Here is a 57,671-nt window from a genome sequence, read left to right as displayed (position 1 = left end):
CGTTACATCTTTACGACCATTTAACGAAAAACCAATCAATGCCACTAATACAATAATACTAACTAACAAAATAACTAGACGCTTATTTAAAAAAAACTGTGGCACGATTTACACCTCTTACTGTTTAGCGATACGAATCGCTTGTACGATTTTTGAATAAATCAATATTATCTAATGCTTTTCCTGTTCCAATTGCTACGCAGTCTAACGGATCTTCTGCAATGACAACAGGCATATTTGTTTCTTCACTAATTACACGATCTAAATTACGCAGTAAAGCGCCACCGCCTGTTAATACAATTCCGCGATCCATAATATCTGCCGCTAGTTCTGGTGGTGTTTTTTCAAGCGTACCTTTTACTGAATCAACAATTGCTGAAACCGTATCTTTCAGCGCATCAGCAATCTCTTCTGCTGAAATCTCAATTGTTTTTGGTAATCCAGTTAATAAGTCACGTCCACGAATTTCCATGTTGTCGATTCCTTCAGGGATACCTGCTGAACCAATTTCCACTTTTAACGCTTCTGACGTACGTTCACCAATCATAAGATTGTAATTTTTGCGAATATATTGGATGATTGCTTCATCCATTTCGTCTCCGGCAATACGGATTGACTGACATGTTACAATACCACCTAGTGAGATAATGGCTACTTCTGTGGTACCGCCACCGATATCAACAACCATGCTTCCTGTTGGTTCCCAAACAGGTAAATTCGCACCGATTGCTGCTGCGAATGGCTCTTCAATTGTATAAGCATCACGAGCGCCTGCTTGACGAGTTGCGTCAATGACTGCGCGCTTCTCAACAGCCGTAATTCCCGATGGTACGCATACCATTACATAAGGCTTGCCAGCAAACAAACTTTTTGTCTTTTGCGCTTGTTTGATGTAATATTTCATCATTGTTGCTGTTGTTTCATAATCTGCAATTACTCCATCTTTCATAGGACGAAGTGCTACAACATTTCCAGGTGTACGACCAATCATATTTTTTGCATCATTACCAACCGCTACGATTTGCTTTGTATCTGTTTGTAATGCTACAACTGACGGTTCACGTACAACGATTCCTTTTCCTTTAACATAAACAAGTGTATTTGCAGTACCTAAATCTATTCCAAGGTCTCTAGTACCGATTCCAAACATGTGTCTCTTCCTTTCTCTTACCGAAATGCAAAGGCTAAACCCTCTCAGTCGATTTCACCATTTCATTATTAACATTTTTTATTTTCTATACTTCTTTTATAGATGTCAACGCCAAATATTGTATGATATATTTTCATACTTTGTCTATTAATAACCGATGATTGTAAAGAACTTGTCATTTAAAATCATGACTACTATTATAACTCAAGGAAATTAAAAAGCATAGCATTACATATATCCTTTTTCTTTTAAGCTAATATATTTTCGATCCCCGATAATTAAATGGTCTAAAAGTTCAATACCAATGATTAATCCACACTCTTGTAAGCGTTTAGTCACATCGATATCTTCTCGACTAGGTGTAGGGTCTCCGGAAGGATGGAAAAGGACATGTTTGATTAAGAAAGGTTCGGCGATACCTAAAAGACGCCTGTATCAGTTATTGATCTGTTAAAGAATAATAAATTCATTTAAATTGATGGGCTTTTCGGCAATCACGCCTTATAATTGAAGATCATTCACGTGATTTTATAATTCAAACCTTTTTGACACTATTTCAGCTACTTCTGCAGCACTCAAATTTGTATTATTAATTTTTATGTAGTTCTCATTTTTAATTTCATCTTTATGGGAGTTCAATCTGTATTTTTCCATTGATTCCCTTAGTTCATTCTCCGACCAATCAACGTTTCTTTTGGTAGGTTTATGCTCAAGTCGATGCGGACTTTTATTTCGTTCCAGCCTCTCGTCCATATCGGCTTCTAATTCCACAAAATAAATAGTGGCACCCTCGGATTCAAAGATTTCACATGTCTGGTCTACGAAGTCCCAATCCTCTTGTTGATCAAAAGCCCACACATATGTAAAGATCAAACCTTCCAGTTCACTCTTAGCCACTGCCTTGAATATTTCTTTTCTAAATAAAGTTGACAACCTCCACATTTCCGAACTAAAGCTGAATAAGGGCTCAAGTAATTCAATGGTCATATGGTTATGAAATAGTTTCAATCCAGTTACTTTAGCTAACTCTTGCCCTACTGTCATTTTACCAACTGCTTGCGGACCAAATATAAGTACAAATTTCATAGACTTCCTCCATTAATGATTTTTTATTATACTACTAGTAATTACAAGTACCGTTTTTAGCTTCTTGTTAGTGAAATAATCTAATTATCCTCTTGAACTCCGATACCACTCTAATGCTTTTCGTTCAATCTCCAATGCCAGCTTTTCCTTCCCTTTGATATACGATTCAATGTTGTAGGGAAAACGTTGAGATAATGCATCTTTTAAGTCCCCATACTTTTTTGCATCATATGGATGTACCCGCAAGTAATCCCGAAATGCAATATGACGCTCAATTTCAGGATTGCCCAACTCATAAATGTGGACATGGTGAGTTCGATTATCTCCTCCTTTTTGGAAGTATCTACGTCTAGTTATCCCGTTTTCTCCCTTTGGTTCATAACCAATGGCGACCATTGCTGTGTTAAACTCATCGATCCGATTAATGTCTCTAACAATAGGCATTATGTCGATGATAGGCTTTGCCATTAGGCCGTTTACAGACGTACTGCCGATATGATGGATTTCAATGATTTCGGAACCAAAAATTTCAAGCAATTTATTAGCTTCTTCTTCAAACATCGAAAGCCACTGCTCGTTATACGGCTTCACTTCAACTCTTCTCATTCAGAACCATCCTTTTGAATTGTTTATTTATTTAAATATTCCCTTTCAGATTGAATTTGTTCTTCAATAAGATAGTCCTCTAACTTCCCATATCTTGAAGCTTGTGTTAAAGATAAACCGAATCCTTCTACAAGTAGTTGAGGTCCAAAATGACTAGCTATCGTATTAAAACAAGTAATTCTTAAAGATTTGGGTGTAAAACCACAAAAAGCCTTTACCTTTCTTGCTATGAAGTGGGCTTTGATTGGACGATCCTGATATACTTCTGATGAGCTCGAACTTACAATTAAATAAGGCTTATTCTTTACGTTTTTTATGTTTGATCTTTGTTTAAGGTACTCAATTATTAATACCAGTTCATCATTAGATAAATAAACAGGAGATCTCTCATTAAGGTAAATTACCTTCAAATCAACGTTTATGTCACTTATTTTTATGTTGCTAATATGTGATGAAGATAACCCATGATAAAAACATAGGGTTGTCAATAAACACTCTAATGGTTGTTCATAAAGGCGACTTTTTATTACTTTAGCCACTCTTACTTGCTCATCGAAGGATAAGGGCTCGATAGTTGGAGGAAGCTCCCTTGATTTTATGTCCAAGATTGGTATATGGGTTATTATTCTTTTTCTTTTGGCTAACTTGAAAAGAACTAATAAATCTTTCCTCACAATCTCACGGTGCTTAGGTGTTAAACTTAAAAGAAAATCATGAACATCTTCTTGTTGAACAGTATCCCAAGATTCTATATGTTTACAGTTCATTTGAAACCATCGGACTAGTCTTACGAATATTTCCATGTCAGTCTTTACTGTTAAGAGGGATAATGGATTCCTCGCATTAAACTTTATTTGCCTATTCCTAAGCTCCATTCTTTCATTGAAATATATCTCCAATAGACGTATAAATCCTTTTGGGACTTGCTTTAAAAGCTCTCTAATGCTAGTAATAATACCCTCATCTGCGTTAAAGCTTAAATAGCCTTCCTTAATTAAAAAATTAAATAGACTTGATTTAATTCCCTTTGGATTAGAGATTTTTTCTAATGTAGATACCAACCAACCTTCATTAATATCAGAAGGCCTTAAAAGCTCATTTTCAGCTGCTTGTAAAACCTGTAACACCTTACTTGTGTTCTTACGAATTGTTTCCACACCAATACCTAGTTCTTTTAAATACAAAACATATTTTTTAAATAGTGTTGCACTCCATGTTTTTTTGAAATTTTCTTTAAGAAAACCTTCGGTTTGAACCCTCTCTACACGAGCTTTACTTAAACAATTATGACAGACGGTTGCTTTTTTATTAATTTCTGATTTATTTAGTTTTCTTTCACAAAATAAGCAATTAAAATTGTTCATCATTCTCCTATATTGGTGGAAGTTTATCTTTAGAAATAGATTCATTAACCGCCTTTGCCAACTTATTATTCGTTGGTCTTTCAAGTTTTTTCGCAGGTGTAGGAGTGTGTTTCCATAAATCATTTGGAGTACATTCTAGTGCAGTACAAAGCGCATCCATTGTTTGGGTTTTTACTTGCTTAGGCTCACTAGTTAATAAAGCGCTTATAGAGGGAGGAGATAGTTTATAACCTGCCTTATCCTCCAAAAGCCTACCCAATTCAGCCCCAGACCATATTCCATTATCGGCCATGACTTTTCTTAATCTCCATTCAATTGCCAATTCATTCACCCTTTTTGTTAAAGTTTAATAATTGATTTCGCCACTTTTCTTGAGCCATCCTCACTCTTTTCTCCAGATGGTCTGAACCAGGATTAGAGTAATTGAATGTCGTTGCGACATCTGCGTGACCTAACAGTTCCTTTAGCGTTAATAAGTCAACACCAAGTTCTGTCTGACGAGTTGCGAATGAGTGACGTAATTGATGAGGACTAAAAATCTCTTCTTTAGTAAAACCCATCTTTTCTTGCCTTCTCGCTAAACTCTTTCGTGCTGTGTGTTTATTTAGCCTTACTCCACCTTCTGATAAGAATAAAGGTCCTACAGTTTCATTAGTGAAAAGAGGCCTAATTTTTTCTAAGTACCATTTCAGGAGTAAATCTACATCATCCAACATCGGTACCCATCGTCGCTTAAATCCTGACCCCTTAGATCCCTTTCCAAAACGGACATGAATTTTACCTTTTTCCCCTAAGTCAAACCTACAATCTTTTACGTCCATCATAATTATTTCGTGAGTTCTTAAACCTGTTAATTCTAACATCCTAAAAAGGGTATAGTCTCTCGCTACAGTGGAATATTTTCTAGCTGTTTTCATTTCTTCCTTCAACCCATTCCAAAACCTATCAAGTAATTCTGGTTTTGGAGGTATTACCTGACCATTATGATCATCTTTTCTATGATAGTAACGGTTAAATTTATCTAATAAGTTAGGAACTTGTACTCTATATCTCTCCCAAATTTCATGCCCATGCCTTGTCTTTAAATACTCTAAAAATGTAGAGATAGTGGATTGGTATTTCCTCCTAGTTGAATATGCCAGTCCTCTTCCAACCAATCCTAGATAAAACTGATCCGCATCCGACATTGTAACTTCCCATATGAACTTATTTGACACATCTAAGAATTCATTTAAACACTTTGTTCCAAGAGCTATAGTATGTTCTGTATATCCTAGAACACGTTGTTGCTGTTCCCATAGCCCAATTAACTTTGCTTGGTATTCTCTCGATTCTTCATATGAAGGATAGTGTAATTCTTGTTTATTGCTGATCACTGATAAAAAAGGTTGTTTCCCCATTTGATAACCTCGCATTTTAGGTATTACCTAATTTTTTTAGTTATTACCTAATATATCAGAGGTTTAATATAAAAGAAACATATCCTTTCTCCGGTGATTGTGTACACAAATAATAGAGGCTGCCGAGCGACGGAAAGCTTCTTTAAAGACTTCACGGGGGTGTACAATCGATGAATTGAGGCTACCAATAAAAATGGTTTGTTTATGAAGAACCTGATTTTTCGTATTTAAGTAAAGACAGACAAAATGCTCTTGAAGTAATGTACGCATTTCTTCCATTACGTAATTTGCTCCATCTTCTGGGCTTCGAATAGCATACTTTACTCCTGGTTTCACCTGAGCCATTCGCTTTCCGAGTTCAATCGCAGCAATAAGGTGAACTGCTTTTGCTTGTCCAATCCCCTTCATTCTTACCATTTCATCCAGCGTTGCATTTTGCAATAGCTCCAATCCATCAAAATAGCGAAGGATTCGGTTGGCAAGTTGAAGAACGGATTCTTCTTTCGTTCCTGTTCGAAGCAGGATAGAGATAAGCTCGTGATTTGATAAACTGGAAGCACCTTTTAGCATGAGGCGCTCCCTTGGTCTTTCTTCATATGGAAAATCTTTCATTATCAATGACTCATTCATCAAATGGTTTCCCTCCTCAAATGGAGTAGACAAAACCACGCTTTCTCAGTTCTCTTATTGTGCGAGACAATGGCAGACCAACAACAGAGAAGTAATCACCTTGAATGCTTTTGACAAACATAGCTCCTAGGCCTTGTATACCGTACGAGCCCGCCTTGTCCATTGGCTCACCCGTTCGAACGTACTGCGTAATTTCATCTACTGTTAACGGCCAAAATTCAACATCTGTTTTTTCATAAAATGTCTGAACTTGCTCACCTTCCACAAGAGCCACTCCTGTGAGCACTTGATGTTTTTTTCCTGAAAGCATCTCTAAAGTTTTAACTGCTTCTGCTTCGCTAGCTGGCTTTCCTAAAATACTGTCTTTGTACACAACAACCGTATCGGATCCTAGCACAATATGATTCGGATACAGTGTTGCAACATCAGACGCTTTTTGCAACGCTAAGTCCATCACCACTTCAGACGGTGAATAGTTGTGATTAACTTTTTCATCAACGTTGCTTACATGTACGGAAAAAGGAATGTGAAGCTGCTGTAGCAGTTCTTTACGACGAGGAGAGCCAGAGGCTAATATTAATTCTTTGTTCATTAATCTCAACCTTTACACTTCGAATATTTGAAAAAAAGAACACATCTCAATTTTAACAAGATTAACTATTTTTTACAATAAACAAATCAGGTAGCAAGCGCCACCTGATTTACTTTTTAATAATTTGCTGATACTGAACAAGGGACGTTAGCATATACTTTGTCGCTTGATCACCATCGCTTTTTTTACTAGACTGATTAAATGACTCAAGAGAGGAAACCGATTGTTCTAGCGTTTTAATTAGCTTTCCTATCTCTTTATTATCCGTTTGCTCTTGGATTTTATCCAGTTCTTTCTTAACTTCACTCACGCTTGACGCTTTGTTTCCTTCCACTACTTTTCCCACTTGATCCATCACATTGGCCATAAATGGTTGAAGCGTGGACATCACTTTTTCGTCACTTTCTGCCAGCTGAGCAGCACCTTTCATCTCATATGATTTTACATAGGCGTCTTCACCACTTTTTTTATAGGCATCGCTCAGTTCTTTAGCCTTTGCTTCACTCGTACTAGCACCTACGACAATGGTATAGGCATTGCTTTGACCAAACACAACGCTTTCTCCGCTTAGACTTTCTTTTGCTTTTGCTGCCGCTTCTTTTGAAGAGAAAACACCTGCTTGTACAATATAGATTGAGAAAGCATCAACCGTGGCCGTTGCCCCAGGCTTTGCGTCTTCTTTCAGTTCTTTTTCAGTCGCTTTTGTTTGCTCCGAATGATCGGTCACTGCGGAGTTAACCGCAACTGCGGATGGGCTCTGACTGACTGGAGACGGCTGCTTATCATTTGTAATCGTATTTAAACCAAACATTCCAAACCCGACGCCAACGGTAACCGCTAGTCCTACAATCACAATAAATTTCCTCACTGCTGAAAACGATGATTTCTTGATGGATATTTTCCCCACTTGCTCTTTCAGTTTTTTCGGCTGTTTTTTCTTTTCGTTGCGCACTTCTTCAATTGAAACGACTTTGCGCTCAGACACCTCGACTTTTTCCGGAAGAACCCACACTACCTCTTCTTCCTTTTCCTTAGGCGTATCCGTATCTTTTATGTTCTTTTCTCTACCATTAATTTTGACCGTAACTTTTGGATTTTGCTTGTCCACCTTTTCACCACCTTTTGCTACCTAACACATACACTTTTTACCATGCTATCATAGACGACAAAAAAAATAACAAGACATTTGTCGTCTTGTTATAAAAGGTTTCGCTATTTTATTACACGATTTTTAATTTTGTCGACCGCAAGCTCCGATGACAAAATCCCTACTCCGTCCTCTTGGCAAAGTACTTTTGTATCACTCTTTAGGCAAACATAGTAATTTAAGCGATTATCTTCAAAGCGAATCTCTACAAATGAACCGTCAGCATCAGTCCTCGTTCATCTTTATGTATCAACTTCATTAATGATTACCTAACGTTTGAAATGGATCAGCTTTGTTTCCCGCTTCTGGTATGTCGATTGCTGGGATTTTATCACGTAAATTCTCTAACGAAGGGTAATAAAATGTTGATAGCATTAGCTCATATCGCAGCACGGGGTCTTCTACATTAGAAATGGTCTTTGCATCCTGTGGTCCATCAAATGTAATCGCTTCGACTTGAGTGATGCGCTTTGAAGACTCCATCGTCTGTAAAAATGTCAAGAGGTCATCATATCGCTTCGATTCTACCGTGACGGTGACTTTGGTCTGCTGTAAGCCTGCCGGAGTGACAGCCCCTTCAGCAGGCTGCGCTTCATCCTCAGCGCTTTGTTCGCCTGCAGGTGAAGAAATCCCTTCTCCATCAGCAAAATTCATCTCATCAATGACGCTATCGGACACCACTTCAGCTTTTTGCAGTTCGAGCATAAACTGTTCGGTAAACGGCTGTACGGGTACTTGTTTTTGTAGCTCCACGCTGCTTTTTAAAAAGGCTTTCGGCTTATTTGCCCCGCTTTCATTCAACGATTTTAAAATTCTCTGTTCCGCTTCAAGCTCCTCTTCAAGCGTCTGAACATTTGTTTTTAACGGTGATAAAAACTGAAAATATAAAATCACAAGGAGGGATGCCATAACAACAAAAGTTGAGGCACCGATAATCCACTGTTTGTTGGATAGTCCCATCATCATTGGTCCTCCTTTTCTTTTTCTTTCTTAACAAGGTTGCCTACTGCTTTTCGATCAATCTGAACACTATACGTTGCAACATAGCGCGGAATAATGCTTTCTTCACTTTGAATCGTTTTATCTTCGTTCTCTTTTTCACTTTTTTCAGCTTCCACCGTTAACACCTGCGCATCTTTTACAATCGATACATCATTTTTTAATCGGCTTAAATAATAGGAGCTCTGGCGCTGTTCGTCGAATTGAATTTGAATTTCTACCGTCTCGTTTTCTGCACTGTACGCAAATCGTTTAAGAAAGCCTCGGTCAGGGAGCGCAGCCGTAAACTCTTTGATAATTGGAACAGTTTTCATCAGGTAGCTCTGCGCCCATTCAATCGCTGAAACAAGCTCTTCAACTTCCTTGCCGTCGTTGCTTTTTTGAAGCTACGCTTTTTTGACAGCTTGGTCTACCTGTACTTCTTGAATCGCTATCGTTGCTGACTGCTCTTTTTCTACTAAACTAAAATACTCCCAAATGATAAAGCTCCCCACCAACAGCACTAGCGCAGCAATGGTAACTAGCCCCCAAACAAACGGCTTATTTCCACGTTCTTTTTGGGGCAAGAGATTAATTTCAACAAGCATCATCTCACCTCTTTCAGTGCCAAGCCAAGCGGCAAATGAAAGCTGGGCTTCACGTCGTCTATCAACTCTTGACGACTCATTCCATGGTTAATCACTTCAAATGGAATGCTAACAGCTTCTTGCATTTGCTCCATTAACTCATGAATATAGGGATGGTCACCGGTCACAAAAACTTTGGAGATGAGTTGTTCACCTTTATTAATAGAAAATTGATAAAAGCTAACGATTCGCTCTAGCTCTTGAATAGCTTCATAGAATGCTTGTATTTGCTCATGTTTGTCACCATAAAACTGCAGAGAAGTTTTGTCTCCTTCTTGCTCCACCGTCCAGCCGTTACAGTACTCTCCAACTGACATATGGCGCATAAAGACGGGACGATGGTTCGCAAATAAGCTGGCATTCATGCTAAACGAATCCACTTGCAAAACCATATAGTGCGCCTGAGAGCGAACGAGGTCAGCCTGGAAGAAAAGTCGGTATGTACTAAGCGAAGACAAGTCCGCAACGACCGGCTTTAACTTCGCTTTTTTCATCAGTTCCATATAGCTAACAACCGTATCTTCTCGCGCAGCAAAAAGCGTGATTTCCGTTTGCTTTTCTGTTTTTTGATGAATAACGTAGTCAAAAATAGCTTCTTCAAACGGCAAATGAATCGTAGCGCCAAGTTCCATAAACAAATACGTTCGAATCTCCTCTTCCTTCACGTGCTCTGGAAGCTGCTGCTGCCGGATAACCACCTGGTTATCCGGAACAATAAAGCGCACTTTCATCTTTTTAATTTTCCAATCTCTCACGCATTCATCTAAAATAAACAGCAGCGACTCTTCATCCACAATTTTCCCCTGCTGAATTAAGCCATGAGGTAAATGACGCTCATGCTGTTTCGAAATAACAACCGGACTTGCTTGTTTCACTTCAATATATCGAATGACATGGTCTTTAATAATCAAATTGCCTATTTTACTTTTCATTGACGGAAGTCGTAAGGCCATGGTTGTTCACCTGCTAAATTAAAAATGTAAAGTACCAGTTTATCAGAAAATCACCATAAAAATATGCAACAAGCGTTCCTCCTGCAATCGATGGGCCAAATGGCATTGGTTTTCCGCGTTGGACTTTCCCTACTATCATACCAAATATTCCAACAATTGCACCGATTACCGCGGCTAAAAAGAAGGACAAGAGCACGAGCTTAAATCCGAGCACAAGCCCAAGCACTCCGTATAGCTTAATATCGCCTCCGCCCATGCCACCTTTGCTAACGAGAGCAATTAAAAGGAGCAGTCCAAAGCCAGCTGCAGCACCTAGAAACATATCCCACCAAGGGTCGAGCGGAACAAACAGTCTAAGAACGACTACAACCGGCAAGAAAAACAGCAGCACTTTATCCGGAATGAGCATATACGCCAAATCGGATACCACCACAATCATCAGAAGCGATACAAGAGTCCACGCAACAAGCGTTTCCCACTGAAAGCCATATAAACGAAATGACAGGACGAATAGTATGCCTGTCAAAAGTTCCACCATCGGATATTTAATTGAAATCGACGTCCCGCAGCTGCGGCACTTCCCTTTTTGAATCAAATACGACAGCACCGGCACCAGCTCGCGAGCTGTTAAAACGCGCTGACAGCTCGGGCAGCTAGACCGTGGCCTCACAATTGACTCCCTGGCCGGAATGCGTAAGCCGACTACGTTGTAGAAGGAGCCTAGGATGAGACCTAGGGTTAGAATATAAAGCTCAAATAAAATATACATTATAATAGTTATTGTTTGGAATCCGCAGTTGAATTTGTTCCAGAATCACCTATTACTCTTGTATCTTTCTTATTATCTGCTTTAATTTGTTTTGTAGTTGCATTGGTAAATGTAAGTGTCACACTCCCAGCTTTACCAGTCCCATTAAACTTATAATCAGAACCGTCATAGATAACATTTGTAACGGTAAAATCTTCATTTTCCACATCTAAATAAGGCTCTAATTGTGTACTTGTTATAGTAGTAGTACTTCCCCCAGTAGACGTTGTATTAGAAGACATATATACTTTAGCTGAGTTAATAGCTTGCAATGCATCAGCCTTCACCGCATCCTCACGAGACTTCTGAATAATCCCACCAATACTTGGAATTGCAATCGCTGCGATGATACCCAGGATAACGATTACGGCTAGTAGCTCGATAAGCGTTAATCCTTTTTCATTTTTCAAGAACTTTTTCATCATGTGTTTCTCTCCTTTTCCTTTGTACATTTTGCATAAATCCACCGTTTGACTTGAAAATGGAACCGATGAGCATTAAGCTTTTGTGCTTGTACTACATTCTGTTCTCTATTCTGTTGAATATGTAAAAAATCAGCAGAATCAGGACCATAAACCCTCATACTTTATAACTAGTAAAAAAGTAAAGAAAATACCAAGCTGCAAACGTTATGGTAAATGAAGATTTCATTTGTTCCTATCATGCTGATTTCTTATCCCGATTGAAATCACACAATGGATTTATAGGTCATTTTATTCATTTTTTATTATACAATAATTTACAAAATATGAAAATAGTTTTAGTATGAATCAACATGATTAAATAAATCAAACATCGGCACCATAATCGCTAGTACAATTGTCCCTACAAGTGCAGCTAGTAAGACGATCATTAACGGTTCGATGAGAGACTTTAACCGATCCGTTGTCGTTTCAACTTCCGCTTCGTAGAAATCTGCCACTTTGCTTAACATCGTATCGAGTGCACCCGTTTCTTCACCAACTAAAATCATGCGCGTCACAAGCGGTGGAAATACCCAGTGTTTTTCCATCGGTTCGGTAAGGGAAGCTCCTTTTTCAAGAGATGTTCGCGCTTTTTTTAATACTTGAGATACAACTTCGTTCCCAATAACGCCTTCAACGGTGTGAATGGCTTGTAAAATTGGCACGGAGCTTGAAAACAGCGAGCTTAGCGTTCGCGTAAACCGAGCGATAGCCGCTTTTTGCAGCATCGGTCCAAATACGGGAAGCTTTAACATGGCATAGTCTAAATAATACTTTGTTTGTGGGCGCTTATATAAAAGTGAAAGTCCTACTGCAATGATGCTAGATAAACCAACAATTACCCACCAAAATTTTTGCATAAATTCACTTGAAGCCAATACAAACTTCGTAATGGCTGGAAGCTTAGCTCCGAAATCTTTGAACATATCTACAAACATTGGCACAACGGATACAAGCAAGAAAATGACGACGGCAATGGCCACGACGCCCACCGCTGCTGGATAAGCCAGTGCTGAGATAATCTTTTGTCGCGTGCGGTGCTGCTTTTCAAAATAATCGGCTAGGCGTTCAAGCGTTTCATCGAGATTACCGGCTACTTCACCTGCTTTAACCATGTTAATAAACATGCTTGGAAACGCATGAGGAAATTTCGCACAAGCCGAGGATAGCGCATTTCCTTCCCGAATTTCTTCTTCAATTTGTACAAGCGCTCGCTGTAGTAGTTTACTTTCGGTTTGAGCAGATAAGATACGCATCGACTCTACAACCGTCACTCCCGCCTTTAAAAGCGTTGAAAACTGGCGTAGATAAATGACAAAATCATAGAGCTTCACCTTATTGCCTAGGTGGAAGCTTACTCATCGATACAAACGATGACATTTCGTTAGATCATCCATTGTTTGTGGGTAACAATTTAACCTTGAAACCTTTAAACAGCACTTTTGAATTAACAAAGAATATTGTGGTAAAAAACAATTTGACGATTACAGGTAATACGGATGTTTCAACCGCCGAAAAGGAAATTGGGATGTTTGATTCCATTGTCTATACAGGTGGAGAGGTTAAAATTACCAATGTTAGTATTGAAGGCTTTAATTATAGTAATGAAGGAAAAAAAGGAATGCTGATTTTACTTGCTAAAGGTCCTATTAATTTAAACCGAATTAATGAGTTTACAACGTTTAATGACGAAGAAGAACAAAGAGTCAATTTCAAAAACTTAAAAGATCAACAGCAAGATGTATTCTCGCTGTTACAAGGCTTTTTCTATACGGAATCTTCAGCTGAGCTTTACGGCGTAGGCTCACTGTTTGCCATCGACGGTGGAATTTTCTCTCAGGGACCGCTGACGGTTAATGCTGTGAGAGGTAACGTAGAAACTGAAAAAGACATCGACCGATCTAGTACCTCACAAGTAGGAAAGTATTCTCGCTTTAACGTTCTTTATGACCGCAGCGTCTTATTAACAAAGCTTGAATCTCTACCGCTTGTTGATACGCTTCAAGTAATACCAGAAGCAACCATTCAACCGCGAAATTAAAAAAATCTTCTCCGTCAGGAGAAGATTTTTTTAATAATAAGGTGCCATAAATAGGTATACAAGCACACCTGTAAAGCTTACATATAGCCAAATCGGCATTGTCCAACGAACGATTTTTTTATGCTTAGTTACTTGCATCGTCCAACCCCAAACCGTTGAGAACAGCGCAAGTGGAACAACTACGGCCGCTAAGAAGCTATGAGTAATTAAAATAAAGAAATAGATTGGGCGAATAATTCCTTCTCCACCAAACGTTGCTGTTTCTGTTGACATATAGTGAAACGTCAAATAGAAAACAAGGAACAATAGTGTCGAAGAAAATGCCGCTAAAATAAACCCTTTATGAGCTTTAATGTTTTTCTTTAAAATTGATACTAGTGCCGCTACAAGAAAGATAAAAGTAAAGCTGTTTAATATTGCATTTAATCGCGGAAAGATTGTTAAATCAAAGTGAACCTCTCCTTGATAACCGATTGGTGAAAAGAACAGTGCTAAGATAATTGCGTTTGCAATTAATGAAACCGTTAAGATAATGCCCGTATAGTTTTTATTACTAGTCGGCACTATTTTCTCATTTTCCTTACTCATTTTCACAATCTCCTTACGTTTGGATTCATGTCAATTATATATCAGTTTTCCCATTGATTAAAGTGACAATACTTTGAACAGCAAAAAGCCGCGATGCTTAGCATCACGGCTTTCACTCACCACTTCGCCCCAGATCCATCTGTTCCTTGTCTTTTTTTCACGATAACGATCATACTAGAGCTAACCCTTGTTCCGTCTTGTTTCACTTTTGCTCCAGTTGCCACCACAGATCCATATCCTACTTTTTTGGCCACAATAAACATGCTGTTATCTTTAGATACAATGCTAAATGACGGGTTATCCTTTGGCTCAGTAACAATACTTTCAATCACCTGACGATTTAGTAGCGTATCTAAAAGCCCACCATTACGATAAACAAGTAAATCTTTTATATTGCGCTCTTCTCCTGGTTCCATCATAATCGAAGGATATTTAAATTTAAAATCATCAAGCACTTGTACTGGAACTTCCTTTTTCACAGCTCCGTCTACTGATTCTACTACAACAGTCGTATTTCCTGGTGCCACACCAATAATTCCATATTTAGATGAACCCGTTACGAGTATATCTTTTTTAACAATCCCCGTATCAGAAATCATCCATTTAACATCTTTATTCGTGGCATCCGCTGGTGAAACAGATGCATTTAACGTTATTTTTTCACCAACAAACAGCGTCACGCTAGCTGGATCAACATTAATATTGTCAACTAACTTCCGAATAGTTACTGTCTGAGTAACCTCTTGATTAGCTTTTGCAAAACCACCCGTTGCACGAACTTTAATCGTTACTTCTCCTACTTTATCAACGGTAACTTCATCTTTTTGTTGAAAGGTTGTCCAACTACCGTTGTTGACCTTATATTCATACGTTACACCTTCTCCTGGAATTAAATCCACTAACGAGAACTTTACTTTTTCCGATGACACACTACCGTTTTTAATCACTTCGTTTGAATCTTGACCTCTTATTTCAAACGAAGGAACAAGCTTCAGCCGCTTTTTTGTGTCATTGCTATACGTTACGTCAATTGCTGTTTTATCACCTGTAAATACCATTGACTTAATTGGCTGAGCTAACTCTTGTTCTCCACCTTTTAGCTTAATTGTTTGAATAAGCGTATTGGTATTTTTTGTTATCTTTTCAATGTTACCATATGCATCCCCACTATATTTCTCAAGGGTATCTTCTAATAAAACCTTCGCGATAATTGGTAATTTTGGAGCTGTTAAAATGACGCTTCTTGCTCCTGCATTACTGTCATTATACGAGACAGTTGGATTCTGGAACGTTTGATTCATTGCCCAATTTGCTTGAAGTTTAATCGTTTGCGTTAGCTTGTTAATGCTAAACGAACCATTGTTATAGGGAATATCCGTAAACGTTACTTCAATGAGATTTCCTTTCACGCTGACGTTTGAAGGCGGATTAACAACCGTTATCCCTTCAGGAAGAATCTGCGTTAGTTTAATAGTTTGCAGCGTGCCTCGATCAGCTTTTTCTAAAGTTGCATCAGGTGTAAGCGTATAGATTAAATCAAATTGGTTAGATTCGCTATTTCGATCTTCTTTTTTAATAAGCCGACCTACTTTGTTTGTATCTAAAAAACCAACCGTTCCTTTAAACGTTGGAGCAATTTTATCCTTGATTTCAACCTTTACTGCATCGTGCTTTTTCAAAATGGAACTACCGCTTAAATTTTTATAGGATAACGAGACGTCTGAAAAATTATACGTTCCTTTAGTATCAAACGTAAGGGGTAGGGAATACGATGTCGCAGAAGGCGTTTGACCTAATACATACGGAACGTCTTTTAAATTAATCATCGCATAGTCACCGTCCATATACGCATTCGCATTATCGGCTAACTTCACTTTTCCAGGAAACGACGTTCCGCTTCCCTGAATTTTCACTTTCACTTGCACGTCTTTCATTGCATATTGCCCAATTTCAGTCGTAATGCTTCGAAATAAATCGCTTAGGTTGCTTGTATCACCTTGATAGGCTTTAGAGCCAGTAGTTTCTGAGAGCTTAGTTAAATAGTTCATGTCTAACTCTTGATTTGTTCCAAAACCTATAGAGTAAAGTTTGACCTTTTGATTGGCTAGACTGAGAGCTTGATTAGTGCTCAAGTTTTTAATAATCGATTGTGGAGTTCCAGATGTATTAACATATATTCTATAGCCATCATCATCTAGTATATACGCATCTTGTGAACCATTGGTATATACATTGTAATATACCGTTTTATGACTATTAACCCTTACATAGTCATACTTACAATATCCCCAAGAGTTACATTTGCGAACGTTACCGGAAAAGTTAAAATACTTTTCTTCCTGAGCTTGGGTAGGAAATCCATCTGTGAGAAAGATAATATATTTATCATTCTTTGAATCTTTTAAGATATCACCTGCTCGTTCAAGTGACTGTGCATAGTTTGTTCCTCCATCAGCCGTCATACTTTGAACCTTTTTATTAATGGCTTGAAGATCGGAGGTTAAAGAAATAACATCCTTTACGTCCGTATCAAAAGTTACCAGTCCAAACCGATCATTCGCTAAACGATTTGCTTGAAAAACTTTAACTGCTTCATTCATCGCTTTCTTAGCATCATCTAACTTATTTCCATATAAAGGACCCATCGATCCGGATTTATCAAGCACAAACACCACGTCTAAAGGCTTTCTAAGCTCATTTGAAATATCATCAAGCTTTCCTTCTGGATTAAGCGTAATATTTAAATCTCCCTGTGCATCAGCACCTAAAGGCTTTAAAAACTCTTCTTTTGACGGGCTTATGTTCACATTTAAAGCAGGAGTACTGCTTGCAGCTTGTCCTTGTAGAGGAACGAACGTACTGAACAACAAGATTGCAATAAAGAATCCTATCCACTCACCTATAACTTTGGTCATAGTATCTTTTATTCATCTCTTTAGTATATTTTACCATCATTATAATAAAAATAGTTCTTTATTCACAGTGTCGTTCACGAAATATTTTAAATAAAAAAGCAAGCCGTTCGGTGACGACTTGCTTTTTAGGCGCGTAATAAGAATGATCGAACTTCTGAAATAAAGTAAAGTGAACCTGTAATGACGATTAAGTCATTTGGTTTTGCATGGTGTAAAAGAGCTTGTTCAATTGCTTCTTGCCACTGTTCATTCACTTTTTTACTAGGGTGCTTACTGAGTTCATATAGCTCTTGTCCTGTTCTCGCTCTTGGAAAATCAAACGATGTAAAGGTAATACTTTCAGCAATACCTTCTAAACTTTTCACCATTTCTTTACCACTCTTGTCATTTAGGCAGCTAAAAATGATGTGAATCTGCTTGTCTTCATAGTGAAGACGCAGCGTACTTAGTAGGCTTTTTACACCTTCTTGGTTATGGGCACCATCAATGATAACTAGTGGAGAATCACTCACTTTTTCAAAGCGTCCACTCCAGCGTGCTTTTTTTAACCCTTCTGCTAAATCAGCTTGAGAAAGCTGTAGTTCTCCTTTTTGTCCTAACAGCTCTAAAGCTCGAACCGCTAAGGATGCGTTTTTCACTTGATGATAGCCAAACATGCCAAGTTCAAGGTTCTCATAAGTATGGATAGGTGTTTGTAATGTAAAGGCTTCGCCATTTTCTAAAGCACTGTAACTTTCAATTGTAAACTCACTGCCCAAACGATCTAGCGACGCCTCATGGTCACGAGCTATTCCTTCAATTACTTCTATCGCTTCTTTTTGTTCTACACCCGTTACTAAAGGCACGCCTCGCTTAATGATGCCTGCTTTTTCAAACGCAATCTTATCTACCGTATTCCCTAAAATAGCCATGTGATCAAAGCCAATATTCGTAATAATGGTTAACAGTGGTTCAACGACATTTGTTGAATCGTATCGACCACCAAGTCCAGCTTCAACAAGAACATAATCAACGCGGTTATGGTAGCCAAAATATAAAAAGAACATGAGCGTAATAACTTCAAACTCAGTCGCAGCGCCAAATTCTGTCTCTTCTACTCTTTCTACAACTGCTTTAACTTCTTGTACAAGGCGAAGCATTTCCTCATCTGAAATTGGCGTTCCGTTTATGCTAATTCGCTCATTAAATGTTTCAATATAAGGAGAAGTAAATGTGCCTACATCATACCCTGCTTCTTGGAGCATATAGCGCAGATACGTAACGGTTGAGCCTTTTCCGTTTGTGCCCGCAATATGAATAGCTTTTATATTTTGATGGGGATAATCAAGCTGTTCAAGCATCCAGTTCATTCGCTCTAAGCCAGGCTTCATGCCAAAATGTAAGCGATTATGTATCCATTGTAAGGCCTCATCATATGTTTGTATCATCACGGTCACCCTTCTTTTTGTATTATGATTATTATAGCGAATGCAACAGTAAAAATCGAATGAACTTAAAAGTCTGGTTGTGGTTCCGTTATGTATACAAAAGAGTTTGGGACATAACAAAATGATTGCTTCTAAAAGACGAACACTAGCTGTTCCCATCTCTTTGGTTTGTCTCAACACGTTCGTTCCATTGCGCTACGGCCACTCGCTTTCCGCGGGGAGGAACCTGAGCTTCCTCGCTGCGCTGCGGGATCTCCGTTTTCCCTCTCTTTCCCGCAGGAGTCGAGTGTCCTACGCTCCATTCCACCCTGTTTCCAACATTATTTTCACAATCAACAAAAAACCTGAACGATTAAAAGTGAGAAACTCTCAATCGTTCAGGTTTATCATTGGCTGAATTACTTATGTCCCAGCCTCTTTTTCTATTATTCCCCGCGCAATTCGACAATACGCGCTTGAACAGCTTCACGTTTTTCAACATAATCCTGTTCTTTTTGGCGCTCTTCTTCTACTACTTTTGCCGGTGCTTTTGCGATAAAACCTTGATTTCCAAGTTTCTTTTGAACACGCTCCACTTCTTTATTCAGCTTATCGTATTCTTTTTCAAGGCGCGCAATTTCCTCTTCAATGTTAATTAACCCTTCAAGAGGTAGAATTAATTCAGCTCCTGTTACAACAGCTGTCATTGCTTTTTCGTCTAAAGAGATTTCCGTAGAAATTGCAAGCTCACTTGGATTACAGAATTTCTCGATGTATGCACGATTTTTCTCAAGCTGCGCTTGAATCGCTTCATCTTTTGCTTTAATGAACAAGCGTACTTGCTTGCTCATTGGCGTATTTACTTCCGCACGAATATTACGCACTGAACGAATGATGTCTACAAGTAAGCGCATTTCGTTTGCCGCTTCTTTATTTGTTAGCTCTGGGCGTACTTCTGGCCATTTCGCTACCGTAATTGATTCGCCTTCATGCGGCAAGCTTTGCCAAATTTCCTCGGTAATAAACGGCATAAATGGATGTAAAAGTCGCATTGTGTTGTCTAACACATACGCTAAGATTGAACGAGTTGTTTTCTTAGCCGCTTCGTCTTCTCCATATAGAGGTAGCTTTGCCATTTCAATATACCAGTCGCAGAAGTCATCCCATATAAAGTTATAAAGCACGCGTCCTACTTCGCCGAACTCATATTTATCAGCTAGCTTCGTTACGCTTTCAATTGTTTCATTTAAGCGTGTTAAAATCCACTCATCCGCTACTGATTTCTCACCTGACATATCAAGTTCTTCAAACGTAATGCCATCCATATTCATTAATGCAAAGCGAGATGCATTCCAAATTTTATTAGCAAAGTTCCAAGTTGCTTCAACCTTTTCAAAGCTAAAGCGTAAATCTTGTCCCGGTGAACTTCCCGTTGATAAGAAGTAGCGAAGTGAATCGGCACCGTACTTCTCAATCACTTCCATCGGATCTACACCGTTTCCAAGAGATTTACTCATCTTACGGCCTTGCTCGTCACGTACAAGTCCGTGAATTAATACGTCGTCAAATGGACGCTTGCCTGTAAATTCAAGACCTTGGAAAATCATGCGAGATACCCAGAAGAAGATGATGTCATAGCCCGTTACAAGCGCATTTGTTGGATAGTAGCGCTGGAAGTCAATCGATTCCACGTCCGGCCAACCCATCGTTGAAAATGGCCATAAAGCTGAACTAAACCACGTATCAAGTACGTCTGAATCTTGCTCCCAATTTTCAATATCTGCTGGAGGCTCATGATCAACGTGCACTTCTCCAGTTTCTTTATGATACCAAGCTGGAATACGGTGTCCCCACCAAAGCTGACGTGAAATACACCAGTCGCGAATATTCTCCATCCAGTGTAGGTACGTTTTTTCAAAGCGATCTGGAACAAACTGAACCTTTTCTTCGCCTTTTTGAAGTTCAACTGCCTGATCAGCCAGCGGCTGCATTTTCACGAACCACTGTGTTGATAAGTAAGGCTCGACTACAGCTCCACTACGTTCACTGTGACCTACAGAGTGCATGTGATCTTCAATTTCAAATAAAATGCCATCTTCTTGTAAATCTTTTACGATTTGTTTACGACATTCAAAGCGATCCATACCTTCATATTTTCCTGCTTTGTCGTTCATTGTACCGTCTTGATTCATCACAAGAATGCGTTCTAAATTGTGGCGGTTCCCAATTTCAAAGTCGTTTGGATCATGAGCAGGTGTAATCTTCACAGCGCCTGAGCCAAACTCCATGTCTACATAATCGTCACCAACGATAGGAATTTCACGACCTACAATCGGAAGCTTAACTGTTTTACCAATTAAATGCTTATAGCGTTCGTCTTCAGGATGAACAGCAACTGCCGTATCACCTAGCATTGTTTCCGGACGTGTTGTTGCAATTTCAATATGCCCAGAACCGTCGGCAAGCGGATAGCGCATATGGTAAAATGCACCTTGCACATCCTTATAGATAACCTCAATATCAGACAGGGCTGTTTTTGTTGCTGGATCCCAGTTGATAATATATTCACCGCGGTAGATTAAGCCTTTTTTATATAGCTTAACAAATACTTCACGAACGGCTTTTGATAAGCCTTCATCTAACGTAAAGCGCTCGCGAGAATAATCTAAGCCAAGGCCTAGCTTGGACCACTGCTGACGAATAAAGCTGGCATATTCTTCTTTCCACTTCCACGTTTCTTCTACAAACTTCTCACGCCCTAAGTCATAACGGCTTTTTCCTTCTTGACGAAGCTTTTCTTCTACTTTTGCTTGCGTAGCGATACCGGCGTGATCCATTCCAGGCAACCATAGAACGTCATAGCCCTGCATGCGCTTCATACGCGTTAAAATGTCTTGTAACGTTGTATCCCAAGCATGCCCTAGATGAAGTTTACCCGTTACGTTTGGCGGTGGGATCACGATTGTGTAGGGCTCTTTCTCAGCATCGTTTGTTGCTTCAAAAAACTTCCCATCCAACCAATATTGATAGCGATTTTCTTCAACAGATTTTGGGTCATACTTCGTTGAAAGCTTTACTTCCTGTTCTGACATACTCTGTACCTCCATGTATAATTTCTTATATAGCTTTCGATATGCGAAAGCTCGAATGAACATAAAAAAACTCCTTCTTCCATAAAAGGACGAAAGGAGTTGATTTCGCGGTACCACCTTTTTTTATAGACTTCTCCCGTAAAGACGTCTATACACTTCATTTCATAACGGTTCATTAACCGGTTTCTTCTACTTAGACCAAAGTCTGTTCAAAAAAACTACTCATAGGCGACCTTCCAAATAAGCTTTCCTAAGAAATCTTTCAGCTGCTGATTTCTCTCTCTAAAGGTGCTTTATTTTGTACTCTTCCTACTCACTGTATGTTCATATGATTTTCTCTTAATTATACTATATGAAAAAATATGAATTCGTCAATAATCTTCTCCATTTTTTCTCATTCTATTCACAAACACGCCAGATCTTACGAAAAAAACTGAACACCTAGCGCCCATGATTCATACATTATTATGTAACGGCCTGCAAGCAGGAAAGGAGAATATGAAGTATGAAAAAACGAATTAACTTACAGTTTAACTCTTATCAAGTACAGCGCTGGTTTAAAACGATTGGCGCAGCGTGTGCCCAATTCATCATTCCCCTGACGATTATTCAAGGAATTCGAACGCTTTTTTTCCCCACCACGTTCGATGTTTTCCTTCTTGCTATTTTTTCACTCATCACCATTGTTCTCTATCTAGAATGGATGTAAAAAAGAGTTTGGGACATAACAAAATGATTGCTTCTAAAAGACGAACACTAGCTGTTCCCATCTCTTTAGTTTGTCTCAACACGTTCGTTCCATTGCGCTACGGTCACTCGCTTTCCGCAGGAGTCGAGTGTCCTACGCTCCATTCCACCCTATTTCCAACATTGTTTTCACAATCAACCAAAAAACCTGAACGATTAAAAATGATGAACTCTCAATCGTTCAGGTATAGTAGAGGCTGAACTACTTATGTCTCAGTCTCATTAGCAGCCGCTTCTGCTGCTATTTTTTTCTGTTGATCTACTTCAAAGATTTTAATATTGACCTGTTCAATATTTTTTGTTAGCCAGTATGCTCGAATCAACGATTGCATATGTTCAAGCTCAGTTTTATACCGCTGGTGACGATACTGCATGATGCACTGATATAAAGGTTCTGGAAAAGCAAGATATGAATGCAAAAGTAAACGTTCCTCTTCTCTCAGTGCAAAATGCTTCTCGTATGTTGCGAACCATTCATAGCTATCTAAGCTCGTTAATGGATATGTGCGTAGCGTTCGCAAATAAAATGAGACAAGATCATGAATCGGTGAAGCCTCACGCGCTTGCTCTAAATTAATAAAAAAGCCATTCCCGCGTTCATCGTATAAAAAATGCTTTGCCGACAGCTTTCCATGAATCGTCACAAGTCGGATTTTTTCTTTTTCTTCCATTTCGGTGTTCCATTCATCTAACCGACTAAACCCAAATTCCATAGCCCGCATCATTTCATAATACACGGTACAAAAATGAAGTTCAAAAGGGGACATATACACCTTTTTTTCACATTCCATTACATACTCTTCAAGCTCTTTTTGACGGTCTTCCCACGTTGTTTTTAATCCCGTATAGTGCGTTTCAATATCTTTCTTTTTAACTTCAACTTCTTTTGAAGAAGTACCATGAAGCTTTGCTAACTCTTGAAATAATTTATGATATCTTACATCCCGTTCGTCAGAAGGTGTATTAGGAAGCCAAGGCATCAAATAATAACCTTTGTTTTGGTGGGTTACCACAGGCGAACCTTGCCTGGATTGATAAATAGGGACAAACCCCATCCATCCTTTATGCTGAAGATTTTGAAGACTTCTAATAAAATCATGACTTCTAATTTCAGCTTCCTCTACTTCTTTTAAGGCATAGACTCCGCTTTTGGTATAGACTTTCTTTACCTTCCCGTAGTCTTCGATAAAATCAATTTCAAGCTGATACTGCTTTAGGAGTTCATGATAATTAACAGGGTCCTGATAGTTCATACTCACACCTCTTTGTTACTTTCTATGCATTGAACATTCATTTATACACAAAGAAAACAGTTAAGACGTAGCAGAAGTCAAAACTGTTTTCTATTGCTATTTTAGTTAACAGGAATGTTTAGGATGCTTCCTTCTTCTAACTCTTGCTCGTCTTCTAAATCATTTACTTTTAAAAGACGCTGTACGTTTGTATCATAGCGTTCAGCAATCGTATCAAGCGAGTCTCCACTTTGGACAATGCATAAGCGCCATGTCGCTTGTTTCTCTTCCTCACGAGAAAATAGCTTTGTTAAATACAGCGCATTTTCCGCACGGTTTGAAGCCGATTCCTCTTCCTTTCGAAACTCTACTACAATTTCATTTTCTTCCTGCTCTTTTTCTTCATAATGTGCTATCTCCGTTTCTTCTTCGCCCCAACTGGACGCATCTTCACGTGCTTGAAACAGCTCAATTACATTATCTTCGCGTTCTTCTTCCGCTTCTTCTTTTTTCACTTCTACTTCAAACGGTTCATACACATCTTCTTCGTACTTTACTAACGTTTCTTTTGGTTCTTCTTTACGGAAAACGGACGAAAAATAGTTCTGCACCTCAGCATCTTTTTCAACTTCCTTTACGTCCACTTCTTCCTCAACAGAAGCGTTACGATAAGAAACTTCAAGCTCTTCTTCATGTTTTGCTTCTTCTTCAACAGAAGTATTACGGTAAGGAACTTCAAGTTCTTTTTCTTCTACTTCTTCAACAGCAGTGTTGCGGTAAGAAGCTTCAAGCTCTTCTTCATGTTTTGCTTCTTCTTCAACAGAAGTATTACGGTAAGGAACTTCAAGTTCTTTTTCTTCTACTTCTTCAACAGCAGTGTTGCGGTAAGAAGCTTCAAGCTCTTCTTCATGTTTTGTTTCTTCTTCAACAGAAGTATTACGGTAAGGAACTTCAAGTTCTTTTTCTTCTACTTCTTCAACAGCAGTGTTGCGGTAAGAAGCTTCAAGCTCTTCTTCATGTTTTGCTTCTTCTTCAACAGAAGTATTACGGTAAGGAACTTCAAGTTCTTTTTCTTCTACTTCTTCAACAGCAGTGTTGCGGTAAGAAGCTTCAAGCTCTTCTTCATATTCTGCTTCTGGTTCTTCAATTTCTGCCCAACCTTTTTCCTCTTCTCTTACGTGACTTTGCTGTTCACCGTAAAGACCCGTAATCGATAAATCCGCCATTAGCTGTAGGCAATCCGATTCTGGTAACTCATAATCAAATAAATCAATTGATACATAAACATCTTCCATATTCTGAATACGATTTTTAGGAATCGTAATGTCAACAGGGAAGGCATGTGATAGTTCAGCTGTACCATCTTCTCTAACAAGCACTGATTCAACGTGCTTTTCGTTTGTATATTCGCGCAAAGAGTGTGCTTCCTCTTCTAACGTTTCATATTCACCTGTTAGCAATAAAGCTCCACGAATGGAGACATATTGATCATATTCTTGGATTGCGACCTGAGGCTCTAAGGAGATTGATAAAAGCTGAGACACTTCCTGTCCCTTTTGAAACCATACTGATTCTTCTACTGAAAAACGCAGACCCGATAAATTATCCTGCGACAAATTGCTCTCCCCCTTCCAACACCTTACAAAATAGCGTTGTCATTAAAGATGTATGAAAGTGAAAAATAAAATATGTCTTTAAAAGCAAAAAAGCTTACGTTTATCACGTAAGCTCTTTGGATTATGAACGAAGTTTAGCAAAGGCTTTTTCAGCAGCTTGGATTGTAAATTCAATATCTGCATCCGTATGAGAAGTCGATAAAAACATACCTTCAAATTGAGAAGGTGGTAAAAAGACTCCTTCATTCGCCATTTCACGATAGTACTTGCTAAAGTATTCAAGATTTGATGTTTTCGCTGTCTCATAGTTAATTACGTCTTCGTTTGTGAAGAACAAGCCAATCATAGAGCCAGCTCGATTAATTGTATGAGGCACTTCATATTTTGCCGCGGCTGCTTTTAGACCTTCTTCAAGGCGATCTGCTTTTCTAGAAAATTCATCATACGACTGTGGCGTTAACTGCGTTAGCGTCTCATAACCTGCCGTCATGGCAAGTGGGTTTCCAGAAAGCGTACCCGCTTGGTAAATTGGACCACTCGGTGCTACTCGCTCCATAATCTCCGCTTTACCACCGTAAGCACCAACCGGAAGGCCACCACCAATTACTTTTCCTAAGCAAGTTAAATCAGGCGTTACGTTATAGTAACCTTGCGCACAGTTATACGCTACTCGGAAGCCTGTCATCACTTCATCAAAAATTAACAGTGAGCCATAGTCAGATGTAATTTCACGAAGCCCTTCTAAAAATCCAAGCTGAGGTGGTACTACTCCCATATTACCAGCTACTGGCTCAACAATAACACCCGCAATATCTTCACCAAACTGCTCAAACGCATACTTTACGCTTTTTAAATCATTATAAGGAACCGTAATCGTATTTTTAGCAATTCCTTCTGGTACACCAGGGCTATCTGGTAAACCCAGTGTTGCAACACCCGAACCAGCTTTAATTAACAATGAATCGCCGTGCCCGTGATAGCATCCTTCAAATTTTAAGATTTTATTTCGATTCGTATAGCCACGAGCTAAGCGAAGAGCACTCATCGTTGCTTCCGTTCCAGAACTCACCATACGAACAATTTCAATTGAAGGTACACGTGAGATTACTACTTTAGCTAATTCGTTCTCAATTAAAGTTGGAGCACCAAAGCTTGTTCCAGACTCAGTTACTTTCTTAATTGCTTCTACCACACGATCATTTGAGTGACCATGAATTAATGGCCCCCAAGATAGGACGTAATCTACATATTCATTTCCATCAATATCGTAGATTTTCGCTCCTTTTCCACGTTCCATAAAGATAGGATCCATATCTACAGATTTAAAAGCACGAACTGGGCTATTTACTCCGCCCGGCATTAGTTGCTTTGCTTGAAGAAAGGCTGCTTTTGATTTTTCATAACTTCTCATCGAACAAACACTCCTTTTAGTTATCTTTTAGCCAGCGAACAGCATCTTTCGCATGATACGTAATGATTAAATCTGCTCCAGCACGCTTCATACTTGTAAGCTTTTCTAGCACAATCTCTTTTTCATTTACCCATCCATTTTGTGCAGCTGCTTTAATCATGGAGTATTCTCCACTTACGTTATAAGCCACGACAGGTAGGTTAAAGTTATTTTTTACATCACGCATAATATCTAAGTAAGAAAGCGCTGGTTTTACAATTAAGAAGTCTGCACCTTCGGCTACGTCAGAATCCGCTTCACGAAGAGCTTCTAAGCGATTGGCTGGGTCCATTTGGTACGTTTTACGATCTCCAAATTGCGGAGAAGAATGTGCTGCATCACGGAAAGGACCGTAGAAAGCTGACGCATATTTTACAGCGTAAGACATAATAGGAATATCTTCGAAACCAGCTTCGTCTAAACCATGACGAATAGCCGCTACGAACCCATCCATCATGTTAGAAGGTGCAATGATATCAGCGCCAGCTCTTGCTTGACTAACCGCTGTTCTTGCTAGCAAATCAAGCGTTGGGTCATTTAAGATTTTTCCTTCTTCAATAATGCCACAATGTCCATGATCGGTATATTGACATAAGCAAGTGTCTGCAATAACGACAAGTTCAGGGAACTCTTCTTTAATTTGACGAATTGCTTTTTGAACGATTCCATGATCATGATAAGCTTGCGAACCAACAGCATCTTTTTCAGCTGGCACGCCAAAAACAATAACGGACTGAATTCCCAAATCGACAAGCTCCTGCATTTCTCTACTTAATAAATCAAGCGATACTTGATCTACGCCTGGCATGGATTGAACTGCATTGCGCTTATTTTCTCCTTCAATTACAAAAATTGGATAAATAAAGTCTTCCGGCTGTAAGTGCGTTTCGCGAACAAGTGCACGCATGCTATCTGAACGTCTTAGACGACGATGACGATTGAATTGTAATAATGTCATGAGAAAATCCTCCTTAATTGTTACCTTTAAAATAATCTACCATTTTCTCTATCATACCATTAATTGTATACTCTTCTGGAACGATGTGCTCAATTTCATATTTGGCAGCAGTTTGAGCGGTAATAGGTCCTATACACACGACCACTTTTTCGTTTATAACCGATAGCCAATCTTGTTTTGAATCCATCATATCAACAAAGAAGTTAACGGTAGATGAGCTTGTAAACGTAATGATATCCGCTTTCTCAACCGCGTGCTGAAGCTCATTCCTGGATGCTTTATTTTGAACCGTTTCATACATCACCAGGTCCGTCACGCTATACCCTTTTTCATCAAGTCCTTGTAAAAGAATAGGACGTGCTAGATTCCCTCTAACAACAAGGACTTTTTCATGAGGTTTAGCCTCCTTCATGAGTGCTTCTAGCAGTGACTCTGCTATGTACTCTTCAGGAGTTACGTCTGGCTTTATCCCACGTTTTTTGAGTGCTTCACCTGTTTTTTTTCCAACAACAGCGATCTTACAGGATTTAGCTAAACCACTGTTTATATTTAATAGATTAAGCCACTGAAAGAAAAACTCGACTCCATTTTGACTTGTAAAGATAATCCACTGATATGTATGAAGCTGTTCAAGCACTCTCTGTATGTACGTACGATTAGCTGCTGGTACAAAAGATAAAACAGGCACCGTTAAAGGAATACCACCTACAGCTTGTATTGCAGCAGTAAAGCTTTTGGCTTGCTCCGCTTGGCGCGTAATCAACACTCGTTTTAAAAAAAGAGGAGCCTGTTGACTCATTAACTGTCCAGCTCCTCTTTTACACGATCAATTAATTCTTTAGCTCCGTTGGCAGTTAAACGACGTGCAGCTTCCTCTCCAATTTCTACGGGGTTTGCACCAGCAAGCGTTTCTTGATAAATTTGTTGACCATCTGGAGAAGCAACAAGCGCTGTTAATTGTACATGCCTATTCTCTACTACGTGAGCATAGCCTGCAATCGGAACTTGACAGCCGCCTTCCATGCGCTTTAGAAACACGCGCTCTGCTTGAACTGCTAAGCTTGTGTCCTCATCGTTTAGCATATGTAGAAGTTCAAGTAGCTCCTTGTCATCTGAACGACATTCAATCGCTAAAGCTCCTTGACCAACCGCTGGAACACTTAAGCTAGGGTTTAAATACTGCGTCACAGTGTCTTTAGACCAACCCATTCGTGATAGACCAGCTGCAGCTAGAATTATTGCGTCATATTCTTCTGTTTGTAGTTTGTTTAAACGTGTATCGATATTGCCTCGAATCCATTTAATTTCAATGTCTGAACGCTTTGCAAGAAGCTGTGCACCACGTCGTAGGCTACTCGTTCCAATGACAGCTCCACTTGGCAGCTCTTCAAACGTTTTTCCGGTCTTTGAAATGAGCACATCTCTGTGGTCTTCACGCAGCGGAATGCATCCAATTGTTAACCCTTCAGGTAAAACAGCCGGCATATCCTTCATGCTGTGAACGGCCATATCAATTTCTTTTGACAATATTGCTTGTTCAATTTCTTTTACAAATAAGCCTTTTCCGCCTACCTTAGAAAGCGTTACATCTAAGATTTTATCTCCTTTTGTGACAATTTCTTTAATCTCAAACTCAAAAGGAAGACCTTGTTGTTTCAACTGTTCGATAACCCATTTTGTCTGTGTTAATGCTAGCTTGCTTCGGCGTGAGCCGACAATAATTTTCCGCATGTTGTCCTCCTAGTTTTACGACTCCCAAAAATGAAAGTTTGACAAACTTCCAAATAAGAAAAAGTTAATCAATAAAATTAAAAATAATGCGATGTTCCAAATAGCTATTGCCCGACCTTGAATTCCTCTTCTCAAACGCACATACAAGTAAGCGCTATATGCAAGGAGCATAAAGAACGAACCTAATACCTTTGTATCATACCAGTGAAAATCGACTACTTTAATATACGCCCATATTAACCCAAGCATCAAGGAAAGCAACAATAGAGGTACACCAATTAAGATCAGTACGTACGACAGATAATCCAGCTTCGTTAAATCCTCAATGCGCATCAGTCGCTTGTTCCATTTTTTCTTTTTCAGCAAATCATACTGTACAAGGTACAAAGCTGAGAAAACAAAAGAAATGGAAAAAGCTCCATAAGATAAAATAGCCATTGTGATGTGAAAAATTAAAAGTTCTGATACCAATCGTTCTGCTTCAACCGACGTTTGTGTTTCCATTGGTGCAAACGTATGAATCGCCATGATTAAAAAGCCAATCGCATTCGTAAAGAACACGACAAAATCAACTCTAAATAAACGATTGATGACTAACGATAGCGTAATGAGCACCCACGCATAGAAGTACAGGCCCTCTGAAATTGTTAAGATTGGGACTCTACTGGTTTCCCACATTCGTAAAAACAAAAAGATTGTTTGTAAAAACCACACAATAGAAAGTAACCAGAAGGCTACTTTATTTGCCTTCCGGTTATGCTGTACAAAGTCAATGAAATAAAGCAAAACACTGACCGCGTATAAAATTACAATTAATTCATAAATTCTGGTCAATGAGATATCAACCATATCAAAGCCTCACTTACGACTGGTAAGCTACTTGTTGAGGAGTTACGGGTAGCTCATGATGAGATTCTTTTTGCTTTTGAGCTTCCACTTCTTGTTCAATATTAAAAATCTTCATGAACAATTCTAACGACTCTTCAGCATGCTGCTCTCCAGCCAGTTCTTTTGCATGTAAAATCGGATCTCGCAGCAATTGATTTATGATGCTTTTCGTATGTTTGTTCAGCACTTTTCGTTCACGCTCAGACAAATTCGGAAGCTTGCGATTAATACTAGCCATCGTATCAGCCTGAATAGTTAGTGCTTTCTCACGAAGAGCTGAAATAACAGGCACAACCCCAAGACGACCTAGCCACATTTTAAAATCAACAATTTCAGCTTCAATCATTAACTCGATTGTTTCAGCAGCCTTTTTGCGTTCTTGTAAATTCGCATCCACAATCCCTTGTAAGTCATCAATATCATATAAAAAGACGCTATCAAGCTCTGCAAGTGCAGGATCCAAATCACGCGGAACCGCGATATCAACCATAAAAAGAGGTCGTCCTTTGCGCATGCGCTCTACTTGCTTCATCATATCTTTTGATACGACAAACGTACTAGCTCCCGTAGAGCTAATTAAAATATCAGCTTCAATTAACGCACATCGAAGTTCGTTTAGCTGTTTCGCTTGACCAGAAAAGCGCTTAGCAAGTTCTTCTGCTTTTTCGAATGTACGATTTACAACCGTTACTTTTTGAGCACCGCTGCCGTATAAGTTCTGCAAAGCAAGCTCGCCCATTTTACCTGCACCTAGAATAAGCACATGCTTCGATGACAGATCACCAAAAATTTTTTTCGCTAACTCAACCGCAGCGTAACTCACTGAAACAGCATTGGCTCCAATCTCTGTCTCGCTGTGCGCACGCTTGGCTAGTGTAATAGCTTGCTTAAACAATTGATTAAATACCGTTCCAATTGTTTGATTTTGTTGAGCAAGTAAAAAGCTTGAACGTACCTGTCCAAGAATCTGTGTTTCACCTACAACCATTGAGTCTAACCCACAGCTTACTCGATACAAATGCTCAATAGCACCATCGTTTTCAGCAATTGTTAAAAAAGGTGAAAACTCGTCTTTATCTAGTTCAAACCACTCTGCCAAAAAGGCTTTTACATAGTAACGCCCTGTGTGTAACTGATCCACTACTGCATAGATCTCCGTACGATTACATGTTGACACAATAATGTTTTCTAAGATACTCTTTTGACTACTTAAAGCTTTCATTGCAGAGCCTAACTCTTGTTCTTTAAAGCTAAGCTTTTCCCTTATTTCAACAGGGGCTGTTCGATAATTTAAGCCGACTGCTATAATATGCACTTGTACATACCCCCTTCAATAAAAAATTAAATTACTGTCCTTTTATCTATCTTTATTATAACATGTTTCCCTACTCGTTCTTAAAAAAAATGTGAACAGTCTTTGAAAACATGTGTTAAGATATTAACGATTATCCATAACAAATTGTATCAAAAAAGCAGTGATTTATCACTTTTCCTGTTTAATCACACCAGGAGGTTACGATGAAGAAACAGTCAATTTTTTTCGGAGTTTTATTAGTTGGATTTGGAATCTTTTTTCTAGTAGACGAGCTTAACTTAAAAATCGCAGAACACTTATACACCTGGCCTCTCCTGCTCGTTTTAGTCGGAGTTGCGCTTGGGGCACAATGTCACATTTCGCAAGACTATTCTAACGTACTAGCAAGCTACATATTAATTACATTAGGCGGTCATTTTTATGTAAGTGACTGGCTGCCGTTCTGGCCTCAACATACTAGCATGGTCATTTTAATGATTGCACTGAGCTTTTTACTGAGTGCGAAAAAGAGTAAAACCGGCCTATTTCAAGGTATTCTTTTATTACTCATTGCGCTGTTTATGATGTTTTCAAATAATTTAAATCAGTTTGCCCCAGCGGTTGAAAACGGTGTGAATTACCTAGCTACCTTTTGGCCTATTCTATTCCTACTCATTGGCTTATATTTATTATTTTTCAAACGTAAGTAATATATGTAAAAAAGGTTGAAACGAAAAGCGAGCGCTTTTCGTTTCAACCTTTTTTTGTTAATTATTCATGCGGTATTGAAGTGATCTCCACGATTGATCTTTCCCTTGACCAGTTTCAGATGAAAATAGAATGAGTTCATCTTCGGCTTCTAGCTCTAACGTATCACGTACAACTTTTAAGTGCTTTTGCCATTTACCTTTCGGAATTTTATCCGCTTTTGTGGCAATAACCATTACAGGAATTTCGTAATGCTTTAAGAAATTGTACATCATGACATCATCTTTAGACGGCGCATGACGTAAATCAATAATTAATAACACCGCTTTTAGCTGATCGCGATCCGTTAAATATGTTTCAATCATCTTGCCCCATGCTTCACGCTCTGTCTTAGACACTTTAGCAAACCCGTAGCCTGGAACATCAACAAAATGCATCATTTCATTGATTAAATAAAAATTTAACGTTTGTGTTTTTCCAGGCTTTGACGATGTACGTGCTAAGTTTTTACGGTTAAGCATTTTATTAATAAATGATGATTTTCCTACATTTGATCGACCAGCCAAAGCAAATTCTGGCAAGTTTTCTTTTGGATATTGATCAGGCTTTACTGCGCTGATAACAATTTCCGCTTGGGTTACTTTCATTTTACCTCTCCTACTAATGCATGTTCCAATACTTGATCTAAATGAGATACAAGTACGATGTCCAACTGTTCTTGTACACTATCTGGAATATCTTCAATATCACGCTCGTTGTCTTGAGGGATTAAGATTTTTGTAAGTCCAGCGCGATGTGCACTTAATGATTTTTCTTTTAATCCACCGATTGGTAAGACGCGACCTCTAAGCGTAATCTCACCCGTCATTCCTACCTCTCTTCTTACCGGTCTACCTGTTAAAGCTGAAGTTAAAGCTGTTGCAATTGTAATTCCTGCCGAAGGTCCATCTTTTGGTACTGCTCCTTCTGGCACATGAATATGAATGTCATATTTCTCATGGAACTTTTCATCAATTCCTAGCTCTTCCGCTTTTGAACGAATGTAACTAAAAGCTGCTTGAGCAGACTCTTTCATCACATCACCAAGTTTCCCTGTTAGTACAAGGCGACCTTTTCCAGGAGATAGACTAACTTCAATTGCAAGCGTATCTCCTCCCACAGTTGTGTAAGCTAACCCTGTTGCAACACCAACTTGGTTTTCAGATTCAGCTTGCCCATAGCGAAACCTTGCTTTTCCTAAAAATTCTTCTAAGTTCTTTTCAGTTACGACTACGCGCTTTTTATCTCCAGATACGATAATGCGAGCAGCTTTACGACAAATAGATGCAATTTCACGCTCGAGGTTACGAACGCCCGCTTCTCTCGTATAAAGACGAATGATTGCTACTAGAGCATCTTCTCGAATTTGAAGGTCAGCTTTTTTCAGACCATGGTTTTCTAACTGTCTCACTGCTAAATGACGCTTAGCAATTTCAAGTTTTTCAAGTTCTGTATAGCCAGCAATATTAATGATTTCCATTCTGTCGCGTAAAGGTCCTGGAATCGTCGCTAAATTATTAGCAGTAGCTACAAACATCACTTTTGATAAGTCATACGTTTCTTCAATATAGTGATCGCTAAAATTATGGTTTTGCTCCGGATCCAAGACTTCAAGCATAGCAGAAGATGGGTCTCCACGGAAGTCATTAGACATTTTATCAATCTCATCTAATAAAAAGACAGGGTTGACTGTACCAGCTTTTTTCATTCCTTGAATAATACGTCCAGGCATCGCGCCTACATACGTACGGCGATGGCCTCGAATTTCAGATTCATCACGCACGCCACCGAGCGATACACGGACAAAATTCCGATTTAACGCCGTCGCAATAGAACGTGCTAGAGACGTTTTACCTACTCCTGGAGGTCCAGCTAAACAAAGAATTGGTCCCTTTAATGAGTTCGTTAATTTCTGAACAGCTAAGTATTCAAGCACACGTTCTTTTACTTTTTCAAGACCGTAGTGCTCTTCATTTAGAATTTTATCTGCGCGGTGAATATCTAAACGATCTTCAGTTTCCTTTGTCCATGGCAAAGCAAGTAGCCAATCGATATAGTTACGAATAACCGAGCTTTCTGCAGAAGTAGCGGGAATTTTTTCATAGCGATCTAGTTCTTTTAACGCAGTCATCATCACGCGCTCAGGCATACCACTTTCTTCAATCTTTTCTCGAAGTGTAGCAACTTCTCCGCCTTTACCCTCTTTATCGCCTAGCTCTTTTTGAATAGCCTTCATTTGCTCACGAAGATAGTATTCTTTTTGAGTACGCTCCATCGACTTTTTCACACGTTGTCCAATTTTCTTTTCAAGTTGTAGCACTTCTTGTTCATCTTGAATGTAAGAAATGAGCATGTTCAAGCGCTCTTTTACATCTTCAGTTTCAAGAACTTCTTGCTTCAATTGAATTTTAATCGGCAAATGCGAAGCAATAATATCGGCTAACCGTCCCGGTTCCTCAATGTCTGTTACGGTTGAAAACGTCTCAACGGATACCTTTTTAGATAGCTTTATGTATTGTTCAAAGTAATCTAAAAGCGTGCGCATTAGCGCTTTGTCTTCCACATCTGTTTCATGTTCTTCATTGTATTTCATTACATCAGCCAGGAAGCAACCTTCTTCTTCAATTATTTCCTTGACTTCAATACGGTTTAATCCTTCAACTAATACTCTCATCGTGCCATTTGGCAACTTTAACATTTGCTTAATCTTTGCTAAAGTACCCATTTTATATAAGTCATCAACCGCTGGTTCATCGATGCCCATTTCCTTTTGAGAAACTAAGCACACCAAGTGGTCGTCCATCATTGCTTTTTCTAAAGCCTGCACGGATTTATCTCTTCCAACATCTAAATGCAATACCATAGTTGGATAGACAATCAACCCACGTAAAGGTAAAAGTGGAATGCGAATTGTTTCATTTTTCGTCATTCAATGAACACCTCCAATGCCCGTTTATTCCATAGTATGTAAGGGATAAATTCTGCTTCAATTTTATCCTATTTAACTTGGCATGTCTAATAATAGTAATTATTAATTGTACCATGTGAAGTCTTTGCAATGCAAAGCGAAGTAAATATCTTTTTCACATAGAAAAAGCCTTTTTCGTAAAGCGTGTATAAAGGTTTTATACGCGAAAAAGGCAGATGATATTCATATAAAAAAATTTTCTAACTAAATGTCGCTAATATTACATGAATTCGCGCTTTGGCACCCCGGCTTCTTTTGATAGGTGAGCAACGTGATCTTGTATTGGTAAGAGTGCATATTTTAAAACATCTGTTAGTTGAGTCACTGGTAAAATGTCAATTCCTCGAATCTGTTCCACCATTCCATTCATATTATCCTTCGGAACGATTACATGAGTTACCCCTGCCTGCTTTGCCGCTTTAATTTTAGGAATGACGCCTCCGATTGGTTTAACATTTCCGTGCAGTCCAATCTCTCCAGTCATTGCAACTGTATGTTTGATCGGCACTTCATAGATAGCAGAATAAATGCCTGTTGCCATCGCAATTCCTGCGGAAGGTCCATCAATTGGCACTCCTCCTGGGAAGTTCACATGAATATCATATTCATCGGCAGGCACAGCCATGGAGCGCAGCACAGTAATGACATTTTCAATTGAACTTCTGGCCATACTTTTTCTTCGTACGGATTTTCCTTGCCCATTGATGTTTTCTTCTTCTACTATCCCCGTAATGGTAATATTTCCTTTTTCTTTTGCTTTCATTGCTTTTACTTCAATTTCTAATAACGCACCTGAATTAGGTCCATATACAGCTAATCCATTAATTAATCCTACTTGTTCTTGTTCTGGAATCTTCGGCTCGTGACGTGGAGTTAGCTGACTTGAATGAATAATCCATTCAATATCTTCATTCTTTATGTCTTTACGATCTTCTGAAATTGCCAATCCAGCTGCAATTTGCATCATATTAACTGTTTCTCGCCCATTGCGAGCATATGTAGACAACATAGACAGCCCTTTATCTGTTACTTCCATTTGTACTTTTTGAGCGGCTTTTTTCGCAACGCTAATGATTTCATCTTGATCAAGCTCGCGAAAAAACACTTCAACACAGCGTGAGCGAATGGCTGGCGGAATTTCACTCGGTGTTCTCGTTGTTGCCCCAATTAAACGAAAATCAGCAGGGAGTCCATTTTGAAAAATATCGTGAATATGAGTCGGAATTTGTGCATTTTCTTCGCTATAATACGCACTTTCCATAAATACTTTTCTGTCTTCTAATACCTTTAGTAATTTGTTCATTTGAATAGGGTGTAGTTCACCAATTTCATCAATGAATAAAATTCCTCCGTGAGCATCCGTTACAGCACCTTGCTTTGGCTGAGGAATTCCAGCTTGTCCCATAGCCCCCGCTCCTTGATAGATAGGGTCATGTACAGATCCGATAAGAGGATCAGCAATCCCTCGTTCATCAAAACGAGCTGTCGTCGCATCAAGTTCTACAAATACTGATCCTTTTTTGAAAGGAGACTTTTGATTTTTTTTTGCTTCTTCTAGTACAAGACGAGCTGCTGCCGTTTTCCCTACGCCTGGAGGTCCATATACGATAACGTGCTGTGGATTTGGGCCACATAGCGCGGCTTTTAAAGCACGAATGCCGTCTTCTTGTCCCACAATATCATGAAAACTTGACGGTCTAACTCTTTCTGCTAATGGTTCAGTTAGTGAAATGGCACGCATCTTTCGCAATTGATCCATTTCTTTTTTTGATTCCCGATCAATTGATACTTTTTGTGTGCGCTGATTGCGCAATAAATTCCAAAAGTACAAGCCAATAATGATACCAAAGAATAGCTGAACCATTAAGGCAATATTCGTCCAATTCATAAGTAACCTCCTGCAACAATTGTTAAGATAATTATTTGTTATTATCTCCTTGCAACAGGTGGAATAAACAAATTTAGCATAAAATTCTTCATAAAATAAAAAAAGACAGAACGTTAAAAACTAACGCTCTGTCTTCTTATTTATTAAGCAGATGTTTTACTTCCTTGTTCAACCGTTGAACCATCTTCTAAAATAAACTTAGGTGCTACTTGATCACGAACCGTTTCTCCAGTGATAATACATTTAACAATGTCTTCACGAGACGGTAAATCATACATCACTTCTAGCATAATACCTTCAATGATTGAACGTAGACCACGTGCACCTGTTTTACGTTCAATTGCTTTACGAGCAATTTCAACAAGTGCTTCATCTTCAAACTCTAGCTCAACATTATCTAGCTCAAGAAGCTTTTGATATTGTTTTACTAGCGCATTTTTTGGCTTTGTTAAAATCTCAACAAGCGCTCCTTCATCTAACGGTACAAGACTAGCCGTAACAGGTAGACGACCGATAAACTCAGGAATTAAGCCAAACTTTAATAAGTCTTCTGGCAGAACTTTTGATAATAACTCTTTATCGTTAAGGTCTGCTTGTTTTGTTTCTGAACCGAACCCAATTACTTTCTTACCTAAACGACGCTTGATAATTGGTTCAATACCATCAAATGCTCCACCACAAATGAATAGGATATTTGTGGTGTCAATTTGAATGAATTCTTGATGCGGATGCTTACGTCCACCTTGTGGAGGAACGCTTGCTACAGTGCCTTCAAGAATTTTAAGCAATGCTTGCTGAACACCTTCACCAGATACGTCACGCGTAATTGATGGGTTTTCAGACTTTCTTGCTACCTTATCAATTTCATCGATATAGATAATGCCTTTTTCTGCTTTTTCTACATCATAATCAGCGGCTTGAATTAACTTCAATAAGATGTTCTCAACATCCTCACCAACGTAACCAGCTTCTGTTAGCGACGTTGCATCAGCAATAGCAAACGGCACATTTAAAATACGAGCTAACGTTTGAGCAAGTAATGTTTTACCACTACCTGTTGGACCAATTAAAGCAATGTTACTTTTAGCTAATTCAACGTCATCAATCTTACTGTTTGAGTTAATGCGTTTATAATGATTATAAACAGCTACAGCCAAAGATTTTTTCGCTTCATCTTGGCCAATTACATACTCATCTAGAATTTCACAGATTTCTTTTGGTTTTGGCACATCTTTAAATTCTACTTCTTCTTCTGTTCCAAGCTCTTCTTCAACAATCTCAGTGCAAAGCTCGATACATTCATCACATATGTAAACACCTGGACCAGCAACTAATTTACGAACTTGTTCTTGTGTTTTACCACAAAACGAGCATTTTAGTTGCCCTTTTTCATCGTTAAATTTAAACATAATTTTCACCCCTTATAGTAATGACTAAAGTGCTGGAAGCTCACTTAATCCGAGTTATTTGCCAACTGCTCTTCCTCTTCTTAGTAAAAGCATGACCTTTTATCATACCGAGTTTCCCATGTATGAAAAGATTTGTATTGCATTTTATCATACATTTTTCGGAATAGATACTAAAACGTTTTATGTATAAACACTTGATGAGCGAAAAGCATCGATTGGCTATTATGTATTGTCAGCTTATTAAGCCAATTTCATAACTACGGATTTTTGACAATTGAACAAAACAGCGTGCTGGCGTGTCGTTATGGTATGAAAAAACTTTTGAAGGTTATAAAACAAGGCACGATCAAGTCGCGCCTTGTTCTTTACTATTATTATGCTACAGCTTTGCTGTTTTCTACAAGAAATTCTATAGCTTTGCGAATCTTCATGTCAGCTTTAACTGTTTCAAGACTGCCAAGCACTTTCTTAATTTCTTCGACAGGCATGTTGTACATTCCTGCCATGCTCTCTAATTCTTTTTCTACTTCTTCGTCAGTTACTTCAAGATTTTCAGCTTGAGAAATAGCTTCTAACGTTAAGTTAATCTTCACGCGTTTTTCAGCGTCTGGACGCATTTGGTCACGTAAAGCTTTTTCATCTTGACCAGAGAACTGGAAGTATAGCTCAAGGTTTAAACCTTGCATTTGTAAACGTTGCTCGAATTCTTGCATCATACGATCCATTTCAGTTGCATACATTGCTTCTGGAATTTCTACTTCTGCATTTTCAGCAGCTTTTTCTACTAATGCATCACGTAGAGCTGATTCAGCTTCGTTTGTTTTTGCAGTTTGTAAGTTTTCTTTTGTTTTCGCTTTTAATGCTTCTAAAGTTTCTACTTCTTCGTCTACATCTTTAGCAAATTCATCGTCTAATGCTGGTAATTCTTTTGCTTTGATTTCGTGTACTTTCACTTTGAAAGTTGCTTTTTTACCAGCAAGCTCTTCAGCATGGTACTCTTCTGGGAACGTTACTTCAACGTCTTTTTCAGCGCCAACTTCTAAACCTACTAATTGCTCTTCAAAGCCTGGGATAAATGTGTTAGAACCAATTTCTAATGAATAGTTCTCACCTTTTCCGCCTTCGAATGCTTCTCCATCAACGAATCCTTCAAAGTCGATTACAGCAGTATCGCCTTCAGCAATAGCGCCTTCTTCTTTTACTACTAGCTCAGCTTGACGCTCTTGAAGAGATTTTAATTCAGCTTCAACGTCTTCGTCAGTTACTGTTGTCTCTAATTTTTCAACTTCTAAGTTTTTGTATTCGCCTAATTTCACTTCAGGCTTAACTGTTACTTTAGCAGTGAAAACTAAGTCTTGTCCTTTTTCGATTGTTTCAACATCGATTTCCGGACGATCTACTGGCTCGATACCAGCTTCAGCAACAGCATTGCTGTAAGCTTCTGGTAATAAGATATCTAGTGCATCTTGGTATAAAGATTCTACACCAAAGCGTTTTTCAAATAGTGGACGTGGCATTTTCCCTTTACGGAAACCTGGTACGTTTACTTGTTTAACAACTTTTGTGAATGCTTTATCTAAGGCTTTATCGAATTCAGCAGCTTCAACTTCTACTGTTAAAACGCCTTGATTACCTTCTTGTTTTTCCCATTTTGCAGACATGTATATTTCCCTCCAAAATCATTTTAAGTAGTGATTTTCACTCTGATAATGAGATCAATGTTTCCTTCATTATCTATCGAACTCCCTATTACTTTAAAGTAAGTAGGAACGTGATGTAAAGATGAAATTCCACTATACTTGTTTAAGTGCATTTTACAACCATTATATTATAACATACAACAATGACGTTTCAACAAAACACCTCATTTTATATCAAAGAAATTTCTTCAATTTCCTTTAGGTGTTTAATAGCTTGTTTCAAATCCTCAGCAGAGAAGTTATGCATCAGTGCGATTTGCTCAGCGTCAACCTCTTCACCATATAATTCAGTTGCGAGTGCGTATAACGCCTCCACCCAGATACCTACATGTTCATTAACCGGACTGAATGGAAATAAAACATATAAATAACGATTCCAAATCTCTAAGCTTGCTTGGAGCATAGTGGGATTTTCGTGTTCCAACTTTTCCCTCAGGGATTTCTCAACATGAATGGCTAACGGAGATGGTATTATTTGCTGTAAAGTGAGCGGATTAATTTTTTTCTCACGCTGAAATTTGTTGATGTGAAAGTCATGGTTAACCTGTTCCTTCATTAATATTTTAAGAGCCTCGGTTTTCACAATGGGATGAACGGATTCATTTGTGAATAGCTCTTGTAAGAAGAAGCTATACTGATTCATTCGATGAAGAGGGAGCGTGTGTAAATGATCAATCTGATTTGAAACGACCGTCTCATTTAAGAAATCTTTTAAACGCGTAAGCTGCTCCTGCTCTGTTTGTCCTTCTATGTCCTTTTCTTGATTCATTCTCGATAAGCAAAACGCTAAGAGCTGATTAATTTGCTCTTGATCCTCAGCGGGTACATCATGTTCTTCTATAACAGCCTGCAAGGTTTCATAGCCTTCTTTATACTCACCAAGCTGGATAAGAATCATTAAAAGCATTTGTAGATTATCATAGTAATGTCCTATGTCTTCATGCAACATCTTTTTACAAAGCGTTTTAGCTGTTTCAACCTCTCCTAGTTCTAAATAACATACAGCTAGCCCGAACAATACGTCTCGGTGCTCTTGGCCTATTTCGTATGCTTGCTTAAATAAATGCAGAGCCTCATTAAAGCGTTTATTCTGTAGATATTCTTTCGCTTTTTCTACTAAACGCTCTTGCAAATGAGGAAACGCAATTACATTATCTCGCTTTTGCTCAGTCATATTCTCTCCTCACTTCACATTTCTTTGTTATACAGTTTAGCAAGTTGTCTAATAGAACGCAAAAAAGAGCCGAGCAAAGAGGTAACTTTGCCCAGCTTTTTTCAATAACGAACGGTATTGTTTTCATACTGATCAATGTCAGAAGCAAACGATAACGTATAACCAATTTCATCAAACCCATTTACAAGCATATATTTCCAATGGCTATTAATGTCAAACGTTCGTTTGAATCCAGCTTCGTCTGAAATTGTTTGCTGATGTAAATCGATCGTGCAGTTATAATCAGCTGCTTTTGATTCCTTCAATAGATACTCAACATCTTCAACTGGTAATGCAATTGGTAGAATTCCATTTTTTAGACAATTTTGTTTAAAGATATCTGCAAAAGATGGCGCCACAATGGCTCTAAAGCCGTAATCTAACAATGCCCACGGTGCATGCTCACGTGAAGAACCACATCCGAAGTTTTCATTTGCAACTAAGATTGTTGCTCCTTCATTTTCAGGCGCATTTAGCTCAAAGCTAGGATTTGGCGTTACTCCATCTTCATTGTATCGCCAATCAAAAAATAAATATTTTCCAAAACCAGTACGCTCAATGCGCTTTAAAAATTGCTTTGGAATAATTTGATCTGTATCGACATTAGAGCGGTCCATCCCGGCTACTTTTCCTGTTTCAACTGTAAATGCATTCATGTTACCTCTCCTTATCTCACAGCTTCTTCTTGTAATTTACGAACGTCTACAAAGTGACCATATACTGCTGCTGCCGCCGCCATCACTGGACTAACAAGGTGAGTTCGTGCCCCTTTACCTTGACGTCCTTCAAAGTTACGGTTTGACGTGGAAGCACAATGTTCCCCTTGAGGAACTAAATCCGAGTTCATCCCTAAACACATGCTACATCCTGAATCACGCCATTCAAATCCAGCTTCAACAAACGTTTTTGCAATCCCCTCTTCTTCAGCAATACGTTTAATTTTCTGAGAACCTGGTACAACCATTGCTCGCACATTCGGTGATACTTTCTTTCCTTTTATAAAAGAAGCTGCATCACGTAGATCCGATAAGCGAGCGTTCGTACAGGAACCAATAAATACGTGTTGAATTGGAATATCTTCAATTGCCATACCCGGAGTTAACCCCATGTAGTCTAACGCTCTTTCCAATGATTTGCGTTCTGAATCCGTGTTACATGATTCAAATGTAGGAACTGTTTTACTAATGTACGAACTCATCGCAGGATTTGTTCCCCATGTCACAACAGGCTCGATTTCATTTGCATCAATTTCTAGCGTTTGATCATATTCTGCGCCTTCATCCGAAGCTAACGCTTTCCACTTTTCAACTGCTTCAGTGAACTTTTCACCTTTTGGTGCATATTCTCTTCCTTTAATATAAGAAAAAGTTACTTCATCAGGGCTGATTAAGCCTGCTTTTGCTCCTGCTTCGATGGACATGTTACAAATGGTCATCCGCTCTTCCATTGAAAGCTGCTTAATGCAATCTCCCGTAAATTCGATGATAGAACCTGTTCCAAAGTTCACACCAAACTTCTGAATAATCGCTAGTACGATATCTTTTGCGAATACACCAGGCTTCTTTTGGCCATCCACTTTTACTTGAATCGTTCTTGGCTTGGCTTGCCAAAGCGTTTGAGTAGCTAATACGTGCTCAACTTCACTCGTACCAATACCAAATGCTAATGCACCAAACGCTCCGTGGGTAGATGTATGACTATCCCCACATACAATTGTCTTACCAGGCTGCGTTAAACCTAATTCCGGTCCAATAATATGAACGATTCCTTGTTCTTCATTCGTTAAGTCTAACAGCCTCACGTCGAACTCAGCGCAGTTTGCAGATAACGTATCAACTTGTTTTTTTGCAATTGGATCTTTGATGTTGAAGCGGTCAACGGTCGGAATGTTGTGATCCATCGTTGCAAACGTCAAATTGGGTTGCCTTACTTTTCGCCCAGCAACACGTAAGCCTTCAAATGCTTGAGGTGACGTTACTTCGTGAATAAGATGAAGATCAATGTATAATAAATCCGGCTTCCCCTCTTCTTGGCGTACTACATGTTGTTCCCATAGTTTCTCAATAATGTTCTTTGCTTTCATCTTGCTCCTCCTTTCCAGTTATGAAAAACGTTTCTCACATAAAGGTGAGAAACGCATGATTAACTATAAGCTGTCATAATGTTAACAATTGCAGAATCGTCAGCAATCGTATCAACAATTGCTTCTACCATTTTTTCAGTTGACAAATAATGTGAGCCGTTCGCTAAATCTGCTGTACGATGACCAGCATTTAATACGTGTTCTACCGCTTGTTCCACTGCTTTCGCTTCTTCTTCAAGACCAAATGAATGTCTTAACATCATCGCTGCTGATAAAATAGCTGCGATTGGATTAGCTTTATTTTGGCCTGCAATATCTGGTGCAGAGCCATGAACAGGTTCATAAAGAGAAGGTCCGTTTAACGTCAAACTAGCAGATGGTAACATCCCTAAAGACCCAGCCAGCATCGAAGCTTCATCACTTAAAATATCTCCGAACATGTTCTCAGTAACGACTACGTCAAAGTGCTTTGGATTACGAATAAGCTGCATCGCTGCTGAATCCACTAGCATATGTTCAAGCTCAATTTCGGGATAATCTTTTGATACTTCTTCAGCAATCTCACGCCATAAACGACTTGACTCCAATACGTTCGCTTTGTCAACAGACGTAACCTTTTGACGACGAACTTTTGCTGTTTCAAATGCTTGGCGAATGATACGCTCAATTTCTTCACGCTTGTAATAGAGCGTATCTACAACGACTTCTTCACTCCCATTTGTGCGGCGTTCACTTGGTTTTCCAAAATATAAGCCGCCTGTTAGCTCACGTACGATAATAAAATCAACGTCTTGAATATATTCTTTTTTCAAAGGAGAAGAATCTGCTAAACTATCATAATAAGTAACTGGACGCAAGTTAGCATAAAGGTCCAGTTCTTTACGAATTGCTAATAAGCCTCGCTCTGGACGGAGCTGTGTAGGAACGGCATCCCACTTAGGACCACCTACAGCCCCAAGCAATACTGCATCCGCTTCTTTACAAACCGCTACTGTACTTTCTGGAAGTGGTACTCCTTCTGTATCAATAGCAGCTCCTCCGATTAACCCATAGCTAAATTCAAACTGATGGTTAAAGCGTTGACCGATGGCGTTTAAGACGTCGATTGCACCTTTTGTAACTTCTTTCCCAACTCCGTCTCCAGGTAACACCGCTACCTTTTTTGTCATGATAGTCTCTCCCTTCTTGTCTACGTATTACACTTCTTGCTCAACGCGGTGCTGCTTAACTGCGAATAAGCGGTTAATTGCGTTGATATAAGCCTTTGCCGATGACTCTAGTACATCAAATGCTACGCCTCTTCCACTTACTTCCACACCGTCACTTTCTACTTTAACAAATACCTCTGCCAGCGCATCCGGTCCACCGTTAATGGACTGTAGGCGATAATCTAATAGCTTTACATCTTGTTCTAAACAACGTGCCAGCGTATTGTAAATTGCTTCAACGCTCCCTGATCCCGTCGCCGCTTCTTGAACAACGTCTCCATTCTTACGCTGAAGCGTGATTGTAGCAGTTGGAATATTATTAATACCATACTGTACTTGAAGTCCTTCTAGATTGTATTCAACATCGTGATTAACCTGCTTGTGCACTACTAGCGCAAACAAGTCATCATCTGTGATGTCTTTCTTTTTATCTGCTAAGTCCTTAAATTTTTCAAATAGAACGTTCGCTTGCTCATCTTCTAGAACAAACCCTAGCTCTACTAAGCGTGTACGGAATGCATGTCTTCCAGAATGCTTCCCAAGCACAATCGGGTTTTGTTTCACCCCAACAAGTTCTGGAGAAATAATTTCGTATGTTAATGGATTTTTTAAGACACCATCTTGGTGAATACCAGATTCGTGAGCAAAAGCATTTTTACCTACAATTGCTTTATTTGGTGCAATCGTCATGCCCGTTAGCTTGCTAATTAAATCGCTTGTTCGCTTAATTTCTGGTAAAACCAGGCCTGACTCCGCTTGATAGAAATCTTTGCGAATATTTAAGGCAAGTGCAACTTCTTCTAAAGCCGCATTTCCAGCACGCTCACCAATCCCGTTGATTGTCCCTTCAATTTGTGTTGCTCCTGCTTCAATTGCAGCAAGTGAATTCGCTACCGCTAAGCCTAAATCATCATGACAATGAGCAGACAATGACACTTTATCAATGTTTGAAACATTTTCTTTTAAATATTGAAACACAGATCCGTAGTGAGCCGGCGTTGTATAACCAACCGTATCCGGAATATTAACAACCTTAGCCCCTGCATCAATGACAGCTTCTACAATTTGTGCTAGAAACGGTAATTCGCTTCGGCATGCATCTTCGGCAGACCATTGAACAATCGGAAACTTTTTCGCTGCGTATTTCACCATTTCAACCGCTGTTTCTAGCACTTGCTCTGGTGTCTTTTTCAACTTATGCTCCAAGTGAATTGGAGAAGTAGCAATAAATACGTGCAGCCTTGGCTCAGCACTGTCTTTTAAGGCTTCCCAAGCGATGTCAATGTCCTGTGTAACAGACCTTGCAAGGCCTGTTACAGAAGAATCTTTGACAGTCGACGCAATTTCCTTCACCGATTGAAAATCGCCTTTTGAAGAAGCTGGGAAACCTGCTTCGATTACATCAATTCCTAAACGCTCTAACTGTTTTGCAATCTCAAGCTTTTCTTGTAGGTTTAGATTAACTCCAGGTGATTGTTCCCCGTCTCGTAGCGTCGTGTCAAATAGGTTAATTTTTTGCACTAGCGACCACCGCTTCTTTCTTTTGTTTTTTTACAAATGGCATCATTTCACGTAGCTGCGCACCAACTTTTTCAATTAAATGCTCATTTTCGCTGTTATTGATTGCTGTAAACTCTGGACGATTTGCTTGGTTTTCTAGGATCCAACCTTTAGCAAATTTACCTGTTTGGATGTCTTCAAGCACTTTTTTCATTTGTTCTTTTGAACGCTCATCTACAACGCGTGGCCCTGATACGAAGTCACCCCATTGAGCAGTATCAGAAATTGAATATCTCATTCCTGCTAATCCACCTTCATACATAAGGTCAACGATTAATTTTAATTCATGTAAACACTCGAAGTATGCAACTTCTGGCTGATAGCCTGCTTCTACAAGCGTTTCAAAACCTGCTTTTACTAATGATGTTAAGCCACCGCAAAGAACTGCTTGCTCACCGAATAAATCAGTCTCTGTTTCTTCTTTAAATGTTGTTTCTAATACACCAGCACGAGCTGATCCGATTGCTTTTGCGTATGCTAACGCAATTTCTTTTGCTTCACCAGTTACGTCTTGGAATACAGCAAATAGAGCTGGTACACCCGCACCTTCTTCATATGTTCTTCTCACAAGATGTCCTGGACCCTTCGGAGCTACTAAGAATACATCTACAAATTCAGGAGCAACGATTTGGTTGAAGTGAATGTTGAAGCCATGTGCAAAAACTAATGATTTTCCTGGCTTTAATCCTGGTAAAATTTCTTCATTATATACTTTTGGTTGATGCTCATCTGGTAATAAGACCATCACAACTTCAGATTGTTGTACAGCTTCTTTCACTGAAAGAACTGTGAATCCATCCTGCTCAGCTTGCTCCCATGATTTACCTTTTCTTAAACCAACAACTACGTTTACTCCGCTATCGCGTAAGTTTTGTGCATGAGCGTGACCTTGTGAACCGTATCCTACGATTGCTACTGTTTTACCTTGTAAGAATTGATCCTTTGCGTCACCGTTATAATATACTTTTGTCATAATAAATCTCTCCTCTTTGTTTTTAATTTTTATAGGTTAATTTTTGGTTTATATCTTAGTTAAATAATTGATGACCACTTTGCCGCTACTTTTTGCGTTCCGCGCGGTACAGCTACGGTACCCGTTCGCGTTACTTCTTTCAGTCCGTATGGCTGAAGTAGATCAATCATCGCTTCGATTTTACTTGATTCACCTGTTACCTGGATGATTAAACTATCTCGGCTAACATCAAGAATGGTTGCTCGAAATGGCTCAATAACTGCATACAGCTCATTTCGGCTCGCTGGTGTTGAAGCTACTTTCATTAAAGCAAGCTCTCGTGAAACAACGGCCTGTTCAGTAATGTCCTGAACTTTTAAGACATCAATTTGCTTGTTTAATTGCTTAATTACTTGTTCAGCAGCGCCATCGTCTTCCACGTTTACTACAAACGTCATGCGCGATACGTCTTCTGATTCGGTATGACCTACTGAAATACTTTCAATATTGAAATTTCTTTTGGTGAACAACCCTGTTACTCTATTTAATACGCCTGCTCTATTTAACACTGTTGCTGTTATAATCCGCTTCACGGTTTCACCCCCACCATTTCATGAAGTCCTTTTCCAGGAGCAACCATCGGATACACATTTTCTTTTGGTGCTACGAAGAAGTTCATTAACACTGGACCATCCGTCTCCATCGCTTCTTTTAATACAGCGTGTGCCTCTTCTTCAGTCTTTGCTTGAAGCCCTTTAATACCATAAGCTTCCACTAGTTTCATAAAGTCTGGCTGATTCGGAATCAGTGAATGAGAATAGCGCTCTTCATAGAAGATTTCTTGCCACTGACGAACCATTCCAAGAGAATGATTGTTTAATATAACCACTTTCACAGGTAGATTAAGCTCATGAATGACACCTAATTCTTGAAGCGTCATCTGGAAGCCACCATCTCCAACAACTGCTACAACTGTTTTATCTTTATTTGCCAGCTGTGCACCAATGGCAGAAGGTAAACCAAACCCCATTGTTCCCAAACCGCCCGAAGTTACCCATCGGTCTGGATTGTTGAACGTATAGTATTGAGCAACCCACATTTGATGCTGACCTACGTCTGTTGTCACTACGGCATCTCCATCCGTATATTGATGCAGTAGCTCAATCACTTTTTGAGGCTTTAACACTTCTGAAGAGTTCTCATACCATAAAGGATATTCTTGTTTCCACCCAGCTAATTTCTCATGCCATTTCGTATAATCTCCTGTTTCGCCATCCTGTAAAAGAAGCTGTGACAGCACTTCTTTTGCGTCTCCCACGATTGGGATTTTCGTTGGTACATTTTTACCGATTTCAGCGGGATCGATATCAATGTGTGCAATTTTAGCATTTGGTGCAAAGTGCTTTAAATTGCCTGTTACACGATCATCAAAACGAGCTCCGATACTGATGAGAAGATCACTCTCATAAATCGCCATGTTTGCTGTGTACGTGCCGTGCATGCCGGCCATTCCTAAATGAAGCGGATGATCCGCCGGAAAACAGCCTAAACCTAGCAGCGTGTTCACAACAGGAATGTTTTGCTGTTCTGCATAATTTTTTAATTCTTCTGAACCTTTACTTAACAATACACCCGCGCCTGCTAAAATAACTGGCTTTTTAGCAGCTGTTACCGCTTCGGCTAATTTCTTAACCTGCAGCTGGTTTGGCGTGTATGTAGGCTGATAGCCAGGTAAGTTAACCTCACCTTCATAGCTGAATTCGCCATCTCCTTGCGCCATGTCTTTTGGGATATCAATTAATACTGGACCAGGTCTTCCCGTTGTTGCAATGTGAAATGCTTCTTTAATGATTCTTGGCAAATCACTGACTTTACGTACTTGATAGCTGTGCTTGGTAATCGGCATTGTAATTCCCAATACGTCGGCTTCTTGGAACGCATCTGAACCAATTACACTTGACGCTACTTGCCCCGTAAATACAACTAAAGGAAGTGAGTCAATCATTGCATCTGCCAAACCAGTTACAATGTTTGTAGCACCAGGTCCACTTGTAGCAATGACAACACCAGGCTTACCAGAAATTCTCGCATACCCTTCGGCTGCGTGAATCCCACCCTGCTCATGACGAGCAAGTACATGAAACATTCCTGAGCCGTAAAGCTTATCATAAATTGGTAAGACAGCTCCTCCTGGGTAACCGAAAATGACGTCAACATTTTCTCTTCTTAGAGATTCAATCAACATGTCAGATCCATTCATTTGTTTCCCAATGCTTGCTGGCTCTTTTGTTTGCATATTGGCTCCCACTTTTTCTCATCCTTTCGTTTTCTTAATAAAAAGAAAAAAAGACTCTCCACCCCTGACAAAGACCCACTTTATTAAGATAGGTCAAGGGGCGAAAAGTCTTTTGTACTTTACGCGGTACCACCCTCATTTGTAGTCACGAAGACTACCTCATGAATGTATAAACATTCGTTTTGATAACGAGTGTGTTGGAATAACACTCGGCCACCCTTACTCAATTCAGGATGACACTCTGAGGTGAGTTCACTTTGATCTGGTAACGTCGGCTTCCAGCAACCCGACTCTCTGTTGATACCAAACTATCAAAATTACTTATCCTCTTCAACGTTTTAATTCATTATTTCATCTCTCTGTTATTCTCAGGTTTCCACTTTCAAATAACAGAGAAAACTAACGTTTTCAACTAATTAAAATTTTTAGAAAACTTATATTTGAGGACTATCTTACGCCCATTTTTATACATAGTCAACCGTTTTTTGAATATTTTTTAGATAATTTAGACTAAACAGAATCTTTGGATACGCTTTCATCATTGAGGCTCTAAGGATGAGATGATTTTAAAAAAGTTTTTCTATCGAGTTCATTTGTACTTCTTAGGAGAACAAAACAAAAAGCCTACTTTTTTATCTTAAGATAAAAAGTAGGCTTTTTGGACGTCCCAGGAGAGATTCGAACTCCCGACCGACGGCTTAGAAGGCCGTTGCAAAATCTAATCGAAAAATCATCCGATGAGTTTGCGCCAAGTCAAACGTATGTATTCTGACGTGCATCTTTTTCGCACAGTATTGTCGTATTATTTGTTCCAATTATAACCTAGTGACCCTTCGTTGACAAGAGAATGTTTTGACTATTCGTATAATTAATACGCTAAGCACATATATTAAATATGAAGAAACACGGATTAAATATTTCGCTTTCATTGTGAAATTATACCTGTTATTGTATTAAAAAAAACGGTTATGCGAATAAAAAAAAAGACCTGCGAATCGCTGGTCTCTGAAGTTTATGAAACTTTGTAAATATCAATTTATTACGAAATAGCTTTTCGACAATACGTTAATAAGTCTTGAATTTCCTCGTGAGTTAAACTTGAATGGATTTTGAAAAGAATGCTGTCCCGAGACATATTATAAATTTTATTTGTACGCACGAAAGTTTCCTCTTTTAGTTGAACTTGCCTGTCATAGTCTGTACGAGGACCAGTGCTTGTACAAAAGCAAACTATCACTTCTTCGGGATCATTAGAATCAAGATGTTTACCTATAACAAAAACCGGTCTTGGGTAAATTTTTCCGTCAGATAACTTAATTCTCGCAAAGAAAAACTCGCCTTGATCGGCTTTTGCACGATCCTTCGCGGCGAGTTTCGCTCGTCTGTCATTCGCGCTCATATAGTTCTCGCAACTCCTCTTCATACCATTTAGCGAAGCAATCTCCCTCTTCAATCGCGATTTGGTCGTCACTTGTAGCTAACTCCATGGGTTTTACTTTGTCTAAGCCTAACTCTTTTTCCATTTCTTCTATACTTTTTTTGCGCAATGTAACCACTCCTCCAGTTTTGGATGCGGCTCTGCGTATAGTATTTAGTTCACGAGGCGTCACTGAGATTTTACTCATAGGCATGTCCCCCTTTTTCCATATACTAACACAATATTCCACAGAGCGCATATTTTTTCCTTCGTACAGAACATTTATATTTAGTCATATCCTTACTTATTCCTTTTCAAACATGAGCGACATAAAAAAATAAAGAGAAGAGCCTGTTTCAGCCCTACTCCCTCTTGTTTTTATGCGCCTGCCTCCCCTGCTAAGTAGATTTTTCGTGCTAGTGCTGACGCTAGTTTATCGACGTCTGCATCTTCGCGGATAGTTGTTCCGTTTAAGTTAACGACTAATGACTTGCCGCTGCCTTTCGAATACTGGCGGTTTTCCTTCTTCGTTAAGACTCGCTCGCCTTGGTGGAGTCGATAATACATCATGCCGTTACGAGGTACGTAAGATTCTCCGTGGTAAGATGATTTGTTTTTCTTCGGCTTCGACGGTCCCATTCCGGCTTTCGTGCTCGCCATACTCGGCATTTTGAACGATGCTACTGCGCTTGTGAATGCGTGGAATCTACCTTTAACTTTATCGATTACGTTACCGATAGCATTAAACGCTGCGGTACCTACCGCTTTGACTTTATCCCAGTTTTGACAAAGTTTAATACCGCCTGCAATAAGCGCTCCGATAGGTCCGGAGAATGCTAGTATTTTCGTAATAAGACTTCCGAATTTAGCCCATAACTGCTGCGCTTTAGCTTTAACGGTGTCCCAGTTTCGATATAACAAGACACCAGCACCAATTAACGCTCCAATAGCCAACGCAACCACTCCGATAGGGTTCGCATCCATCGCAACGTTAAGAGCCCACTGCGCAATTGTCACCGTAGCAGCAACCTTTTGATACTCCCGCATGAGCTTCGTAATTGTACCGACTATCAAAGCGCCTTGTAACGCTATCTTATAGCCTACGAATGCAGATCCGAGAGCAATAACCGTTTCCTGGACGGTATTCCAGTTATTTATGATATAGTCGCCGGCTTTTTTTGCGCCGTCATATAGCAGTTTTAGCGCATCGCCGACCGGTTGTAGCGTTGTTTTAGTGGAGTCAAGTTTGCTTTAATAGTTGGTCAATTCGTCTTCACGTAGTTAGCGAATTTAGACGCCTCGGATCCTAAGAAAGCGAAAGCACTCCCCATCGATTTAAAGAAACCGTCCAGAGCCCCGTCACTAACCGCATTTTTGATATCACCGATGATAGGCTTAAGCGATTTCAACGCCTCGAAGCCAACTGCACGAAACTTCATAGATAACGCTTCTTTAATTTGCGTGATGTAACCTAACGAAGTACTTCCCATCGCAGTTACGAGCTTATTCGTCATACCCATTTTGTTGTACAACTTATCTAACGCTGCTAACTGCTGATCTAACGGTAGATTTTTGATGTCATTTAACGCTTTACGTGGCATTTCAAAACGTTCTACCATTGATTGAGTATCACCACTCATTAATTCCTTCATTGCCATTACTGCGCCTTCAACGCCTTGCTTCGGATCTACAGCGAGTAGTCGTTCTGTTAGGTTCCACATCTTCTCCAACTGCTTTACATCCTTTGATTGCGATATAAAAGACTTTGAGTTAGCGAATATTTCAGAGGAATCTAGTACTGGCGATTTAATGGCGAACGAGTTCAGCATATCCTGGTACTGCTTAGATAGCTTCTTATTATCGAACATGGCGTCAATTGTAACCTGTGACTGTTCCATTTTCATTGCTTCACCAACAGTGGCCTGCAACGTTTTATAAGCGCCTGCAGCCGTAAGAACTCCGGCAGATAACGCACCAACTGCTTGAATCGCAGAACCCGTATGACTAGTAAATCCGGATAGACTACTGGATGCGCTATGATTAGCTTTGGTGAAACGCCCCATTGAATCACGTAAACGACCGTTAGAGTCACGGAAAGTATCAGTCGCCTTTTTTGCAGCGTTAATAGACTTTATTGCTGATTTCATATTTTTAGAAAGTTCATCCTTTAAGCTGAGTACTGCTTGTAACTGATAAGCCACGTCTCGTTACCTCCTCTCGTAAATGTCTTATTTCTAGTGATTTATCGAATACTTTGCCGTAATCTACGCCCATACGGAACATATAGGCGAAGCTGGTACACTCGTCTATAAGACGAATCCCTAACTTGCGCAGCTTAGGATCCGTTTGTTGCGAGAAATATTCACGGAACTGCTGAACGTCTTTGATACGCTGTTCTGGCATGTTGATTAACATAGAATCTCCTAACGCTTCGACTGCGTTATCAAACTCGATTAATTGTTTATCCATCGTTACACCTCCAAATAAAATAAAAAGGACCACCCGAAGGTAATCCGTTAATGTTCAATATCCGTTTCATCTTCTAATCGTCTAGCAAATGCAGCAATCTCATCGTCAATCTTATCGTAGTTAATACCGTTAATAGTACTTGGAGCTTCTCGTTCAACGATATGTTTCTCGGATAACATGCCCTGCGATTGTAAGATAAGCTTTGCCATCGCTGCAGATCCTTCGTTAATCGCGACTTCATACATACGACTAATCAATTCGCCGAGCCTATGTTGACTATGGCGGGTAGCTGCTTTACGTAATTCAGCTTGAAACGCGTCGTCTTTTAACCAGTTCGTGATGCTATTGCGGTGAACGCCGAGCACTTCTGCGATTTCTTGATTTTTCTTACCTTCGAGTAGTAGCTCGATAGCTTTGTAGTGAGTATCATTTAGGTATTTCATTTAAATCATCCCTTCGATAATAATTTTAGGCTCTTTTCGCATAGATTGTTGCTATTTTGACCATCCTTATTAGAGGTGATAAAATACTCTTTCAGGAGGCGGTTTCTCAATGATTAAAGACATCTATGCCACGTTTTCGGACTTAACTAAAGACGAGTAAATTCAACTATTTAACCTTTTAAAAGAAGACTTTATCGATAATAAAGATGCTGATATGAAAGATGCATACAAAACAATTAGAGAAACCCGTTTTAAAGAGGGGTTGGTCTGCATACATTGTGGAAGTGTTAAAGTGAAGCGAAATGGCAAGTACAGAGAGAGACAAAGATACCTTTGTCGTGACTGCGGAAAGTCATTTAACGACCTTTCAAATACTCCGATTTCAGGAACCCATTATCTTGGTAAGTGGGCGAAGTATTTTCAAATGATGGTAGAGGGCTATACGTTTCCTAAGATTTCCAAACGCTTAAAAATCCACATCTCTACTGCATTTTACTGGAGACATAAAATTCTGTTTGTTCTGCGTTCAATGGGTTATCAAGTGTTGAAAGGGATTATCGAAAGTGATGAGACCTTCTTTAAAGAGTCTTTAAAAGGACGAAGAAAACTGGACAGGGAACCCAAGAAACGCGGCGGTAGAGATAAATTGAGAGGGATTAGCAATCTTAAAATTGCTGTTGTTGTCGCCCAAGACAGAAATGGGCAAGTCATTGCTCAAAAGGCTGGAAATGGTCGTGTAAAAGCAGAAGAAATTGACGCGGTTATCGGAAACTATATTGACCCGTCTTCTTTGTTATGCACAGATACAGCCACGAACTACAAGAAATTTGCCCAAATCAAGGCACTTAAACACGAACCAATAAACCTAAGCAAAGAGGGGTACGTCAAAAAAGGCATCTACCATCTGCAAAACGTCAATAACTATCATAAGCGTTTAAAAGGCTGGATGGTTAGGTTTCAAGGAGTGGCTACAAAGTATTTGGATAATTATCTTTACTGGTTCAGCTTCCTTCAGCAAAGTAAGAAGTTGGCTGAAAAGGAGCAGATAAACCAAATGTTGCTCAGTGCTTGCCAAAATTCAAATAGCATTACCGTCAATTTCTTACGTGAGGTATGAAAAAACAGCCATTCCTATGTTGGAACGACTGTATTTCTTATTCCGTTAAAGCCCCCCTATACTTGAATATAGCTATTAGTGTGATACTGGATTAGTCGCAAGATAAATAGCCATAATTATACTAAAAGAACCTAATAGAAAAAGAATTGTAAGGACTACCTTTCTACCTATTTGTCCAATGAAGTAGATATTGACTAAAATATAATAGGTAATAGCACTTCCACCAATAAATAATAAAAATTCTTTGGTGTAATCGGTTGAAGGGAGTGGATTTGTTAGATTAGTTAATGCTAACCCAGCGAAAATGAATATGCCTATTATGTTTAGTAATTTCCTCATACTCACTTCTTGTTTGGTCACCACTCGAATGTTTTGAGATGTTTGGACATTAGTTTCCAAAGTGACACCCCCCGTGTGTAATACTTTAATAACTATATGGATTTTTCGAACAAAAGTTTCAACCCTATATGTTGCTTCTTCAATAAACCTGCCCGTTAGCTGAATAAGTCTCTCTTTATATAATACCATAAAAAGTAAATTATTCCTTGTTATAATTAAAAGCAACAATCTTTACGAAAAGAGCCTAATTTTATAAACACAAAAAAGCCTGCCATAATTAGCGAGCAGATAAGTGTATATATTTATTTAGTTAGCTAGAAAAGCAACGATTTTGCTAACATGATAATGAGGGTCCAAAGGATTAGTGCCATGGGTACTCCGAAATACATCCCTTTTGCAAAAGAACTTTCAAATTTGTACATAAAAACACCGCCTTATCAATATAAGACAATCATAACATGTAAGCGCATTCATAACCATAATATTTCATAATTTTCTGACTAAACATTAATTTAGTTATATAAAGCCACTAGTGTTGCGTAAATTTTATTTGAATTTTCAGTTTTATATCTTTCCTAATGAAGAGCCAAAAAAGTGAATATCCAAACAAAGGTGGCTCCATCTATTTGGTTTTTATTTACAAGTAGACAAAAGAGACAACGATCATTTGCTCATTAAGGGACAGCTTCCCCTTTCATTTTTCGAAGCCAGATATGTGCTGGCTTCCACAAAGCAGCCCTTAAATAACGGCTAATTTGCAGGAGTTTTCGCTTACTTTTTGTTTCGAGCTACACGAGTACATGCAGACAAAAGACGATAAGTGCGATCAACACTTGGTTGTGAATCGCCCATTCACTTTGTCCGTAAAACTTTTTGATGCGGAGATGCTGTTTAATCCATTTGAAAAACAACTCAATTGCCCAGCGCGATTTGTACATCTCAGACATTTCTTCGGCACTCAAATCAAAGCGATTCGTGATTAAATGGAGCTCATTTCCTTTTGAATCCATGACTTTTAGTAGACGGAAATAATTTTCTGCTCGATTTTGCGTCGTGCCAATCAACACCATTTAATCTGATAAAACGGTCGTATCGTTTGGCAGTTTGAAGTCGTAAACTTCCCGTATGACGGCGTTTTTCCGCAGCCTTGAAAGAAAAAAGTAGCCATCATCTGTCATGCGGTCAAATCGCTCGTAATCGAGGTAGCCACGGTCAAACACGTACATGCATTCTTTGTCATCGATCATGACTTCAAGTTGACCGCGATCATGTTCTTTTGCCGTTGTCACAACGGCTTTTTCAGGATACGATGTCCCTTTTTTCCATAAAGACAAGACGTAGATGTAATTTCACACCTGCTTTTGTTGTGCGGAACGTTGCCCATCTATGATTGGTCAAATTGAGTGGTAATGTACTTGAATCAAGGATTTTTAACGGCATCACGAGTTTCATGTAGTGCGTTTTGGCATGAATTTGTGTCACTAAATCCAGGAAAAGCCGTTGAAAGAGATCTGGATTCATGCCATTTAACCGGCGTGACAGCTGAGAAATACTGATGAATCAAGGTCGATCCCTTTTTGAAGCTGTTCGTCGAAAAGACAATCTGTAAGTGCGTGCAGACTTTCAATTTCTTGCAGCTGTGCAAAAAGGAGTAATTTAAAGAACGATTCCGTCGTTAATTTTTTCGTATAGTAATCTACTTTCATCGTTTTCACGTTTTCTTCAAATAATTGAAGATTGATGGGTGAAAACCATTGTCCAAATGAAGTTTTTGGTGTAATCTTGTCCATACGTGGGTCCTTTTTAATGGATTTGGACGGGTGACCACCTGACTTTATCCATTATAAAGGACTTTTTCTTTACGCAAAACGAGATTATTGAAGATTTTGAGTGTTTTTAAAACTGAAATTATTTTAATGCAACATTAGTGAAAAAATACCACTAGTGTCGCATTAAAATAATTCAACGCTTTATAAAAATCTAAATTTTCAGTAATTTTATCTTTGCATAAAAAAAGCCTTTATAATGGTTGGGCGGTACTAAACCATCCAAATCCAAAATAAAGGACAATAAACATGG

General features: G+C 39.1%; 52 protein-coding genes, 4 pseudogenes and 2 other annotated features (1 of these 58 running past the window's edge). Of the genes and pseudogenes, 4 read left to right on the top strand and 52 right to left on the bottom strand.

The features are described from left to right. The 18 genes and pseudogenes from mreC to AC1UFB_RS02570 all read right to left on the bottom strand — a co-directional run. Window positions 1-105, bottom strand: partial view of a rod shape-determining protein MreC gene (gene mreC / locus AC1UFB_RS02655; RefSeq protein WP_061785219.1) — the 5' end (the start) only. The gene continues 777 nt to the left of window position 1, outside the view; 105 of the gene's 882 nt are visible here — the first part of the coding sequence; it begins with the start codon at window positions 103-105; its stop codon lies off the left edge, out of view. Between the two features lie 19 nt (window positions 106-124). Next, on the bottom strand, window positions 125-1,150 hold the full coding sequence (locus AC1UFB_RS02650; RefSeq protein ID WP_025908534.1) for a rod shape-determining protein: 1,026 nt from the start codon (window positions 1,148-1,150) through the stop codon (window positions 125-127). Window positions 1,151-1,378: 228 nt separating this feature from the next. Further along, a pseudogene (locus AC1UFB_RS02645) lies at window positions 1,379-1,531 on the bottom strand (JAB domain-containing protein); the annotation flags it as partial. A 147-nt stretch (window positions 1,532-1,678) separates the two neighbouring features. Then, on the bottom strand, window positions 1,679-2,236 hold the full coding sequence (locus AC1UFB_RS02640) for an AAA family ATPase (RefSeq protein WP_482588454.1): 558 nt from the start codon (window positions 2,234-2,236) through the stop codon (window positions 1,679-1,681). A gap of 84 nt (window positions 2,237-2,320) precedes the next feature. Further along, window positions 2,321-2,842 (bottom strand): GrpB family protein, encoded by a 522-nt coding sequence (locus AC1UFB_RS02635; RefSeq protein WP_284561162.1) that lies wholly within the window; start codon window positions 2,840-2,842, stop codon window positions 2,321-2,323. A gap of 23 nt (window positions 2,843-2,865) precedes the next feature. Beyond that, complete coding sequence (locus AC1UFB_RS02630) at window positions 2,866-4,206, bottom strand: site-specific integrase (protein WP_482588452.1); 1,341 nt, start codon at window positions 4,204-4,206, stop codon at window positions 2,866-2,868. 7 nt (window positions 4,207-4,213) lie between these two features. Continuing rightward, a complete protein-coding gene (locus AC1UFB_RS02625) occupies window positions 4,214-4,498 on the bottom strand; it encodes a helix-turn-helix domain-containing protein (RefSeq protein ID WP_446715446.1) in 285 nt (94 codons plus the stop codon). 31 nt (window positions 4,499-4,529) lie between these two features. Next, window positions 4,530-5,606 (bottom strand): tyrosine-type recombinase/integrase, encoded by a 1,077-nt coding sequence (locus tag AC1UFB_RS02620; RefSeq protein WP_284561160.1) that lies wholly within the window; start codon window positions 5,604-5,606, stop codon window positions 4,530-4,532. An 81-nt stretch (window positions 5,607-5,687) separates the two neighbouring features. Further along, a pseudogene (gene radC, locus AC1UFB_RS02615) lies at window positions 5,688-6,236 on the bottom strand (RadC family protein); the annotation flags it as partial. Between the two features lie 16 nt (window positions 6,237-6,252). Beyond that, entirely contained in the window at window positions 6,253-6,828 is a 576-nt protein-coding gene (locus AC1UFB_RS02610) for a Maf family protein (RefSeq protein WP_025908536.1), read from the bottom strand. A gap of 109 nt (window positions 6,829-6,937) precedes the next feature. After that, window positions 6,938-7,936 (bottom strand): SPOR domain-containing protein, encoded by a 999-nt coding sequence (locus AC1UFB_RS02605; RefSeq protein WP_100346771.1) that lies wholly within the window; start codon window positions 7,934-7,936, stop codon window positions 6,938-6,940. 297 nt (window positions 7,937-8,233) lie between these two features. Next, window positions 8,234-8,938, bottom strand: a complete 705-nt coding sequence (locus tag AC1UFB_RS02600) for a hypothetical protein (RefSeq protein WP_328100740.1) — start codon at window positions 8,936-8,938, stop codon at window positions 8,234-8,236. Next, window positions 8,938-9,288 carry a hypothetical protein gene (locus tag AC1UFB_RS02595; protein WP_328100739.1) on the bottom strand — a complete coding sequence of 117 codons (351 nt, stop codon included), beginning with the start codon at window positions 9,286-9,288 and terminating at the stop codon, window positions 8,938-8,940. The genes AC1UFB_RS02600 and AC1UFB_RS02595 overlap by 1 nt, the downstream gene beginning before the upstream one ends. A 72-nt stretch (window positions 9,289-9,360) precedes the next feature. Continuing rightward, window positions 9,361-9,561: a hypothetical protein gene (locus AC1UFB_RS02590; RefSeq protein ID WP_328100738.1), complete on the bottom strand. Its 201-nt coding sequence runs from the start codon at window positions 9,559-9,561 to the stop codon at window positions 9,361-9,363. Beyond that, window positions 9,561-10,553: a type IV pilus biogenesis protein PilM gene (gene pilM / locus AC1UFB_RS02585; RefSeq protein WP_025908541.1), complete on the bottom strand. Its 993-nt coding sequence runs from the start codon at window positions 10,551-10,553 to the stop codon at window positions 9,561-9,563. Before pilM ends, AC1UFB_RS02590 begins: the two co-directional genes overlap by 1 nt. Window positions 10,554-10,566: 13 nt before the next feature. Further along, a complete protein-coding gene (locus AC1UFB_RS02580) occupies window positions 10,567-11,322 on the bottom strand; it encodes a prepilin peptidase (protein ID WP_198511863.1) in 756 nt (251 codons plus the stop codon). An 8-nt stretch (window positions 11,323-11,330) separates the two neighbouring features. Next, entirely contained in the window at window positions 11,331-11,786 is a 456-nt protein-coding gene (locus tag AC1UFB_RS02575; RefSeq protein WP_061785212.1) for a prepilin-type N-terminal cleavage/methylation domain-containing protein, read from the bottom strand. Window positions 11,787-12,121: 335 nt separating this feature from the next. Continuing rightward, window positions 12,122-13,168 (bottom strand): annotated as a pseudogene (locus AC1UFB_RS02570) (type II secretion system F family protein); the annotation flags it as partial. Between the two features lie 134 nt (window positions 13,169-13,302). Between AC1UFB_RS02570 and AC1UFB_RS02565 the strand changes: the two are divergent. Continuing rightward, the gene (locus tag AC1UFB_RS02565) at window positions 13,303-13,866 is read left to right on the top strand and encodes a hypothetical protein (protein ID WP_139109170.1); all 564 of its coding nucleotides are present in this window, start codon (window positions 13,303-13,305) and stop codon (window positions 13,864-13,866) included. Between the two features lie 30 nt (window positions 13,867-13,896). On the opposite strand, the gene AC1UFB_RS02560 is transcribed toward AC1UFB_RS02565, so the two are convergent. From AC1UFB_RS02560 to AC1UFB_RS02540, 5 genes are all read right to left on the bottom strand, one after another. Then, entirely contained in the window at window positions 13,897-14,454 is a 558-nt protein-coding gene (locus AC1UFB_RS02560) for a DUF420 domain-containing protein (RefSeq protein ID WP_061785209.1), read from the bottom strand. Between the two features lie 116 nt (window positions 14,455-14,570). Next, a complete protein-coding gene (locus AC1UFB_RS02555; protein WP_198511862.1) occupies window positions 14,571-17,369 on the bottom strand; it encodes a VWA domain-containing protein in 2,799 nt (932 codons plus the stop codon). A gap of 125 nt (window positions 17,370-17,494) precedes the next feature. Further along, window positions 17,495-18,796, bottom strand: coding sequence for a bifunctional folylpolyglutamate synthase/dihydrofolate synthase (locus AC1UFB_RS02550; protein ID WP_482588449.1), 1,302 nt, complete (start codon window positions 18,794-18,796; stop codon window positions 17,495-17,497). A gap of 145 nt (window positions 18,797-18,941) precedes the next feature. Further along, the gene (locus AC1UFB_RS02545; protein WP_156413431.1) at window positions 18,942-19,103 is read right to left on the bottom strand and encodes a hypothetical protein; all 162 of its coding nucleotides are present in this window, start codon (window positions 19,101-19,103) and stop codon (window positions 18,942-18,944) included. 118 nt (window positions 19,104-19,221) lie between these two features. Further along, window positions 19,222-21,867 carry a valine--tRNA ligase gene (locus tag AC1UFB_RS02540; protein ID WP_025908548.1) on the bottom strand — a complete coding sequence of 882 codons (2,646 nt, stop codon included), beginning with the start codon at window positions 21,865-21,867 and terminating at the stop codon, window positions 19,222-19,224. A gap of 82 nt (window positions 21,868-21,949) precedes the next feature. Next, window positions 21,950-22,193 (bottom strand) — a binding site (T-box leader). A gap of 179 nt (window positions 22,194-22,372) precedes the next feature. Between AC1UFB_RS02540 and AC1UFB_RS02535 the strand changes: the two genes are divergently transcribed. Continuing rightward, entirely contained in the window at window positions 22,373-22,576 is a 204-nt protein-coding gene (locus AC1UFB_RS02535) for a hypothetical protein (RefSeq protein ID WP_025908549.1), read from the top strand. A 244-nt stretch (window positions 22,577-22,820) separates the two neighbouring features. Here AC1UFB_RS02535 and ysxE read toward each other — a convergent pair whose 3' ends face one another. The 8 genes from ysxE to hemA all read right to left on the bottom strand — a co-directional run bounded on the left by ysxE (window position 22,821) and on the right by hemA (window position 31,804). Then, window positions 22,821-23,867, bottom strand: a complete 1,047-nt coding sequence (gene ysxE, locus AC1UFB_RS02530) for a spore coat protein YsxE (RefSeq protein WP_100346762.1) — start codon at window positions 23,865-23,867, stop codon at window positions 22,821-22,823. A gap of 101 nt (window positions 23,868-23,968) precedes the next feature. Then, complete coding sequence (gene spoVID / locus AC1UFB_RS02525) at window positions 23,969-25,462, bottom strand: stage VI sporulation protein D (RefSeq protein WP_482588446.1); 1,494 nt, start codon at window positions 25,460-25,462, stop codon at window positions 23,969-23,971. Window positions 25,463-25,583: 121 nt separating this feature from the next. Beyond that, window positions 25,584-26,873: a glutamate-1-semialdehyde 2,1-aminomutase gene (hemL, locus tag AC1UFB_RS02520; RefSeq protein WP_061785023.1), complete on the bottom strand. Its 1,290-nt coding sequence runs from the start codon at window positions 26,871-26,873 to the stop codon at window positions 25,584-25,586. 16 nt (window positions 26,874-26,889) lie between these two features. Next, on the bottom strand, window positions 26,890-27,870 hold the full coding sequence (gene hemB / locus AC1UFB_RS02515; protein WP_062686611.1) for a porphobilinogen synthase: 981 nt from the start codon (window positions 27,868-27,870) through the stop codon (window positions 26,890-26,892). A gap of 13 nt (window positions 27,871-27,883) precedes the next feature. Continuing rightward, window positions 27,884-28,669: a uroporphyrinogen-III synthase gene (locus AC1UFB_RS02510; protein ID WP_025908554.1), complete on the bottom strand. Its 786-nt coding sequence runs from the start codon at window positions 28,667-28,669 to the stop codon at window positions 27,884-27,886. Continuing rightward, window positions 28,669-29,601, bottom strand: coding sequence for a hydroxymethylbilane synthase (gene hemC, locus AC1UFB_RS02505; protein ID WP_025908555.1), 933 nt, complete (start codon window positions 29,599-29,601; stop codon window positions 28,669-28,671). Before hemC ends, AC1UFB_RS02510 begins: the two co-directional genes overlap by 1 nt. A gap of 15 nt (window positions 29,602-29,616) precedes the next feature. Continuing rightward, entirely contained in the window at window positions 29,617-30,450 is an 834-nt protein-coding gene (locus AC1UFB_RS02500) for a cytochrome C assembly family protein (RefSeq protein WP_025908556.1), read from the bottom strand. Between the two features lie 13 nt (window positions 30,451-30,463). Continuing rightward, the gene (gene hemA, locus AC1UFB_RS02495) at window positions 30,464-31,804 is read right to left on the bottom strand and encodes a glutamyl-tRNA reductase (RefSeq protein ID WP_138116574.1); all 1,341 of its coding nucleotides are present in this window, start codon (window positions 31,802-31,804) and stop codon (window positions 30,464-30,466) included. 203 nt (window positions 31,805-32,007) lie between these two features. Here hemA and AC1UFB_RS02490 point away from each other — a divergent pair, with 203 nt between their 5' ends. Beyond that, complete coding sequence (locus AC1UFB_RS02490; protein WP_100346759.1) at window positions 32,008-32,493, top strand: LiaF transmembrane domain-containing protein; 486 nt, start codon at window positions 32,008-32,010, stop codon at window positions 32,491-32,493. A 57-nt stretch (window positions 32,494-32,550) separates the two neighbouring features. On the opposite strand, the gene yihA is transcribed toward AC1UFB_RS02490, so the two are convergent. The 19 genes from yihA to AC1UFB_RS02395 all read right to left on the bottom strand — a co-directional run bounded on the left by yihA (window position 32,551) and on the right by AC1UFB_RS02395 (window position 54,136). Then, complete coding sequence (yihA, locus tag AC1UFB_RS02485) at window positions 32,551-33,138, bottom strand: ribosome biogenesis GTP-binding protein YihA/YsxC (protein ID WP_025908559.1); 588 nt, start codon at window positions 33,136-33,138, stop codon at window positions 32,551-32,553. Continuing rightward, the gene (gene lon, locus AC1UFB_RS02480; RefSeq protein ID WP_025908560.1) at window positions 33,135-35,459 is read right to left on the bottom strand and encodes an endopeptidase La; all 2,325 of its coding nucleotides are present in this window, start codon (window positions 35,457-35,459) and stop codon (window positions 33,135-33,137) included. Before lon ends, yihA begins: the two co-directional genes overlap by 4 nt. A 259-nt stretch (window positions 35,460-35,718) precedes the next feature. Further along, window positions 35,719-37,386 carry an ATP-dependent protease LonB gene (gene lonB, locus AC1UFB_RS02475; RefSeq protein ID WP_100346757.1) on the bottom strand — a complete coding sequence of 556 codons (1,668 nt, stop codon included), beginning with the start codon at window positions 37,384-37,386 and terminating at the stop codon, window positions 35,719-35,721. Between the two features lie 143 nt (window positions 37,387-37,529). Next, on the bottom strand, window positions 37,530-38,795 hold the full coding sequence (gene clpX, locus AC1UFB_RS02470; protein WP_100346756.1) for an ATP-dependent protease ATP-binding subunit ClpX: 1,266 nt from the start codon (window positions 38,793-38,795) through the stop codon (window positions 37,530-37,532). Between the two features lie 374 nt (window positions 38,796-39,169). After that, complete coding sequence (gene tig, locus AC1UFB_RS02465) at window positions 39,170-40,456, bottom strand: trigger factor (RefSeq protein WP_328100900.1); 1,287 nt, start codon at window positions 40,454-40,456, stop codon at window positions 39,170-39,172. Window positions 40,457-40,664: 208 nt separating this feature from the next. Next, the gene (locus AC1UFB_RS02460; RefSeq protein ID WP_025908564.1) at window positions 40,665-41,669 is read right to left on the bottom strand and encodes a tetratricopeptide repeat protein; all 1,005 of its coding nucleotides are present in this window, start codon (window positions 41,667-41,669) and stop codon (window positions 40,665-40,667) included. Between the two features lie 101 nt (window positions 41,670-41,770). After that, window positions 41,771-42,364, bottom strand: coding sequence for a 3-isopropylmalate dehydratase small subunit (gene leuD / locus AC1UFB_RS02455; protein WP_025908565.1), 594 nt, complete (start codon window positions 42,362-42,364; stop codon window positions 41,771-41,773). A gap of 11 nt (window positions 42,365-42,375) precedes the next feature. Further along, window positions 42,376-43,791 carry a 3-isopropylmalate dehydratase large subunit gene (leuC, locus tag AC1UFB_RS02450; RefSeq protein WP_061785017.1) on the bottom strand — a complete coding sequence of 472 codons (1,416 nt, stop codon included), beginning with the start codon at window positions 43,789-43,791 and terminating at the stop codon, window positions 42,376-42,378. A 59-nt stretch (window positions 43,792-43,850) separates the two neighbouring features. After that, a complete protein-coding gene (gene leuB / locus AC1UFB_RS02445; protein ID WP_025908567.1) occupies window positions 43,851-44,960 on the bottom strand; it encodes a 3-isopropylmalate dehydrogenase in 1,110 nt (369 codons plus the stop codon). Window positions 44,961-44,987: 27 nt separating this feature from the next. Then, window positions 44,988-46,520, bottom strand: a complete 1,533-nt coding sequence (locus tag AC1UFB_RS02440; protein ID WP_100346754.1) for a 2-isopropylmalate synthase — start codon at window positions 46,518-46,520, stop codon at window positions 44,988-44,990. Continuing rightward, window positions 46,507-47,532 (bottom strand): ketol-acid reductoisomerase, encoded by a 1,026-nt coding sequence (ilvC, locus tag AC1UFB_RS02435; RefSeq protein WP_025908569.1) that lies wholly within the window; start codon window positions 47,530-47,532, stop codon window positions 46,507-46,509. Before ilvC ends, AC1UFB_RS02440 begins: the two co-directional genes overlap by 14 nt. 59 nt (window positions 47,533-47,591) lie before the next feature. Further along, on the bottom strand, window positions 47,592-48,104 hold the full coding sequence (ilvN, locus tag AC1UFB_RS02430) for an acetolactate synthase small subunit (RefSeq protein ID WP_025908570.1): 513 nt from the start codon (window positions 48,102-48,104) through the stop codon (window positions 47,592-47,594). Then, complete coding sequence (gene ilvB / locus AC1UFB_RS02425) at window positions 48,101-49,807, bottom strand: acetolactate synthase large subunit (RefSeq protein WP_100348146.1); 1,707 nt, start codon at window positions 49,805-49,807, stop codon at window positions 48,101-48,103. Before ilvB ends, ilvN begins: the two co-directional genes overlap by 4 nt. Before the next feature lie 93 nt (window positions 49,808-49,900). Beyond that, window positions 49,901-50,150: a binding site (T-box leader), on the bottom strand. Window positions 50,151-50,846: 696 nt separating this feature from the next. After that, a complete protein-coding gene (locus AC1UFB_RS02420) occupies window positions 50,847-51,206 on the bottom strand; it encodes a hypothetical protein (protein ID WP_100346753.1) in 360 nt (119 codons plus the stop codon). Next, a complete protein-coding gene (locus AC1UFB_RS02415; RefSeq protein ID WP_100346752.1) occupies window positions 51,193-51,432 on the bottom strand; it encodes a hypothetical protein in 240 nt (79 codons plus the stop codon). Before AC1UFB_RS02415 ends, AC1UFB_RS02420 begins: the two co-directional genes overlap by 14 nt. Window positions 51,433-51,602: 170 nt before the next feature. Further along, window positions 51,603-52,241, bottom strand: coding sequence for a hypothetical protein (locus AC1UFB_RS02410; protein ID WP_100346751.1), 639 nt, complete (start codon window positions 52,239-52,241; stop codon window positions 51,603-51,605). Between the two features lie 245 nt (window positions 52,242-52,486). Further along, the gene (locus tag AC1UFB_RS02405; protein ID WP_482588441.1) at window positions 52,487-53,425 is read right to left on the bottom strand and encodes a hypothetical protein; all 939 of its coding nucleotides are present in this window, start codon (window positions 53,423-53,425) and stop codon (window positions 52,487-52,489) included. Further along, complete coding sequence (locus AC1UFB_RS02400) at window positions 53,385-53,726, bottom strand: hypothetical protein (protein ID WP_157803514.1); 342 nt, start codon at window positions 53,724-53,726, stop codon at window positions 53,385-53,387. The genes AC1UFB_RS02405 and AC1UFB_RS02400 overlap by 41 nt, the downstream gene beginning before the upstream one ends. Window positions 53,727-53,740: 14 nt before the next feature. Continuing rightward, a complete protein-coding gene (locus AC1UFB_RS02395; protein ID WP_326046611.1) occupies window positions 53,741-54,136 on the bottom strand; it encodes a phBC6A51 family helix-turn-helix protein in 396 nt (131 codons plus the stop codon). 160 nt (window positions 54,137-54,296) lie between these two features. Between AC1UFB_RS02395 and AC1UFB_RS02390 the strand changes: the two genes are divergently transcribed. Continuing rightward, window positions 54,297-55,253, top strand: a complete 957-nt coding sequence (locus AC1UFB_RS02390) for an IS1595 family transposase (protein ID WP_482588484.1) — start codon at window positions 54,297-54,299, stop codon at window positions 55,251-55,253. Between the two features lie 75 nt (window positions 55,254-55,328). Here AC1UFB_RS02390 and AC1UFB_RS02385 read toward each other — a convergent pair whose 3' ends face one another. Continuing rightward, window positions 55,329-55,652, bottom strand: a complete 324-nt coding sequence (locus tag AC1UFB_RS02385; RefSeq protein ID WP_235859243.1) for a hypothetical protein — start codon at window positions 55,650-55,652, stop codon at window positions 55,329-55,331. 614 nt (window positions 55,653-56,266) lie between these two features. Further along, window positions 56,267-57,382: pseudogene (locus AC1UFB_RS02380) on the bottom strand (IS4 family transposase). Between the last annotated feature and the right edge of the window lie 289 nt (window positions 57,383-57,671).

This window comes from Priestia sp. KCTC 13724 (assembly GCF_056820425.1).
This window is presented reverse-complemented; position numbering and strand designations above follow the sequence as displayed.

What these genes read in the sequence shown, in the direction of transcription:
- AC1UFB_RS02650 (WP_025908534.1), bottom strand. Translation starts at nt 1,150, where the DNA reads ATGTTTGGAATCGGTACTAGAGACCTTGGAATAGATTTAGGTACTGCA.
- AC1UFB_RS02640 (WP_482588454.1), bottom strand. Translation starts at nt 2,236, where the DNA reads ATGAAATTTGTACTTATATTTGGTCCGCAAGCAGTTGGTAAAATGACA.
- AC1UFB_RS02635 (WP_284561162.1), bottom strand. Translation starts at nt 2,842, where the DNA reads ATGAGAAGAGTTGAAGTGAAGCCGTATAACGAGCAGTGGCTTTCGATG.
- AC1UFB_RS02630 (WP_482588452.1), bottom strand. Translation starts at nt 4,206, where the DNA reads ATGAACAATTTTAATTGCTTATTTTGTGAAAGAAAACTAAATAAATCA.
- AC1UFB_RS02625 (WP_446715446.1), bottom strand. Translation starts at nt 4,498, where the DNA reads ATGGCCGATAATGGAATATGGTCTGGGGCTGAATTGGGTAGGCTTTTG.
- AC1UFB_RS02620 (WP_284561160.1), bottom strand. Translation starts at nt 5,606, where the DNA reads ATGGGGAAACAACCTTTTTTATCAGTGATCAGCAATAAACAAGAATTA.
- AC1UFB_RS02610 (WP_025908536.1), bottom strand. Translation starts at nt 6,828, where the DNA reads ATGAACAAAGAATTAATATTAGCCTCTGGCTCTCCTCGTCGTAAAGAA.
- AC1UFB_RS02600 (WP_328100740.1), bottom strand. Translation starts at nt 8,938, where the DNA reads ATGATGGGACTATCCAACAAACAGTGGATTATCGGTGCCTCAACTTTT.
- AC1UFB_RS02595 (WP_328100739.1), bottom strand. Translation starts at nt 9,288, where the DNA reads ATGAAAACTGTTCCAATTATCAAAGAGTTTACGGCTGCGCTCCCTGAC.
- AC1UFB_RS02590 (WP_328100738.1), bottom strand. Translation starts at nt 9,561, where the DNA reads ATGCTTGTTGAAATTAATCTCTTGCCCCAAAAAGAACGTGGAAATAAG.
- pilM (WP_025908541.1), bottom strand. Translation starts at nt 10,553, where the DNA reads ATGGCCTTACGACTTCCGTCAATGAAAAGTAAAATAGGCAATTTGATT.
- AC1UFB_RS02580 (WP_198511863.1), bottom strand. Translation starts at nt 11,322, where the DNA reads ATGTATATTTTATTTGAGCTTTATATTCTAACCCTAGGTCTCATCCTA.
- AC1UFB_RS02575 (WP_061785212.1), bottom strand. Translation starts at nt 11,786, where the DNA reads ATGATGAAAAAGTTCTTGAAAAATGAAAAAGGATTAACGCTTATCGAG.
- AC1UFB_RS02560 (WP_061785209.1), bottom strand. Translation starts at nt 14,454, where the DNA reads ATGAGTAAGGAAAATGAGAAAATAGTGCCGACTAGTAATAAAAACTAT.
- AC1UFB_RS02555 (WP_198511862.1), bottom strand. Translation starts at nt 17,369, where the DNA reads ATGACCAAAGTTATAGGTGAGTGGATAGGATTCTTTATTGCAATCTTG.
- AC1UFB_RS02550 (WP_482588449.1), bottom strand. Translation starts at nt 18,796, where the DNA reads ATGATACAAACATATGATGAGGCCTTACAATGGATACATAATCGCTTA.
- AC1UFB_RS02540 (WP_025908548.1), bottom strand. Translation starts at nt 21,867, where the DNA reads ATGTCAGAACAGGAAGTAAAGCTTTCAACGAAGTATGACCCAAAATCT.
- AC1UFB_RS02535 (WP_025908549.1), top strand. Translation starts at nt 22,373, where the DNA reads ATGAAAAAACGAATTAACTTACAGTTTAACTCTTATCAAGTACAGCGC.
- ysxE (WP_100346762.1), bottom strand. Translation starts at nt 23,867, where the DNA reads ATGAACTATCAGGACCCTGTTAATTATCATGAACTCCTAAAGCAGTAT.
- hemL (WP_061785023.1), bottom strand. Translation starts at nt 26,873, where the DNA reads ATGAGAAGTTATGAAAAATCAAAAGCAGCCTTTCTTCAAGCAAAGCAA.
- hemB (WP_062686611.1), bottom strand. Translation starts at nt 27,870, where the DNA reads ATGACATTATTACAATTCAATCGTCATCGTCGTCTAAGACGTTCAGAT.
- AC1UFB_RS02510 (WP_025908554.1), bottom strand. Translation starts at nt 28,669, where the DNA reads ATGAGTCAACAGGCTCCTCTTTTTTTAAAACGAGTGTTGATTACGCGC.
- hemC (WP_025908555.1), bottom strand. Translation starts at nt 29,601, where the DNA reads ATGCGGAAAATTATTGTCGGCTCACGCCGAAGCAAGCTAGCATTAACA.
- AC1UFB_RS02500 (WP_025908556.1), bottom strand. Translation starts at nt 30,450, where the DNA reads ATGGTTGATATCTCATTGACCAGAATTTATGAATTAATTGTAATTTTA.
- AC1UFB_RS02490 (WP_100346759.1), top strand. Translation starts at nt 32,008, where the DNA reads ATGAAGAAACAGTCAATTTTTTTCGGAGTTTTATTAGTTGGATTTGGA.
- yihA (WP_025908559.1), bottom strand. Translation starts at nt 33,138, where the DNA reads ATGAAAGTAACCCAAGCGGAAATTGTTATCAGCGCAGTAAAGCCTGAT.
- lon (WP_025908560.1), bottom strand. Translation starts at nt 35,459, where the DNA reads ATGACGAAAAATGAAACAATTCGCATTCCACTTTTACCTTTACGTGGG.
- lonB (WP_100346757.1), bottom strand. Translation starts at nt 37,386, where the DNA reads ATGAATTGGACGAATATTGCCTTAATGGTTCAGCTATTCTTTGGTATC.
- clpX (WP_100346756.1), bottom strand. Translation starts at nt 38,795, where the DNA reads ATGTTTAAATTTAACGATGAAAAAGGGCAACTAAAATGCTCGTTTTGT.
- tig (WP_328100900.1), bottom strand. Translation starts at nt 40,456, where the DNA reads ATGTCTGCAAAATGGGAAAAACAAGAAGGTAATCAAGGCGTTTTAACA.
- AC1UFB_RS02460 (WP_025908564.1), bottom strand. Translation starts at nt 41,669, where the DNA reads ATGACTGAGCAAAAGCGAGATAATGTAATTGCGTTTCCTCATTTGCAA.
- leuD (WP_025908565.1), bottom strand. Translation starts at nt 42,364, where the DNA reads ATGAATGCATTTACAGTTGAAACAGGAAAAGTAGCCGGGATGGACCGC.
- leuC (WP_061785017.1), bottom strand. Translation starts at nt 43,791, where the DNA reads ATGAAAGCAAAGAACATTATTGAGAAACTATGGGAACAACATGTAGTA.
- leuB (WP_025908567.1), bottom strand. Translation starts at nt 44,960, where the DNA reads ATGACAAAAAAGGTAGCGGTGTTACCTGGAGACGGAGTTGGGAAAGAA.
- ilvC (WP_025908569.1), bottom strand. Translation starts at nt 47,532, where the DNA reads ATGACAAAAGTATATTATAACGGTGACGCAAAGGATCAATTCTTACAA.
- ilvB (WP_100348146.1), bottom strand. Translation starts at nt 49,807, where the DNA reads ATGCAAACAAAAGAGCCAGCAAGCATTGGGAAACAAATGAATGGATCT.
- AC1UFB_RS02420 (WP_100346753.1), bottom strand. Translation starts at nt 51,206, where the DNA reads ATGAGCGCGAATGACAGACGAGCGAAACTCGCCGCGAAGGATCGTGCA.
- AC1UFB_RS02415 (WP_100346752.1), bottom strand. Translation starts at nt 51,432, where the DNA reads ATGAGTAAAATCTCAGTGACGCCTCGTGAACTAAATACTATACGCAGA.
- AC1UFB_RS02395 (WP_326046611.1), bottom strand. Translation starts at nt 54,136, where the DNA reads ATGAAATACCTAAATGATACTCACTACAAAGCTATCGAGCTACTACTC.